The organism is Citrobacter sedlakii NBRC 105722 (assembly GCF_000759835.1).
Lineage (GTDB): Bacteria > Pseudomonadota > Gammaproteobacteria > Enterobacterales > Enterobacteriaceae > Citrobacter_A > Citrobacter_A sedlakii.
On sequence record NZ_BBNB01000010.1, the window covers coordinates 57,672 to 115,342 of the forward strand.

The 57,671-nt window shown below is 55.5% G+C and carries 52 protein-coding genes and 1 pseudogene (2 of these 53 cut by a window edge); 27 read left to right on the plus strand and 26 right to left on the minus strand.

Annotated elements, in window-relative coordinates; genetic code table 11:
• From CSE01S_RS14610 to hrpB, 5 genes are all read right to left on the minus strand, one after another.
• Positions 1 to 247: the start of a fimbria/pilus outer membrane usher protein gene (locus CSE01S_RS14610; RefSeq protein WP_042289921.1), read on the minus strand. It extends 2,246 nt beyond the left edge of the window; only the first 247 of its 2,493 coding nucleotides appear in the window; its start codon is at positions 245 to 247; its stop codon lies off the left edge, out of view.
• Between the two features lie 36 nt (positions 248 to 283).
• Positions 284 to 997 carry a fimbrial biogenesis chaperone gene (locus CSE01S_RS14615; protein WP_167333864.1) on the minus strand — a complete coding sequence of 238 codons (714 nt, stop codon included), beginning with the start codon at positions 995 to 997 and terminating at the stop codon, positions 284 to 286.
• Between the two features lie 55 nt (positions 998 to 1,052).
• The gene (locus tag CSE01S_RS14620) at positions 1,053 to 1,595 is read right to left on the minus strand and encodes a fimbrial protein (protein ID WP_042289923.1); all 543 of its coding nucleotides are present in this window, start codon (positions 1,593 to 1,595) and stop codon (positions 1,053 to 1,055) included.
• Between the two features lie 431 nt (positions 1,596 to 2,026).
• Positions 2,027 to 4,567 carry a bifunctional glycosyl transferase/transpeptidase gene (mrcB, locus tag CSE01S_RS14625; RefSeq protein WP_042289926.1) on the minus strand — a complete coding sequence of 847 codons (2,541 nt, stop codon included), beginning with the start codon at positions 4,565 to 4,567 and terminating at the stop codon, positions 2,027 to 2,029.
• 143 nt (positions 4,568 to 4,710) lie between these two features.
• Positions 4,711 to 7,140 (minus strand): ATP-dependent helicase HrpB, encoded by a 2,430-nt coding sequence (hrpB, locus tag CSE01S_RS14630; protein WP_042289928.1) that lies wholly within the window; start codon positions 7,138 to 7,140, stop codon positions 4,711 to 4,713.
• Between the two features lie 73 nt (positions 7,141 to 7,213).
• Here hrpB and thpR point away from each other — a divergent pair, with 73 nt between their 5' ends.
• The 9 genes from thpR to panD all read left to right on the plus strand — a co-directional run bounded on the left by thpR (position 7,214) and on the right by panD (position 14,347).
• On the plus strand, positions 7,214 to 7,744 hold the full coding sequence (gene thpR / locus CSE01S_RS14635) for an RNA 2',3'-cyclic phosphodiesterase (RefSeq protein ID WP_042289930.1): 531 nt from the start codon (positions 7,214 to 7,216) through the stop codon (positions 7,742 to 7,744).
• 16 nt (positions 7,745 to 7,760) lie between these two features.
• Positions 7,761 to 8,465, plus strand: coding sequence for a DNA/RNA nuclease SfsA (sfsA, locus tag CSE01S_RS14640; protein ID WP_042289932.1), 705 nt, complete (start codon positions 7,761 to 7,763; stop codon positions 8,463 to 8,465).
• A gap of 177 nt (positions 8,466 to 8,642) precedes the next feature.
• Positions 8,643 to 9,098 (plus strand): RNA polymerase-binding protein DksA, encoded by a 456-nt coding sequence (gene dksA, locus CSE01S_RS14645; protein WP_003829221.1) that lies wholly within the window; start codon positions 8,643 to 8,645, stop codon positions 9,096 to 9,098.
• Between the two features lie 65 nt (positions 9,099 to 9,163).
• Positions 9,164 to 10,060, plus strand: coding sequence for a tRNA glutamyl-Q(34) synthetase GluQRS (gene gluQRS / locus CSE01S_RS14650; protein WP_042289934.1), 897 nt, complete (start codon positions 9,164 to 9,166; stop codon positions 10,058 to 10,060).
• Between the two features lie 105 nt (positions 10,061 to 10,165).
• Complete coding sequence (gene pcnB, locus CSE01S_RS14655; protein ID WP_204375587.1) at positions 10,166 to 11,563, plus strand: polynucleotide adenylyltransferase PcnB; 1,398 nt, start codon at positions 10,166 to 10,168, stop codon at positions 11,561 to 11,563.
• Positions 11,560 to 12,039 carry a 2-amino-4-hydroxy-6-hydroxymethyldihydropteridine diphosphokinase gene (gene folK / locus CSE01S_RS14660; RefSeq protein ID WP_042289938.1) on the plus strand — a complete coding sequence of 160 codons (480 nt, stop codon included), beginning with the start codon at positions 11,560 to 11,562 and terminating at the stop codon, positions 12,037 to 12,039. Before pcnB ends, folK begins: the two co-directional genes overlap by 4 nt.
• Positions 12,040 to 12,157: 118 nt before the next feature.
• Entirely contained in the window at positions 12,158 to 12,949 is a 792-nt protein-coding gene (gene panB / locus CSE01S_RS14665) for a 3-methyl-2-oxobutanoate hydroxymethyltransferase (RefSeq protein WP_042289941.1), read from the plus strand.
• 11 nt (positions 12,950 to 12,960) lie between these two features.
• Positions 12,961 to 13,815, plus strand: coding sequence for a pantoate--beta-alanine ligase (gene panC, locus CSE01S_RS14670; protein WP_042289945.1), 855 nt, complete (start codon positions 12,961 to 12,963; stop codon positions 13,813 to 13,815).
• 151 nt (positions 13,816 to 13,966) lie between these two features.
• Positions 13,967 to 14,347: an aspartate 1-decarboxylase gene (gene panD / locus CSE01S_RS14675; protein ID WP_042289947.1), complete on the plus strand. Its 381-nt coding sequence runs from the start codon at positions 13,967 to 13,969 to the stop codon at positions 14,345 to 14,347.
• A gap of 3 nt (positions 14,348 to 14,350) precedes the next feature.
• Here the strand turns inward: panD and CSE01S_RS14680 are convergent, their stop codons facing one another.
• The 4 genes from CSE01S_RS14680 to CSE01S_RS14695 all read right to left on the minus strand — a co-directional run bounded on the left by CSE01S_RS14680 (position 14,351) and on the right by CSE01S_RS14695 (position 17,902).
• On the minus strand, positions 14,351 to 15,577 hold the full coding sequence (locus CSE01S_RS14680) for a polysaccharide deacetylase family protein (RefSeq protein WP_042289951.1): 1,227 nt from the start codon (positions 15,575 to 15,577) through the stop codon (positions 14,351 to 14,353).
• Positions 15,578 to 15,662: 85 nt separating this feature from the next.
• Positions 15,663 to 16,103: a PTS sugar transporter subunit IIA gene (locus CSE01S_RS14685; protein ID WP_042289954.1), complete on the minus strand. Its 441-nt coding sequence runs from the start codon at positions 16,101 to 16,103 to the stop codon at positions 15,663 to 15,665.
• Between the two features lie 105 nt (positions 16,104 to 16,208).
• Positions 16,209 to 16,979 carry an ABC transporter permease gene (locus CSE01S_RS14690; protein WP_042289957.1) on the minus strand — a complete coding sequence of 257 codons (771 nt, stop codon included), beginning with the start codon at positions 16,977 to 16,979 and terminating at the stop codon, positions 16,209 to 16,211.
• Entirely contained in the window at positions 16,976 to 17,902 is a 927-nt protein-coding gene (locus CSE01S_RS14695; RefSeq protein WP_042289958.1) for an ABC transporter ATP-binding protein, read from the minus strand. Before CSE01S_RS14695 ends, CSE01S_RS14690 begins: the two co-directional genes overlap by 4 nt.
• A gap of 108 nt (positions 17,903 to 18,010) precedes the next feature.
• On the opposite strand from CSE01S_RS14695, the gene can reads away from it, so the two are divergent.
• Positions 18,011 to 18,673, plus strand: coding sequence for a carbonate dehydratase (can, locus tag CSE01S_RS14700; protein ID WP_042289961.1), 663 nt, complete (start codon positions 18,011 to 18,013; stop codon positions 18,671 to 18,673).
• Positions 18,674 to 18,714: 41 nt separating this feature from the next.
• Here the strand turns inward: can and hpt are convergent, their stop codons facing one another.
• Positions 18,715 to 19,251, minus strand: a complete 537-nt coding sequence (hpt, locus tag CSE01S_RS14705; RefSeq protein ID WP_042289964.1) for a hypoxanthine phosphoribosyltransferase — start codon at positions 19,249 to 19,251, stop codon at positions 18,715 to 18,717.
• Positions 19,252 to 19,456: 205 nt separating this feature from the next.
• Between hpt and CSE01S_RS14710 the strand changes: the two genes are divergently transcribed.
• Positions 19,457 to 21,847, plus strand: coding sequence for a glucose/quinate/shikimate family membrane-bound PQQ-dependent dehydrogenase (locus CSE01S_RS14710; protein ID WP_042289966.1), 2,391 nt, complete (start codon positions 19,457 to 19,459; stop codon positions 21,845 to 21,847).
• Positions 21,848 to 21,911: 64 nt separating this feature from the next.
• Here CSE01S_RS14710 and cueO read toward each other — a convergent pair whose 3' ends face one another.
• Positions 21,912 to 23,471 carry a multicopper oxidase CueO gene (gene cueO / locus CSE01S_RS14715; protein ID WP_042289969.1) on the minus strand — a complete coding sequence of 520 codons (1,560 nt, stop codon included), beginning with the start codon at positions 23,469 to 23,471 and terminating at the stop codon, positions 21,912 to 21,914.
• Positions 23,472 to 23,637: 166 nt separating this feature from the next.
• Between cueO and CSE01S_RS14720 the strand changes: the two genes are divergently transcribed.
• The 4 genes and pseudogenes from CSE01S_RS14720 to CSE01S_RS23385 all read left to right on the plus strand — a co-directional run.
• The gene (locus CSE01S_RS14720; protein WP_042289971.1) at positions 23,638 to 23,985 is read left to right on the plus strand and encodes a YacC family pilotin-like protein; all 348 of its coding nucleotides are present in this window, start codon (positions 23,638 to 23,640) and stop codon (positions 23,983 to 23,985) included.
• Between the two features lie 105 nt (positions 23,986 to 24,090).
• Entirely contained in the window at positions 24,091 to 24,957 is an 867-nt protein-coding gene (gene speE, locus CSE01S_RS14725) for a polyamine aminopropyltransferase (protein WP_042289975.1), read from the plus strand.
• A gap of 15 nt (positions 24,958 to 24,972) precedes the next feature.
• The gene (speD, locus tag CSE01S_RS14730; protein WP_042289978.1) at positions 24,973 to 25,767 is read left to right on the plus strand and encodes an adenosylmethionine decarboxylase; all 795 of its coding nucleotides are present in this window, start codon (positions 24,973 to 24,975) and stop codon (positions 25,765 to 25,767) included.
• A gap of 92 nt (positions 25,768 to 25,859) precedes the next feature.
• Positions 25,860 to 26,108 (plus strand): annotated as a pseudogene (locus tag CSE01S_RS23385) (LysR substrate-binding domain-containing protein); the annotation flags it as partial.
• On the opposite strand, the gene CSE01S_RS14735 reads toward CSE01S_RS23385, so the two are convergent.
• The 6 genes from CSE01S_RS14735 to acnB form a co-directional block, all read right to left on the minus strand.
• A complete protein-coding gene (locus tag CSE01S_RS14735; protein ID WP_042289980.1) occupies positions 26,083 to 26,853 on the minus strand; it encodes a DeoR/GlpR family DNA-binding transcription regulator in 771 nt (256 codons plus the stop codon). The pseudogene CSE01S_RS23385 and the gene CSE01S_RS14735 overlap by 26 nt on opposite strands.
• A 9-nt stretch (positions 26,854 to 26,862) precedes the next feature.
• Positions 26,863 to 27,846, minus strand: coding sequence for a D-threonate 4-phosphate dehydrogenase (locus CSE01S_RS14740; RefSeq protein ID WP_082636854.1), 984 nt, complete (start codon positions 27,844 to 27,846; stop codon positions 26,863 to 26,865).
• Positions 27,836 to 29,107: a D-threonate kinase gene (gene dtnK / locus CSE01S_RS14745; RefSeq protein WP_042289986.1), complete on the minus strand. Its 1,272-nt coding sequence runs from the start codon at positions 29,105 to 29,107 to the stop codon at positions 27,836 to 27,838. The genes CSE01S_RS14740 and dtnK overlap by 11 nt, the downstream gene beginning before the upstream one ends.
• A complete protein-coding gene (locus CSE01S_RS14750) occupies positions 29,104 to 30,057 on the minus strand; it encodes a 2-keto-3-deoxygluconate permease 1 (protein WP_042289988.1) in 954 nt (317 codons plus the stop codon). Before CSE01S_RS14750 ends, dtnK begins: the two co-directional genes overlap by 4 nt.
• Positions 30,058 to 30,238: 181 nt before the next feature.
• Entirely contained in the window at positions 30,239 to 30,601 is a 363-nt protein-coding gene (gene yacL / locus CSE01S_RS14755; protein ID WP_042289991.1) for a protein YacL, read from the minus strand.
• 205 nt (positions 30,602 to 30,806) lie between these two features.
• Positions 30,807 to 33,404 carry a bifunctional aconitate hydratase 2/2-methylisocitrate dehydratase gene (acnB, locus tag CSE01S_RS14760; protein WP_042289993.1) on the minus strand — a complete coding sequence of 866 codons (2,598 nt, stop codon included), beginning with the start codon at positions 33,402 to 33,404 and terminating at the stop codon, positions 30,807 to 30,809.
• A gap of 400 nt (positions 33,405 to 33,804) precedes the next feature.
• Between acnB and CSE01S_RS14765 the strand changes: the two genes are divergently transcribed.
• The gene (locus CSE01S_RS14765) at positions 33,805 to 35,391 is read left to right on the plus strand and encodes a DUF3300 domain-containing protein (RefSeq protein WP_042289995.1); all 1,587 of its coding nucleotides are present in this window, start codon (positions 33,805 to 33,807) and stop codon (positions 35,389 to 35,391) included.
• Positions 35,392 to 35,403: 12 nt separating this feature from the next.
• On the plus strand, positions 35,404 to 36,195 hold the full coding sequence (locus CSE01S_RS14770; RefSeq protein ID WP_042289997.1) for a DUF2950 family protein: 792 nt from the start codon (positions 35,404 to 35,406) through the stop codon (positions 36,193 to 36,195).
• Positions 36,196 to 36,279: 84 nt separating this feature from the next.
• On the opposite strand, the gene lpdA is transcribed toward CSE01S_RS14770, so the two are convergent.
• The 4 genes from lpdA to pdhR all read right to left on the minus strand — a co-directional run bounded on the left by lpdA (position 36,280) and on the right by pdhR (position 43,376).
• A complete protein-coding gene (lpdA, locus tag CSE01S_RS14775) occupies positions 36,280 to 37,704 on the minus strand; it encodes a dihydrolipoyl dehydrogenase (protein WP_042290330.1) in 1,425 nt (474 codons plus the stop codon).
• Between the two features lie 199 nt (positions 37,705 to 37,903).
• Positions 37,904 to 39,775 (minus strand): pyruvate dehydrogenase complex dihydrolipoyllysine-residue acetyltransferase, encoded by a 1,872-nt coding sequence (gene aceF, locus CSE01S_RS14780; protein WP_042289999.1) that lies wholly within the window; start codon positions 39,773 to 39,775, stop codon positions 37,904 to 37,906.
• Between the two features lie 14 nt (positions 39,776 to 39,789).
• Positions 39,790 to 42,453, minus strand: a complete 2,664-nt coding sequence (gene aceE, locus CSE01S_RS14785) for a pyruvate dehydrogenase (acetyl-transferring), homodimeric type (RefSeq protein WP_042290001.1) — start codon at positions 42,451 to 42,453, stop codon at positions 39,790 to 39,792.
• Positions 42,454 to 42,611: 158 nt separating this feature from the next.
• Positions 42,612 to 43,376: a pyruvate dehydrogenase complex transcriptional repressor PdhR gene (pdhR, locus tag CSE01S_RS14790; protein ID WP_042290003.1), complete on the minus strand. Its 765-nt coding sequence runs from the start codon at positions 43,374 to 43,376 to the stop codon at positions 42,612 to 42,614.
• Between the two features lie 562 nt (positions 43,377 to 43,938).
• Here pdhR and aroP point away from each other — a divergent pair.
• From aroP to CSE01S_RS14805, 3 genes are all read left to right on the plus strand, one after another.
• Positions 43,939 to 45,312 (plus strand): aromatic amino acid transporter AroP, encoded by a 1,374-nt coding sequence (gene aroP / locus CSE01S_RS14795; protein ID WP_120714903.1) that lies wholly within the window; start codon positions 43,939 to 43,941, stop codon positions 45,310 to 45,312.
• Between the two features lie 158 nt (positions 45,313 to 45,470).
• Entirely contained in the window at positions 45,471 to 46,877 is a 1,407-nt protein-coding gene (locus CSE01S_RS14800) for a glycoside-pentoside-hexuronide (GPH):cation symporter (protein ID WP_042290006.1), read from the plus strand.
• Positions 46,877 to 47,827, plus strand: a complete 951-nt coding sequence (locus CSE01S_RS14805; protein WP_042290009.1) for a glycoside hydrolase family 43 protein — start codon at positions 46,877 to 46,879, stop codon at positions 47,825 to 47,827. Before CSE01S_RS14800 ends, CSE01S_RS14805 begins: the two co-directional genes overlap by 1 nt.
• A gap of 77 nt (positions 47,828 to 47,904) precedes the next feature.
• On the opposite strand, the gene ampE is transcribed toward CSE01S_RS14805, so the two are convergent.
• Entirely contained in the window at positions 47,905 to 48,759 is an 855-nt protein-coding gene (gene ampE / locus CSE01S_RS14810; RefSeq protein ID WP_042290012.1) for a beta-lactamase regulator AmpE, read from the minus strand.
• The gene (ampD, locus tag CSE01S_RS14815) at positions 48,756 to 49,319 is read right to left on the minus strand and encodes a 1,6-anhydro-N-acetylmuramyl-L-alanine amidase AmpD (protein ID WP_042290014.1); all 564 of its coding nucleotides are present in this window, start codon (positions 49,317 to 49,319) and stop codon (positions 48,756 to 48,758) included. Before ampD ends, ampE begins: the two co-directional genes overlap by 4 nt.
• A gap of 87 nt (positions 49,320 to 49,406) precedes the next feature.
• On the opposite strand from ampD, the gene nadC reads away from it, so the two are divergent.
• From nadC to hofC, 4 genes are all read left to right on the plus strand, one after another.
• Complete coding sequence (nadC, locus tag CSE01S_RS14820) at positions 49,407 to 50,300, plus strand: carboxylating nicotinate-nucleotide diphosphorylase (protein WP_042290017.1); 894 nt, start codon at positions 49,407 to 49,409, stop codon at positions 50,298 to 50,300.
• Between the two features lie 192 nt (positions 50,301 to 50,492).
• A complete protein-coding gene (gene ppdD, locus CSE01S_RS14825; RefSeq protein ID WP_042290020.1) occupies positions 50,493 to 50,930 on the plus strand; it encodes a prepilin peptidase-dependent pilin in 438 nt (145 codons plus the stop codon).
• 9 nt (positions 50,931 to 50,939) lie between these two features.
• A complete protein-coding gene (gene gspE, locus CSE01S_RS14830) occupies positions 50,940 to 52,325 on the plus strand; it encodes a type II secretion system protein GspE (RefSeq protein WP_042290022.1) in 1,386 nt (461 codons plus the stop codon).
• Entirely contained in the window at positions 52,315 to 53,517 is a 1,203-nt protein-coding gene (hofC, locus tag CSE01S_RS14835) for a protein transport protein HofC (protein WP_042290024.1), read from the plus strand. Before gspE ends, hofC begins: the two co-directional genes overlap by 11 nt.
• A 72-nt stretch (positions 53,518 to 53,589) precedes the next feature.
• Here hofC and CSE01S_RS14840 read toward each other — a convergent pair whose 3' ends face one another.
• Complete coding sequence (locus CSE01S_RS14840; protein ID WP_042290026.1) at positions 53,590 to 54,633, minus strand: GMP reductase; 1,044 nt, start codon at positions 54,631 to 54,633, stop codon at positions 53,590 to 53,592.
• A 225-nt stretch (positions 54,634 to 54,858) separates the two neighbouring features.
• Here CSE01S_RS14840 and coaE point away from each other — a divergent pair, with 225 nt between their 5' ends.
• From coaE to yacG, 3 genes are read left to right on the plus strand one after another with little or no spacing between them, the layout of a single operon-like run.
• The gene (gene coaE / locus CSE01S_RS14845; RefSeq protein WP_042290028.1) at positions 54,859 to 55,479 is read left to right on the plus strand and encodes a dephospho-CoA kinase; all 621 of its coding nucleotides are present in this window, start codon (positions 54,859 to 54,861) and stop codon (positions 55,477 to 55,479) included.
• Positions 55,479 to 56,222: a cell division protein ZapD gene (gene zapD / locus CSE01S_RS14850; protein ID WP_042290030.1), complete on the plus strand. Its 744-nt coding sequence runs from the start codon at positions 55,479 to 55,481 to the stop codon at positions 56,220 to 56,222. Before coaE ends, zapD begins: the two co-directional genes overlap by 1 nt.
• Positions 56,223 to 56,231: 9 nt before the next feature.
• Complete coding sequence (gene yacG, locus CSE01S_RS14855) at positions 56,232 to 56,426, plus strand: DNA gyrase inhibitor YacG (protein WP_042290032.1); 195 nt, start codon at positions 56,232 to 56,234, stop codon at positions 56,424 to 56,426.
• A gap of 58 nt (positions 56,427 to 56,484) precedes the next feature.
• Here the strand turns inward: yacG and mutT are convergent, their stop codons facing one another.
• Complete coding sequence (gene mutT / locus CSE01S_RS14860) at positions 56,485 to 56,883, minus strand: 8-oxo-dGTP diphosphatase MutT (protein WP_042290034.1); 399 nt, start codon at positions 56,881 to 56,883, stop codon at positions 56,485 to 56,487.
• A gap of 101 nt (positions 56,884 to 56,984) precedes the next feature.
• Positions 56,985 to 57,671, minus strand: the 3' end of a protein-coding gene (secA, locus tag CSE01S_RS14865; protein WP_042290036.1) for a preprotein translocase subunit SecA. The gene runs 2,019 nt beyond the window's last position; 687 of the gene's 2,706 nt are visible here — the last part of the coding sequence; its start codon lies beyond the right edge, outside the window — the gene reads right to left on this strand; it ends in the stop codon at positions 56,985 to 56,987.

Here is a 57,671-nt window from a genome sequence, read left to right on the forward strand (position 1 = left end):
GCGTGTAATTAAGATTGCGAGCGTCGAGGCGCTGTTGGTCCCACACTATCGTTGTCAAATATTGGCCTGGCGATAAACCATTATTTTTCAGATAGGCTTCCAGCGCGCCTGTATTCTCGAGCGGCGTATCCGTTTCAAGCACGCTGAGATTAAAATAATCTTCTGCAAGAACAGGGAAATTTAACGCCAGTATCGATAATGTGTATGTATTTAACGTAAATGCCCGAAGTTTGCGATATATAGCCATTATGACGCTCTCTAAATACAAGGTTCCCGAAAAAAATCATAAAGGCCGCTTTTGCACTTCCGTTTCAGATCCAAAGTCATTCATTGCAGACCACGCAACGTCCCCTTTTGCGCCCGCAGGTATCTCGAAAGATTGCTCGCTAAAGGGGGCCAACATCATGCTGAGCGCACTTGGCATATTTGAATTTCCTACCGGTTTAGCGTCACGCCCACCCACGGTTAGCTGTCCGAAGGTGATGAAAAAGGGAGAAGGATTTTTAACAGCCATACGATTACCGGTTCGCTTAAACTCTAAGGATTTCCAGGCATCTCTTGCATCGCTATCGCTTAACCCCGCAGGGCGATAAAAAAGCTTCAGTTTCGTCTTTATGGCAAATTGCAGCATATTTTTATCGCGCATATTTTCCGGGATCGCAGAAACAGACTTCACATTTGTCATAAAAATGGACTCGCGATCCTGAGGCAGCGCGTTTTCATGTCCCGTATAAACAATATGCAGTAGGGTTTGTCGGTTTTCATCAATCTTATAAATAGGGGGCGTAATAACAAAGGGCGCTTTGCTATCGTCGAGGTTGCTCACCCAACTTTGTACGAGATAACGTTTATCGGTATCTTTATTTTTTAACGCTATCTGGACTTCCGCCTGCTTAGCGGGGTAGATAATGCGCGTTCCGCCCAACACGATACCTGCCATTGCGGAATGCGATAACATGAAGAAAATAAAAGCGTATATATAGCGAAAGTTATTCATACTCTTTTTCAGTCCGTTGAAAAAACTGGCCCGCCCTGGGCCAGCAAAACTATCCTTAACGATAGAGCAAGGTATAGGTTGTTTCAGCAGAGTAATCACCCACCGTTGGCGCTGTGCTTCCTACCTGAATGACTTCAGCGGTATAGTTAAAAGCAACGTTCGCGCTATTGGCCTTATCCAGTGATGTGTCGGGTTCTGAACCATCAAATTTCACATAACTACTGCTTCCCTCAGGCAACAAGCGAACCCCTAAGTTTTTAGCTTTACCAGTAGTTGTTAATACTTCATCGGAATAACCGTCGATGCGGGTGCCTTCGAATTTAACGTTCAGTTTGCCGACAGAAGCATCACATTCCGTCAGGGCGATTTCGACTTTTTGCGTGTCGCCCACCTTTTTATCGGCGCCAAAAGCAGTCGCGGACAAATCATTAAATGTCACCGTTCCGTTAGTTGCCGTCCCATTGATATTAACGACACAACTATCATTAAGGATTTTGCCGCTAAACGTTATCGTTCCTGTATCAACAGCCATGGCTGGTGCAGAGAGCGCCGCGGTTAAACTGATTGCCAGCAGTGATAACACTGATTTTTTGCACATATAGCATTCCTTACTTATGCTCAATAATTGATAAAATGAATAAATACTGGAGAAAATAACAGATAAGGCGGACGTTACGGAGAACTCCATTACGCCTTCAATATTTACATTTACAGTTTCAATATTGAAAACAGCACATATCCTTTGCCTGAAAACCTCTCCTAAAAATATTATTATATTAAACCGCGGGAATGAACACCCTACGGAATGAGGAAAACGACAAGATTATACGCAAGCGCCTGTATTATCTAGAAAATAAAAAACCTGATTTTTATTTAAAACGAAATTAAGTTAAATTAAAATTCATGAAATGAATATAACTAATATTATATTTGACATTAGCTAACCATTGACGCCGTTTGCTTTTATAAAAGAAAAAGCCAGATGTTATTCTGGCTTTTTCTCATGACATCAACGGGCACAGCGTCGCGTTAGTTACCGCCAAACATATCTTTGATCCAACCAGCCACGCCGTCGCTGTCTTTCTTCTCTTCCTGTGGCGCCTGCTGCTGTTGCGGCTGCGGCTGCGGCTGAGAAGATTGATCGAACGGGTTACCTGACGGTTGCTGCTGTTGCAGCATTTCACCCTGCTGGCAAAGCGCGTCAGGATCGGTTGTCCACACCGGCAATGTACGCATCCCGCCGCTGCAAACAAAGTTGCCGTCATAGTCCACGCCCATATCAACGATATCTTCCGGCGGCGTTAAGATCAGCGGCGTCGGCGTCTGATTCGCCAGATAGCGCTGGTAAATCGACATCGCCCCGCTCGCGCCATAGAGCTTCGTCGGCTGGTTGTTATCACGGCCGACCCAGGTAATCGTCACCTGACTACCGTCGATCCCGGCAAACCAAGTGTCCACGTTGTTATTGGTGGTCCCGGTTTTGCCCGCCAGATGCAGACCCGGATACTTCGCGCCAAGCTGGCGACCGGTACCGCGCTGGACAACCTGCTGCATCGTCCACAGCGTCATGTACGCCGCTTGCGCCGGAACGGCGCGCTCCGCCTGCGGGAAGCTTTGATACAGCACGGTGCCATCTTCCGCAATCACCGAACGCAACGCGGAGAGCGGCGCACGGTTACCGCCGCTGGCGATTGTCTGGAACGCTTGCGCCACTTCGACAGGCGTCAGGTTAAGCGCCCCCAACAGCATGGCCGGAACCGGATGCAATTGATCTTTTGGCACGCCCAGTTTTGCCCAAGTGTCAGTCACCGCAGGCAGGCCCAGCGCCATCCCCAGATTCACCGTCGGCACGTTCATCGAACGCGTCAGGGCATCGACCAGCATTACTTTTCCGCTTTCGCTATAGCGACGGTCATCGTTCTGCGGCGACCAGACCTGGCCGTTTGGCTGACGCAGCGCAATCGGCGCATCCGCAATCCACGTATTCAGGCGATAAATCTTTGGCTGGCTCAGGGCGGTCAGATAAGTAGCCGGTTTTGCCAGAGAACCAATCGAACGGCGCGCCTGCATCGCACGGTTATAGCCCGCAAACTGCGGTTCGGCGCCGCCGACCATCGCGCGCACTTCGCCGCTGAAGCGGTCCACCACCACGATCGCGGTTTCGAGATCGCTCAGCTTACGCTGCTTTTTCAGTAGCGGAATGCCTTCCACCGCCGCTTTCTCGGCGGCATCCTGCGCCACGGAATCGAAGGTGGTGAAAATCTTCACGCCGGAGAGATCTTTCACCTTATCGCCGAGCTTCGCCTGCAGTTCCTGACGCACCATCTGCATGAATGCCGGCTGCGGCGAGATCACCCCACCACGCGGCTGCACGCCCAGCGGACGCGCGCTCAGCATATCGTACAGTTCCTGATCGATGATCTGCTGCTGTTGCAGCAGGCGCAGCACAAGGTTGCGACGCTCCAGCGCCAGCGTCGGGTTACGCCAAGGGTTATAAATGGACGCCCCTTTCACCATTCCGACCAGCAACGCCTGCTGATCAAGGCTTAACTCTTCCACCGGGCGGCCAAAGTAGTACAGACTCGCCAGCGGGAAGCCGCGGATTTCGTTATCGCCGCTCTGTCCGAGATACACCTCGTTCATATACAGCTCAAGGATGCGGTCTTTGCTGTAGCGGGCGTCCATCAGCAGCGCCATATAGGCTTCGTTGGCCTTACGCCAGTACGAACGCTCGCTGGTCAGGAACAGGTTTTTCACTAACTGTTGCGTCAGAGTACTTGCCCCCTGCACCGTCCGTCCGGCGGTCAGGTTCGCCAGAACCGCGCGGCCAATAGAGTACAGACTGACGCCGTCATGCTCGTAAAAGTGACGGTCTTCGGTCGCCAGGAGCGTATCCACCAGCAGATCCGGGAAGCCGCTGCGCGGCACAAACAGACGCTGCTCGCCGTTTGGCGAAGAGAGCATGGTGATCAGACGCGGATCGAGACGGAAAAACCCGAACTGGCGGTTATTATCCATGTTCACGATCGTATTCAGATGGCCGCCATCAAAGGTCAAGCGCGCGCGCACCTGCCCCTCTTTGCTGTCCGGGAAATCAAACGGACGGCGGATCATTTCAATGCTGTTGGCCTGCACGGTAAACTCGCCGGGACGCGTCATCTTCGTCACCTGGCGATACTGCGTCGCTTCCAGCAGTCGCACCATTTCGTTCTTGCTGACCGGCATTTCCGGCTCGAGATTCACCATCCGGCCATAAACGGCCGCGGGCAATTGCCAGACTTTGCCATCAATACGACTGCGGATTTTTTGATCCAGATAAACGCCGTAAATGGCGAACAGCACCAGAAAAACAATCGCTATTTTCAGCAGCAGCCACAACCAGCCGCGCTTACCACGAGGCTTACGCCCTTTGCCCTTACCTTTACGCGGCATCGGTTCTTCATCCTCATAGTCATCATCATAATCGTCGTCGTACTCATCATCTCTGAGTTGGCGACGGCTCACCTTTTGTTTCACCGGACGCGAGGGTTTCCCTTTGCGTCCAATCGGCTCGCGGTCATTCCCGGCCATGTTTTTTCTCCGCAACGTTCAGGCGCAAAGGCCCGATTTTCAGTTCTTCTGTCACCCGACAGAAGAAGAAATCTCTCAATTTATCGCTCGCTGTTTTGCCAGATAACGCTTTGCTTACCGGCTTACAGAGGACATTCGTCCCATTATGAATACTTTTTGGTACGCCGCGTGGGCGCGGTATTCGCCGGGTCGTCAGGCCAGACATGTTTGGGGTAGCGTCCTTTCATCTCTTTTTGTACCTCGCGGTACGCCCCCTGCCAGAACGCGCTTAAATCACGCGTAATCTGTAAGGGCCGCTGGGCGGGCGATAAGAGTTCTAGTACCAACGGCACGCGCCCTTCGGCGATGGTCGGCGTACTGGCCTCGCCAAACATTTCCTGCATTCGGACCGCCAACGCGGGCGGGTTATCCTCATGATAACGAATGGCTATCCGACTTCCTGTCGGCACAGTGTAATGTGTGGGCAGCGAACTCACCAGACGTTGCTGCAGAGGATAGTCGAGCAGTCCCAGCAAAGCCTGATGAATATTCAGCGATTTCAGATTTTTTAACGAATGCACACCGGCCATATGCGGCAGCAACCAGCGCTCAAGATTCGCCAGTAGCGTCTGATCGTCCACCGCAGGCCAGTCATATTCCGGCAGCCACTTCGCCGCACACTGCAAACGCAGACGCAACTGCACCGCTTCCGGCGTCCAGTTGAGCACATCCAGCCCCCTGTCGCGGATCCCGTTCAGCATCGCCAGATGCAGCTCGTCTTCCGAGGGTTTCGCCAACGGCTGCACTTTCACCGTCAGTTGTCCGATGCGCATCCTGCGCCACGCTTTGAGCGTCCCCTGCGCCTCATCCCATTCAATTGTGTCCGACTGCTGCAACAGTTCCGGACATTGCCGGACAAGCGCGTCGATGTCCAGCGGCAATGCCAGCAGGATCCGCGCGTCCGGCGACGCACTGCCCTGCAGCAAGAGCGGGGCGATCAGCCATTCATGACGTCCCAGCGCATCATCGGCGTCCAGCACTGCGCCCATGCCGTTTGCCAGTTGATAACGTCCGTCCAGACCGCGCCGTCGCGCCACGCGATCGGCAAAGGCGTACGCCAGCAATGGCGCGATCCGCGAGACGTCCGCGACGCCGCTGCGGCTATTCAGGCGTTTCAACAGTTGCTGGCTGCGCTGCTGCCAGGCGGGCTGATGGCGTGAAAACGCTACGCCAAGATCGGTATTTCCCCCGCGCGGCGGCTCTTCGAGGATCGCCGCAAGCTGGGCGGCGGTCGCGGCGGCGTCGGGATCGGAAGCGCTCACCAACATAGCAGCCAGCCGCGGGTCGTTGCCCAACGCCGCCATCTTTTGCCCTCTTGCGCTCAGGCGTTCGCCATCCAACGCGCCCAGCATCTGTAACAGCCGTTTCGCCGCCTGTAAGTGTATCGCGGGCGGCAGATCCAGCCAGGTTAACTGTGCGGGATCGCTGCATCCCCATTGCAACAGCTCCATCAGCAGGCCGGAGAGATCGCTATGCAGGATTTCGGGATCCCCTTGCGCAGCGGCGCGTTCCGCCTGTTCTTTGGCGATCAAATGCAGGCAAATGCCCGGCGCCAGACGTCCGGCGCGACCGGCACGCTGGGTCATTGACGCCTGACTGACGCGCTGCGTAATCAGCCGGGTCAGCCCGGTACGCGCGTCAAATCTGGCGACACGCTCCTGGGCGCAATCGACCACCAGTCGAATGCCTTCGATGGTCAGACTGGTTTCGGCGATATTGGTCGCCAGCACCACTTTACGCATTCCCGGCGGCGCAGGCAGGATCGCCGTACGCTGGGCATTCAGCGACAGCGCGCCATACAGCGGACAGAGAAGAACATCGCTGCCGACACGCGCGCTCAGATGTTCCTGTACGCGCTGGATCTCGCCGACGCCGGGTAAAAACAACAGCAGCGCTCCCGGTTCCTGGCGCAGCAGTTCGGCGGTGGCGACGGCAACGGCCTCATCAAAACGCAGTTGCGCCGCCAGGGGTTGATAGCGGCGCTCAACGGGGTAAGCGCGCCCTTCGGACACCACCACCGGCGCCTCCGGCAGACGCTGCCGCAGGCGATCGTTATCCAGCGTGGCGGACATGATCAGCAGCTTCAGGTCGTCGCGCAGCCCCTGCTGCACATCAAGCAACAGCGCCAGAGCCAGATCCGCCTGCAGACTGCGCTCGTGGAATTCATCAAGGATCACCAGGCTGACGCCGCTTAGCTCCGGGTCGCGCTGTATCATTCGCGTCAGCACCCCTTCGGTGACCACCTCCAGCCGCGTGGTTGGCCCCACGCAGGATTGCGCGCGCATCCGGTATCCCACCGTTTCGCCGGGCTTTTCGTTCAACAGCTCCGCCAGCCGCTGCGCCACGTTACGCGCCGCCAGACGACGCGGCTCAAGCAGGATAATCCGCCCGTTAATGCGTTGATGGGAAAGAAACTGCAGCGGCAGCCAGGTGGATTTACCGGCGCCGGTCGGCGCGCTCAGCAGAACCTGCGGCGCAGAATCCAGTGCGGCAAGCAGTTCAGGCAGTACGGCGGCAACAGGCAATGACGTCACAAATGACTCCAGAGGGTTAACATTCTTCGCGCTGCATTGTAGCATCGCGTTAATTCATAACCGAGTACCGAAGATGTCTGAGCCGAAACGGCTGTTCTTTGCCATTGAGCTGCCCGCCGACGCGCGCGCGCAAATTGTTCACTGGCGCGCGGCGCACTTCGCACCCGAGGCGGGGCGACCCGTAGCGGCCGACAACCTGCACTTAACGCTGGCGTTTTTAGGCGACGTTAGCGCCGACAAACAACAGGCGTTAGCTACGCTGGCCGGACGCATTCGCCAGCCTGCTTTCACGCTGACGCTGGACGATGCGGGGCAATGGCTGCGCTCCCGGGTGGTCTGGCTCGGCACGCGCCAGTCGCCGCGGGGTTTACTGCAACTGGCCAATATGCTGCGCGCCCAGGCCGCGCGCAGCGGCTGCTACCAAAGCCCGCAGCCGTTTCATCCGCACGTAACTTTGCTGCGCAACGCCAGCCATGCGGTCGCCATTCCCGCGCCCGGTTTTTGTTGGTCGTTTCCGGTAACTGAGTTTACGCTTTACGCCTCCTCGTTCACCCGGGGACGAACCCGATACACGCCGTTGCAGCGCTGGACGCTCAGCGAATAATTTAAGGACACGCGTGATGCAGTTTTCTCCCCCCCTCCAGCGCGCCACGCTGGTTAAGCGTTATAAACGTTTTTTAGCCGATGTGATCACACCCGACGGAACCGAACTCACGTTACACTGCCCAAATACTGGCGCAATGACCGGTTGCGCAGAGCCCGGGGACACCGTCTGGTATTCGACGTCAGAAAATACTAAACGCAAATATCCGCATACCTGGGAATTAACTGAAACCCAAAATGGCGCGCTTATTTGTGTTAACACATTATGGGCGAACAGGCTGACGAAAGAGGCTCTGGAACAAGGCAGGGTTTCAGAACTTTCAGGATACAGTACCCTGAAAAGCGAAGTAAAATACGGCGCCGAACGAAGCCGCATCGATTTTATGTTACAGGCAGATTTCCGGCCTGACTGCTATATTGAAGTGAAATCGGTAACGCTGGCGGAAAAGGATTTCGGTTTTTTTCCCGATGCCATCACTGAACGAGGTCAGAAACATCTTCGGGAATTGATGAGCGTAGCGGCTGAAGGCAAACGCGCCGTGATTTTTTTCGCCGTTCTGCATTCCGCCATTACACGGTTTTCACCTGCGCGCCATATTGACGCGAAATACGCGCAACTATTGATTGAGGCACAGCGTAAGGGGGTAGAAATTCTGGTTTATAAAGCGGAACTTTCTGCCGGGAGTATGACTCTTAAAGAGCCATTACCCATTACTTTTTAGTGATGTAAAATTTTGGTTATTTAGTATTCTGGTCGCGTGCGCAAATACGCTTTTCCTCACAGGGTTGTCAAGTGTTACGTTTAGTTAATTGCTATCCGGAAAAGCATCTGCTATTTATAGCGACCTGATTTTTCCCCCGAACATGGGGATCGATAGTGCGTGTTAAGGAGAAGCAACATGCAAGAAGGGCAAAACCGTAAAACATCGTCCCTGAGTATTCTCGCCATCGCTGGGGTGGAGCCGTACCAGGAGAAACCGGGCGAAGAGTATATGAACGAAGCCCAGCTGTCGCACTTCAGGCGTATTCTTGAAGCATGGCGTAATCAACTTAGGGATGAAGTCGATCGCACCGTTACTCATATGCAGGACGAAGCTGCCAACTTCCCTGACCCGGTAGACCGTGCCGCGCAGGAAGAAGAGTTCAGCCTTGAGCTGCGTAACCGTGACCGTGAGCGCAAACTGATCAAAAAGATCGAGAAAACGCTGAAGAAGGTTGAAGATGAAGATTTCGGCTACTGCGAATCCTGCGGTGTGGAAATCGGTATTCGTCGCCTGGAAGCGCGTCCGACAGCCGATCTCTGCATCGACTGCAAAACGCTGGCTGAAATTCGCGAAAAACAGATGGCGGGTTAATCCCCACCGTTTGATCACGTTTACACCAGGCGGGGACTTCCCCGCCTTTTCATTTGTCCGTAACGATGACTGACTCACACTATATTGGCCGCTTCGCCCCTTCCCCTTCCGGCGCACTGCATTTTGGCTCCCTGATTGCCGCGCTCGGCAGTTATTTACAGGCGCGAGCCCAAAACGGCATCTGGCGCGTACGCATCGAAGATATCGATCCTCCTCGTGAAGTTCCCGGTGCCGCTGACACCATTCTGCGCCAGCTGGAACATTACGGTCTGCACTGGGATGGCGAAATACTCTGGCAATCCCGTCGCCATGAGGCGTATCGCGAGGCGCTCGCCTGGCTGCGCGATCACGGGTTGAGCTATTACTGCACCTGCCCCCGCGCGCGCATTCAACGCATCGGCGGTATTTATGACGGCCACTGCCGCGACAAGCATAACGGGCCGGATCAGGCAGCGGTACGCATCAGGCAACGTCATCCGGTCACCCGCTTTCACGATCGCCTGCGCGGTGATATTCAGGCCGACGAACGGCTGGCGCAGGAAGATTTTATTATTCATCGCCGGGATGGGTTGTTTGCCTATAACCTGGCGGTGGTGGTGGACGACCATTTCCAGGGCGTCACGGAAATCGTGCGCGGCGCCGATCTCATCGAACCAACGGTTCGACAAATTTCGCTCTACCAGTTGTTCGGCTGGACAGTGCCCGACTATATTCATTTGCCGCTGGCGCTGAATGCGCAGGGCGCAAAACTGTCTAAACAAAATCATGCGCCTGCTTTGCCGCAGGGCGACCCGCGTCCCGTCCTCATTGACGCGCTGCGCTTCCTCGGACAGCGTATTGCGCCAGACTGGCAGGCCATGCCAGTGGAGGCGATTCTTCAGTTCGCCACAGAGAACTGGCGCCTGGCAGACGTGCCGGAATCGGCATCTGTAAATCCGCCATTCTCAAACGCGTCGTGCTGAGCTATGATTAGCCGCTATTTTTGCTCGTTGTCTTTCGCATTTTCATAATCCGAAAGCCCGCGGGTAAATTGATTTGATTGATGATTGACACTACCGAGGTGCACTATTTTTACCCGAGTCGCTAATTTTTGCCGCAAGGTGCTAAGCCGCGAGGAGAGCGAGGCAGACACTGCCGTCGCCCGTCCACATATGACGGTCATCCCACGCGAGCAGCACGCTATTTCCCGCAAAGATATCAGTGAAAATGCCCTGAAGGTAATGTACAGGCTCAACAAAGCGGGATATGAAGCCTGGCTGGTTGGCGGCGGCGTCCGCGACCTGTTGCTGGGCAAAAAACCCAAAGATTTCGACGTGACCACCAACGCGACGCCGGATCAGGTACGCAAACTGTTCCGCAACTGTCGCCTGGTCGGTCGCCGATTCCGTCTGGCGCACGTGATGTTTGGTCCGGAAATTATTGAAGTCGCCACCTTCCGCGGTCACCACGAAGGCAGCGAGAGCGATCGCACGACCTCCCAACGTGGGCAAAACGGTATGCTGCTGCGCGACAATATTTTCGGCTCCATTGAAGAGGACGCCCAGCGCCGCGACTTTACCATTAATAGCCTGTATTACAGCGTCGCTGACTTTACTGTCCGTGATTACGTGGGCGGTATGAAGGATTTACAGGACGGCGTCATCCGTCTGATCGGCAATCCGGAAACCCGCTACCGTGAAGATCCGGTGCGGATGCTGCGCGCGGTGCGTTTCGCCGCCAAGCTGGACATGCGCATCAGCCCGGAAACCGCTGAGCCGATCCCGCGTCTGGCGACGCTGCTGAACGACATTCCGCCAGCCCGTCTGTTTGAAGAGTCGCTGAAGCTGCTCCAGGCAGGCTACGGCTACGAGACCTATCTTAAGCTGCGCGAATACAGCCTGTTCCAGCCGCTGTTCCCGACCATTACCCGCTATTTCACCGAAAACGGCGACAGCCCAATGGAGCGCATCATCGCCCAGGTGCTGAAGAACACCGATAACCGTATTCACAACGACATGCGGGTGAACCCGGCGTTCCTGTTTGCCGCCATGTTCTGGTACCCGTTACTGGAGATGGCGCAGAAAATCGCCCAGGAAAGCGGCCTGGCCTACTACGACGCATTCGCTCTGGCAATGAATGACGTGCTGGATGAGGCCTGCCGTTCGCTGGCGATTCCAAAACGCCTGACCTCACTGACCCGTGATATCTGGCAGCTTCAGCTACGGATGTCCCGCCGTCAGGGAAAACGCGCGTGGAAGCTCATGGAACATCCGAAATTCCGCGCGGCTTACGATCTGCTGGCGCTGCGCGCCGAAGCGGAAAAAAGCGCCGAACTGCAACGCCTGGCACAATGGTGGGGCGAATTCCAGGTCTCTGCGCCGCCAGAGCAGAAGGGCATGCTCAACGAACTGGATGAAGACCCGATGCCACGCCGCCGCAATCGTCGCCCGCGCAAACGCGCCCCGCGTCGCGAGGGTACCGCGTGACCCTCGCTTATATCGCGCTTGGCAGCAACCTGGCCTCCCCCCTGGAACAGGTTAATGCTGCCATAAAATCGATTGGCGACATTCCGCAGAGCCGGATTGTCGCCGTCTCCTCTTTTTACCGCACTGCGCCCTTAGGTCCCCAGGATCAGCCGGATTACCTGAACGCGGCGGTCGCGCTGGACACTGACCTTGCGCCGGAGACTCTGCTCGATCATACCCAACGGATTGAACTGCAGCAGGGGCGCGTACGCAAAGCCGAGCGCTGGGGTCCGCGCACGTTGGATCTCGACATTATGCTGTTTGGCGATCGTGTCATTCAGACCGAGCGCCTGACTGTTCCCCATTACGATATGCACAACCGCGGCTTTATGCTTTGGCCGCTGTATGAGATTGCGCCCGACCTGCGGTTTCCGGATGGAAAATCGTTACAACAACGCCTCGCCGAACTCGGCGAAGAAAAACCCGAACGCGGGTAAATCCCCCTCCCCTTTAGCGTTTACTGCTTTCACGCCAATCGATTGCTTAAAATAATTGCCCCCCTGAATGTGACTGTTAGAATGCCGATAAATATGACGTTCACCATCAGGAAATGTTATGAAACCAACCACTATCTCACTGTTGCAAAAGTGCAAACAGGAGAAAAAACGCTTCGCCACCATTACGGCTTACGACTACAGCTTCGCTAAGTTATTTGCCGACGAAGGCATCAACGTGATGCTGGTGGGCGACTCGCTGGGGATGACCGTTCAGGGCCATGACTCCACCCTTCCTGTTACCGTTGCGGATATCGCCTATCACACGTGCGCGGTACGTCGCGGCGCACCGAACTGCCTGCTGCTTTCTGACCTGCCGTTTATGGCGTACGCGACGCCGGAGCAGGCCTTTGAAAACGCGGCGGCGGTGATGCGCTCCGGGGCGAACATGGTCAAGATTGAAGGCGGCGCATGGCTGGCGGATACCGTAAAAATGCTCACCGAGCGTGCCGTTCCGGTCTGCGGTCACCTGGGGCTGACGCCGCAATCGGTCAATATTTTCGGCGGTTACAAGGTTCAGGGGCGCGGTGACGCCGGGCAAGCGCTGCTTGATGACGCGCTGGCGCTGGAAGCCGCGGGCGCACAGTTGTTGGTGCTCGAATGCGTGCCGGTTGAACTGGCAAAACGCATCACCGACGCGCTCACCATTCCGGTGATCGGCATTGGCGCGGGCAACGTGACTGACGGTCAGATTCTGGTGATGCATGACGCTTTCGGCATCACCGGCGGTCATATTCCGAAATTTGCCAAAAATTTCCTTACCGAAGCAGGCGACATGCGCGCCGCGGTGCGGCAGTATATTGCCGAGGTGGAGTCCGGCGTCTATCCGGGCGAAGAACACAGTTTCCATTAAGGAGTTTTGTTGTGTTGATAATTGAAACCCTGCCGCTGCTGCGCCAGCATATCCGCAGAGCCCGCCAGGAAGGAAAACGCATTGCGCTAGTTCCAACCATGGGCAACCTGCACGACGGTCATATGAAGCTGGTTGATGAAGCGAAAGCCCGCGCCGATATCGTGGTGGTCAGCATCTTCGTTAATCCGATGCAGTTCGACCGCCCGGACGATCTGGTGCGTTATCCGCGCACGCTGCAGGAGGACTGTGAGAAGCTGAACAAACGTAAAGTCGATTTTGTTTTCGCGCCGGCAGCCGATCAAATCTACCCGCAGGGCACCGAAGGCCAGACGTATGTTGATGTTCCTGGTCTTTCCACCATGCTGGAGGGCGCCAGCCGCCCGGGCCATTTCCGCGGCGTTTCCACCATCGTCAGCAAGCTGTTTAACCTCGTTCAGCCGGATATCGCCTGTTTCGGTGAAAAAGATTTTCAGCAACTGGCGCTGATCCGCAAAATGGTGGCCGATATGGGCTACGACATTGAAATCGTCGGCGTACCGATTATTCGCGCCAAAGACGGTTTAGCCCTCAGTTCACGCAATGGTTATTTGACCGCGGAGCAGCGCAAAATCGCCCCGGGTTTATACAAGGTCATGTGTGAGATTGGTGAAAAACTGCAGGCCGGCGAGCGCGAACTGGATGAAATGATCGCCCTTGCGGAAAAAGCCCTGAATGAGAAAGGCTTCCGCGCCGATGATATTCAGATCCGCGACGCCGACACCCTGCTTGCGCTGACGGAAACCAGCCAGCGGGCGGTCATTCTGGTGGCCGCGTGGCTGGGACAGGCGCGCCTGATTGACAACCAGACGGTAACATTAACCCAGTAGACAGGGGTTAAAAATCGGGCAATACTGCCTGAGAAAATTCTCAAGGCAGGGCGCGCCCTGCCGGGTTAACGACAGTACATACTCATCAATCTTCTCAGGCGTCCTGAATAGGGACAGCCTGAATGATGACGAATATTTTAAGGTAGACGTTATGATTCGCACTATGCTGCAGGGCAAACTCCACCGCGTGAAAGTGACTCAGGCGGACCTGCACTATGAAGGTTCCTGCGCCATCGATCAGGATTTCCTCGACGCCGCCGGGATCCTCGAAAATGAAGCTATCGATATCTGGAATGTATCGAATGGCAAACGCTTTTCCACCTATGCAATTGCCGCCGAGCGCGGTTCGCGCATTATCTCCGTCAACGGCGCGGCGGCGCATTGCGCCAGCGTGGGGGATATTGTGATCATCGCCAGCTTCGTCACCATGTCCGACGAAGAAGCGCGCCGCTGGCGGCCAAATGTCGCCTACTTTGAAGGCGACAATGAAATGAAACGCACCGCAAAAGCCATTCCGGTTCAGGTTGCCTGATATCTACCCCTGCGGCTGATTGCTGATCAGCCGCGACATCGTCTCCAGCGAGTCCGTTCTCAGGATGTACAGGCGCTTCAGCAAAAACGGATTATCTCCCGGCTTAACCTTCCCTTTTACCGTCGTCACCGCCAGATGAAATCCGGCGTCTTTCGCGGCCTTAACCGCCGTCGCGTTATAACCGCCAAACGGATACGAAAGGTAACGCACCTGCGGCGTAAACTGCGCCAGCGCCCGGCGTGACCGTTTGAAATCAAACAGAATATTATGGTGGCTGCGGCTTAACAGAATGGGATGACGATAGCCATCAACCCGATGCAAAAAGTGGGTATGCGACTGAAGGTCAAAAACATCACGGATGTGGTAAAGCTCGGAAACACTCATAAACTGTAGCGAACGTGGATCCCACTTCTGCGGTCGACCTTTTATGCGCGAGGTGATAATGAACGCGGTGGCCCTCATGCCGTACTGCTTCAACACCGGATACGCATAGCGGCTGACGGACTTGAGACCGTCATCAAAGGTAATGACCACCGCCTTCCCGGGCAGGTTCATTTTATTGCGCACATACCCTTCAAGCTGCGCCATAGTCAGCGTGGCGTAACCCTGGTCCCGCAGCCAGGTCATCTGGTTACTGAATGCCCGCACGCTGGTGGTTGTCGAAGTATGACGAAAGCGGGTGTTTTCTTCATCACGTAGAATGTGGTGGTAAGTGAGCACCGGCAGCCCCTTGTCCTCCTGGGCATCCAGCGCGCTTATCCAGGCCAGCCGCTCGCCAATGCGGATTTGATACCAGGTCTGGTTAAGCCGATCCTTCAGCTTACTGATGACGGGATAACGTAAGTTTTCCGCCAGCACGCCAAACGGCGCGCTGCCCACATTCGGGGCGTTGTAAACGGGCGTCGCTTTCCAGGTCACCAGGTTTTGGTTACTGAGTGGCTTATTGAGATCGCCTAAGCTGTCTTCAACCCGCTGTTTGCCCTGTACCGGCGCCAGGTGCCCTTTATCGATAAAGCCGGTTCCGAAGCCAAATGAAAATTCATAATAGTCAGCCGCCACGGGGATGACCGCAAGGATTTGCCCGGCGCGAATGTTCCCCACCGTTATCATTTTGTCGCCAATCTGCGCCCAGATCGCCGCATCTTCGGTGGTTTGCATATAACGGGCAGGCAACGCCGCGCTGACGACTGTAGAGACACACAGCAGCAGAAAGAGAAGGTATTTTTTCATGACACGAACCGGGAAAGAGACAACGCGAGGATTGTATCAATTCATCTCTGTGATCAAAATGCCCCAGCGCCTGTCCCGTCAGGCGCTAGCAGTCATACAGATCGTGCAACAGCACAAACGGTGGATTCTTTTGCTGCTGATGCCAGAGACTGGTTACCTCCGGCGCGCCACGCGACACAATATGATGGCGAAACGCCTCGCTGCTCATCGTTGCGCGGAAGGGGAGCATCTGCTCCAGCAGGGGAAAATGGATGCCGGAAATGACTTCACAACGGGGATGTTTGTGGCTCATCAGTGACGCCACCCGATACGGCGCAGCACCAGACGTATCGGTTAAAAATATGACGCCGTCGCCGGTATCCGTTTCGTGCAGCGCATCGCACAACATCCTGCTCAGCATGTTGGCGCTCAGACCGCGCCAGAAATTCACCGCCCGGCATTGCGCCAGTGGGCCATATTTCGTTTCCAGACGCTCCAGCAGTTCCTCTGCTTTATCGTCATGACAGGTAATCACCCAGCCTAACATTGTTCGCCTCCTTAGCAGGCAAGTAGTTTATCAGGGTGATAAATAGAGAATGATGACAGCGGTCAAATGTTATCCCCTCCCCGAACGGAGAGGGGAATGAGGCCATTAGCTACGCAGGCCGCGACCGCGCTGGATTAGCGTCCAGCACAGCAGATAAAACGCGACGATAAACACCACCAGCACACCGAACGTGGTCACCAGCGGCACATCGTGAATGCCGAGGAAACCGTAGCGGAAGCCGCTGATCATGTAGACGATAGGGTTCAGATGCGACAGCCCCTGCCAGAACGGCGGCAGCAGCGTCAGGGAGTAGAACACCCCGCCCAGATAGGTCAGCGGCGTCAGCACGAAGGTTGGGATCAGGCTGATATCGTCGAAGGTTTTTGCAAACACGGCGTTAAGCAGACCCGCCAGCGAAAACAGTACTGCGGTCAGCACCAGCGTCAGTGCGACAAACACCCACGAATGCACCTGAAAGGGCACGAAGAACAGCGAAATCGCCGTCACCAGAATACCCACGCATAAACCACGCGCCACGCCGCCGCCGACAAACCCGGCGATGATGACGTGGGTAGGCACCGGCGCCACCAGCAGTTCTTCGATGTTGCGCTGAAACTTGGCGCTGAAGAACGAAGAGGCAACGTTCGCGTAGGCGTTGGTAATGACCGCCATCATGATCAGGCCCGGCACGATAAACTGCATGTAGCTGAAGCCATGCATTTCGCCGATTCGCGAACCGATCAGGTTACCAAAAATAATAAAATACAGCGTCATGGTGATAACGGGCGGCACCAGCGTCTGCACCCAGATGCGCATGAAGCGATGAATTTCTTTCGCCCAGATACTTTTCAGCGCGACCCAGTAAAGCTGCATCATGCGCGATCTCCTTGTTTTTCATGAACCAGTGACACAAACAGCTCCTCAAGGCGGTTCGCTTTGTTACGCATGCTCAATACCTGAATGCCCTGCTCGCTGAGCTGGCTGAACACGCTGTTGATCCCTTGTTCGCGCAGGACTTCCACTTCCAGCGTGGAGGTATCCACCAGCCGGTATTGATAGCCGTTCAGCTTTGGCAGCGGGCTTTTCGGCGCCAGGTCGAGAATGAAGGTTTCGGATTTCAACTTCGACAACAGAGTCTTCATTGAGGTGTTTTCCACCAGCTCGCCATGCTGAATAATACCGATGTTGCGGCACAGCATTTCCGCTTCTTCCAGATAGTGGGTGGTGAGAATGATCGTGGTGCCTTTGTCGTTTAAATCCTTCAAAAAACCCCACATTGAGCGGCGAAGCTCAATATCCACCCCGGCGGTTGGCTCATCAAGAATCAACAGTTTCGGCTCATGCATCAGGGCGCGGGCGATCATCAGGCGACGCTTCATCCCGCCGGATAACATCCGCGCGCGTTCGTTACGCTTCTCCCATAAATCGAGCTGTTTCAGATACTTTTCGCTGCGCTCGACCGCTTCTTTACGTTCGACGCCGTAGTACCCCGCCTGATTCACGACAATTTGCTGCACCGTCTCAAAAGGGTTGAAGTTAAACTCCTGCGGCACCAGTCCCAGCTGGCGTTTGGCGTTGACAATATCTTTTTCAAGATCGTAGCCAAACACGCTAACGCGCCCGGATGTTTTGTTAACAAGCGAACTGATGATGCCGATGGTGGTCGACTTTCCTGCCCCGTTTGGTCCCAGAAGCGCATAAAAATCACCCGCTTCGACCTGCAAATCGATACCGCGCAGCGCCTGAACGCCCCCCGGATACGTTTTTTTAAGTTGTTGAAGTTCCAGTGCAATGGTCATAAATTTTTACTTACCTTACGTTCTTACACTTTATATGTGGTTTAAATAATCGCGGAGTTGCCCTATATTAGCCCAACGCACTTATTTGGTTACAGGTCGTTAACCTCCATGAAAGACATAGATACACTCATCAGCAACAATGCACTATGGTCAAAAATGCTGGTGGAAGAGGATCCCGGATTTTTTGAGAAACTGGCGCAAGCGCAGAAACCGCGCTTTCTATGGATTGGATGTTCCGACAGTCGCGTTCCCGCAGAACGTTTAACCGGACTCGAGCCGGGCGAATTATTTGTTCACCGTAATGTGGCCAACCTGGTCATCCACACCGATCTCAACTGCCTCTCTGTGGTGCAGTATGCCGTCGATGTGCTGGAAGTTGAACACATTATTATCTGCGGCCACTACGGATGTGGCGGCGTGCAGGCGGCGGTTGAAAACCCGGAACTGGGTTTAATCAACAACTGGCTGCTGCACATCCGCGATATCTGGTTCAAACATAGCTCATTGCTCGGTGAAATGCCGCAGGAGCGTCGGATGGACACCTTGTGTGAGCTGAACGTAATGGAACAGGTGTACAACCTGGGCCATTCCACCATCATGCAGTCGGCGTGGAAGCGCGGTCAGAAAGTGACGATTCACGGCTGGGCGTACGGTATTCACGACGGGTTGCTGCGCGATCTGGAAGTGACGGCCACCAACCGCGAGTCGCTGGAACAGCGGTATCGTCAGGGCGTGTCTAACCTCAGTAAGAAACACATCAATCACCGCTAATTGACCATGCCGGGCGGCAACGCCATCCGGCATGTCTTCGCTTACTCGTCCAGCAGAACCACTTTACCGACATACGGCAGATGGCGATAACGCTGCGCGTAATCAATGCCATAGCCCACCACGAACTCATCCGGAATCGAAAAACCGATAAATTCCACCGGCACGTTCACTTCACGACGGGAGGGTTTATCCAGCAGAGTGCAGATCGCCAGCGATTTCGGTTCGCGCAGCCCCAGGATCTCGCGCACTTTCGACAGTGTATTCCCGGAATCAATAATATCTTCCACAATCAGCACGTCTTTGCCGCGAATATCTTCGTCCAGGTCTTTGAGGATTTTCACGTCTCGGGTAGTAGACATGCCGCTACCGTAGCTGGAGGCGGTCATAAAATCGACTTCATGAGATACCTGCACTTCACGGCACAGGTCCGCCATAAACATGAATGACCCCCGCAGCAGACCCACCAGCACCATTTCACTGCCGCTGTCTTTATAACGTTCAGTAATCTGACGACCCAGTTCGGCAATACGCGCTTTGATCTCCGCTTCAGGGATCATGACTTCTACAGTATGTTTCATATCTCTAACCATATGATTTAAAAACAAATCACTCAATGCCTGCTCCAGATGAACCGGCATCGAAATGCAAGGCACGCAGTATACCAGTAAAAGTATTTATTCGCGGCATCTGTTGATAAAGCTCATTTTGTGATGACGATCACACATGTTAAATCCTATAATTAATTGCTATTAAAAATTTAACAAATTGAGATGGTGTCTTTTTATGGCTGAAAACAATGCACGTTCGCCACGGCTTCTCGTGACGCTAACGGCCCTCTTTGCCGCGCTCTGCGGGCTGTATTTACTGATCGGCGGCGGCTGGCTGGTCGCTATCGGCGGCTCCTGGTACTACCCGATCGCCGGTCTGGCGATGCTGGGCGTCGCCTGGCTGCTCTGGCGCAGCAAGCGCTCCGCGCTGTGGCTGTATGCCGCTCTGCTGCTCGCCACTCTGATCTGGGGCGTATGGGAAGTCGGCTTCGACTTCTGGGCGCTGACGCCGCGCAGCGACATTCTTGTCTTCTTCGGCATCTGGCTGATTTTACCTTTTGTCTGGCGTCGCCTGATAATTCCTTCCGGCGGCGCGGTCGCCGCCCTGCTGGTCGCCCTGCTGATCAGCGGCGGGATCCTGACCTGGGCGGGCTTCAACGATCCGCAGGAAATTGACGGCACGCTCAGCGCCGAGTCGACGCCAGCCGAACCTATCTCGCCGGTGGCTGACGGTGACTGGCCTGCCTACGGGCGCAACCAGGAAGGCCAGCGCTATTCACCGCTGAAGCAGATTAACGCCGATAACGTTCACAAGCTGAAGGAAGCGTGGGTGTTTCGTACCGGCGACCTGAAGCAGCCGGACGATCCGGGCGAACTGACTAACGAAGTCACGCCTATCAAAGTGGGTGACACGCTGTATCTGTGCACCGCCCACCAGCGACTGTTCGCGCTGGATGCGGCGACGGGGAAAGAGAAATGGCATTACGACCCGGAACTGAAACCGAACGAGTCTTTCCAGCACGTCACCTGCCGCGGCGTCTCCTACCATGAAGCGAAGGCCGACACGGCCTCTCCGGAAGTGATTGCCGACTGTCCGCGCCGCATCATCCTGCCGGTAAACGATGGACGTCTGATTGCGCTGAACGCGGAAAACGGCAAGCTGTGCGAAACCTTTGCCAACAAAGGCGTGCTGAACCTGCAAACCAATATGCCGGATCAAACGCCGGGTCTGTACGAACCGACCTCGCCGCCAATCATTACCGATAAAACGATTGTGATTGCCGGGTCGGTCACCGATAACTTCTCCACCCGCGAAACGTCCGGAGTGATCCGCGGTTTCGACGTTAACAACGGTAAACTGCTGTGGGCGTTCGATCCGGGCGCGAAAGATCCAAATGCCATTCCTTCGGATGAGCACACCTTCACCTTTAACTCACCGAACTCGTGGGCGCCTGCGGCCTATGATGCGAAGCTGGACCTGGTTTATCTGCCGATGGGCGTCTCCACGCCGGATATCTGGGGCGGCCACCGTACGCCGGAGCAGGAACGCTACGCCAGCTCCGTTCTGGCGCTGAATGCCACTACCGGTAAGCTCGCGTGGAGCTATCAGACCGTTCACCACGATCTGTGGGATATGGACCTGCCCGCTCAACCGACGCTGGCGGATATTACCGTCAACGGCCAGACCGTGCCTGTTGTCTACGCCCCGGCGAAAACCGGCAACATTTTTGTCCTTGACCGTCGTAACGGCAAGCTGGTCGTCCCGGCGCCGGAAACCCCGGTACCGCAGGGTGCCGCAAAAGGCGACTACGTCACCAAAACCCAGCCGTTCTCCGAGCTGAGCTTCCGTCCGACGAAAGATTTGACCGGTGCGGATATGTGGGGCGCCACCATGTTCGACCAGTTGGTGTGCCGCGTGATGTTCCACCAGTTGCGCTATGAAGGTATCTTCACCCCGCCATCTGAGCAGGGTACGCTGGTGTTCCCGGGTAACCTCGGGATGTTCGAATGGGGCGGTATCTCCGTCGATCCCAACCGTCAGGTGGCGATTGCCAACCCGATGGCGCTGCCGTTCGTTTCGAAGCTGATCCCGCGTGGTCCGGGTAACCCGATGGAGCAGCCGAAAGACGCCAAAGGCACCGGCACCGAGTCGGGTATTCAGCCACAGTACGGTGTGCCCTACGGCGTGACGCTGAATCCGTTCCTGTCACCGTTTGGTCTGCCGTGTAAGCAACCGGCCTGGGGGTATATCTCAGCGCTGGATCTGAAAACCAACGAAATCGTCTGGAAGAAACGCATTGGTACGCCGCAGGACAGTATGCCGTTCCCGATGCCGGTTCCGGTTCCCTTTAATATGGGAATGCCGATGCTCGGCGGACCTATCTCAACCGCCGGTAACGTGCTGTTTATTGCCGCGACTGCCGATAACTACCTGCGAGCTTATAACATGAGCAACGGGGAAAAACTGTGGCAGGGTCGTCTGCCCGCAGGGGGCCAGGCGACGCCGATGACCTATGAGGTCAACGGTAAGCAATACGTGGTGATTTCCGCCGGGGGTCACGGTTCGTTTGGTACGAAGATGGGCGACTATATTGTCGCGTATGCCCTACCGGACGGCGAGAAGTAACGCTTATGCCCGGGTAACGCCGGGCATACCGCCGGGGGCGCCATCACAGCCGCCCCCGGCATTTTTATACGGTAAATCCTAACATCATCCCCGTATCTTCATGTTCCAGCAGATGACAATGCGCCATATAAGCATGTTCTTTTGGCGCGTCGTGATCGAACTTCACTAACACTTCACTCACCCCGCCTTCAACCCGAACCGTGTCCTTCCATCCGCGGCGATGCGCCACTGGCGGCTGTCCATTTTCTGACAGAATACGGAACTGCGTACCGTGAATATGGAACGGATGCAGCATCATGTCGCCAACGCCAGAAATCACCCAACGCTCATGTTGTCCTTTGCTGGCGGCAAACATCGGTTTGTTCATGTCAAAGGCGACGCCGTTGATCATATTGGCATTGTGGAAGTCAACATGCCCGCCGTGGTTCATCTTATCCATACCGCCGTGCTGCATATGGCCCTTATGCCCCTGCATCTGGCCATGATTCATACCCGACATCGCCTGCGGACCATACTTCTTCATCAGCAATTGCATGCCCATCATGTCAAGCATCGGGTCCATAGATAGCTGCAATTTACGTACGGTCAACCCGTCAAGCGACGGCAGGGCTGGCAATGTCGCGAGCGTGTCCGGCAGCGTCCCGGAGGCGTTTACCGCCACTGGCTGAATGCGCATCACCGGGTGCGGCTTATCAAACGGCGCGACCGCCATCCCCATCTGGCTGACCGGCAGGGTCACAAGGTCGAACGGCTTACCGTCGCTCACGTCCACCAGCACCTCAAAGCGTTCGCCCATCAACATCGGCAGTTCAGCCACTTTTACCGGTTCAGGCAACAGGCCGCCATCGCTGGCAATGACATAGAATGGACGCTTATCGCTGGTCGCAAAATTAAGCGAACGGGCGTTACAACCGTTGAGTAGACGCAGACGCAGCCAGCCGCGCGGCGCAGCATGTTGTGGGTAAAGCGCCCCATTGGTCAGCAGCGTATCGCCAAACCATCCGACGGCGGCAGTCATGACGTCCAGTTGATAGTCTATCTGCCCGGCGTCGGTAAAGCGCTTGTCCTGAACAATGACCGGCACATCGTCAATGCCCCACTGTTTCGGCAACAGCAGTGTGTGGATCTCGTCGTCTTCAATCATCACCAGACCGGCCAGCCCCATCGCCACCTGACGCCCGGTTTTGCCATGCTGATGGGGATGAAACCAGCAGGTCGCCGCGCGCTGTTCGGGCGTAAAGGTCACGGTGCGTTTTCCCCCGGCGGGAATAATGCCCTGCGGGCCGCCATCCACGTCGCCGGGCACTTCCAGCCCATGCCAGTGCACCGTGGTCTCTTCCGCCAGTTGGTTATGAATATCCACCGTCACCGTTTTACCGCGCTGTAATTTCAGGGCCGGACCAAGCGCGTTGCCGTTATAACCCCAGGTCGTCGCCGTCTTCCCGGCAAACGTTGACTGCCCTGCCTGAATCGTCAACGAGAGACGATGACGGGCATCGTGAGTCAGAAGATTCGGAATGGGAAGCGCAGGGCGCTCAGCGGCAAAAACAGCGCGGCTCCACAGCGGCAAAGCCGACGCCACCCCAAGCGCCACAGAATATTTTAAGAAATCACGACGTTGCATAATCACTTCCTTATTTTGCAGCAGGCGAAAACAGCCTAATCCTTGAGCATAGACCCTCCCCTTACGGGAAGGTCAAGTTTATGACATCACGCTGAACAATAATAAAAGTCGTCGCCTTGCCAACAGTGTGCTAACGTTTAGTTTCCGTGATGCCGTGGTAGAAGCAATGAAGACGTTTTTCAGAACCGTGCTGTTCAGCAGTCTGATGGCTGTTTGCGCGAACAGTTATGCGCTCAGTGAATCTGAAGCCGAAGATATGGCCGATTTAACAGCCGTTTTTGTTTTTCTGAAAAATGACTGCGGCTACCAGAATTTACCCAACGGGCAAATTCGGCGCGCGCTGGTCTTTTTTGCTCAGCAAAACCAGTGGGACCTCAGTAATTACGACTCCTTCGATATGAAATCGCTCGGCGAAGACAGCTATCGCGATCTGAGCGGTATCGGTATTCCCGTCGCTAAAAAATGCAAAGCGCTGGCGCGCGACTCGCTGAGCCTGCTCGCCTACGTCAAATAAAATCATGCTACCCTGTTGTTGACATCATGACCGTGCATCCGCGGTCATAGTTAGCTATTATGTTGCGCCCTTTTTAACGGGTGTTAACAATGGAGGTATCAACCTTTGGCCGACAAACAGCAGTGGCATGAAACGCTACACGACCAGTTTGGACAGTACTTTGCCGTCGATAACGTGCTTTATCACGAGAAGACCGAACATCAGGATCTGATCATCTTCGAAAACGCCGCCTTTGGCCGCGTCATGGCGCTGGATGGGGTGGTGCAAACTACCGAGCGCGATGAGTTCATTTATCATGAAATGATGACACACGTTCCGCTACTGGCCCACGGCCACGCGAAGCACGTGCTGATTATTGGCGGCGGCGACGGTGCGATGCTGCGTGAAGTCACCCGCCACAAAAACGTTGAAACCATCACCATGGTGGAGATCGATGCGGGCGTGGTCTCTTTTTGCCGCCAGTATCTGCCTGCGCACAACGCTGGCAGCTATGACGATCCGCGTTTTACCCTGGTGATCGACGACGGCGTTAATTTCGTCAACCAGACGCAGCAAACCTTTGATGTGATCATCTCCGATTGCACCGATCCGATCGGCCCCGGCGAGAGCCTGTTCACCTCGGCGTTCTACGAAGGCTGCAAACGCTGCCTGACCCCCGGCGGGATCTTTGTCGCCCAGAACGGCGTATGCTTCCTGCAACAGGACGAAGCTGTCGACAGCCACCGCAAGCTCAGCCATTACTTCGCCGACGTCGGGTTTTATCAGGCAGCCATTCCCACCTATTATGGCGGCATCATGACCTTCGCCTGGGCGTCCGATAACGACGCGCTACGTAGCCTGTCGACCGAAATCATCCAGGCGCGTTTTCACAGCTCAGGTCTGAAGTGCCGCTATTACAACCCGGCTATCCATACAGCAGCCTTTGCCTTACCCCAGTATCTGCTAGACGCACTGACCGCCTCGTCGTCCTAAGGAGAAGATAAGAAATTGAAAAAACTGAAACTGCATGGCTTTAACAACCTGACCAAAAGTCTGAGTTTTTGTATTTATGATATCTGCTACGCCAAAACCGCCGAAGAGCGCGACGGCTACATCGCCTATATCGATGAACTGTATAACGCCAATCGTCTGACCGAAATCCTGTCAGAAACCTGCTCCATCATTGGCGCCAATATTCTGAACATCGCCCGTCAGGACTACGAACCGCAGGGCGCCAGCGTCACCATTCTGGTGAGCGAAGAACCCGTCGATCCGCGGCTTATCGATAACACCGAGCATCCAGGTCCCCTACCGGAAGCAGTGGTCGCCCATCTCGATAAAAGTCACATCTGCGTGCATACCTACCCGGAAAGCCACCCGGAAGGCGGTTTGTGCACCTTCCGCGCGGATATCGAAGTGTCAACCTGCGGCGTGATTTCCCCGCTTAAAGCGCTAAATTACCTGATCCACCAGCTTGAGTCCGATATCGTGACCATCGACTACCGTGTTCGCGGCTTTACCCGCGACATTAACGGCATGAAGCACTTCATCGACCATGAGATCAACTCCATTCAGAACTTTATGTCTGAAGACATGAAGTCGCTGTATGACATGGTGGACGTCAATGTGTACCAGGAAAATATTTTCCATACCAAAATGCTGCTTAAAGAGTTCGATCTTAAGCACTATATGTTCCATACCCGACCGGAAGATCTGACCGAAGTCGAGCGCAAAGACATTACCGCGGCGCTCTGGAAAGAGATGCGTGAGATTTACTACGGGCGCAATATCCCGGCGGTGTAACGTTTACCAACGTGCCGGATGGCGTCATCCGGCAAATCGGTTCTGCGTTTCGCCCGAAGTGTTTCGCCCGATATGGACATGACCGTGGTCGGCCCCGCCAGGGACGATGGGCGCTATCTGACAGTGATATGGAAGCGCAGGCGGCAAGTTTAGGCCCCGATCTGGCCTATGTCCCCGAGGAGTGAGTTCGAGAAAATTTAGCCCACGGCAGGCTCATCCGGACGCTACAGAACCACAGTTTTCGCCTGGAAGGGGCGTTTTTGTATTATCCGCGTCGCAACGTGTCGCCCGCCCTGAGAGCGGTGATCGCTCCCTTTAAAATTCAGGCTGTACCAGCGTAAGAGCCACGGAGTGGGCTTTCAGCTCAGCCTGGACAGGGAAGGGCAGATTCACATCGGTCACCACATCGGTAAAACGGCTCAGCGGCGCTACGTTGAACAGCGAATGCGCGCCATATTTGCTGCTGTCGGCCAGCAGAACCTTGCGTTGGGCGTTAGCGATAATCTCCTGCTTCAGTCCTGCCTTGTCTTCCGTCGGCGTCGTGACGCCCTTTTCCATACTCCAGGTGTTACAGCTCATGAAGGCGATATCGGGATAGACGCTACGCAACATTTTGCGACCAAACTCGCCGATGCAGGACTGACTGCTGTCATCAATGCGGCCACCCACAATGGTGACTTCAATCTGGCGAAACTCGGACAAAAACAGGGCGATATGCAGATCGACGGTGATCACCCTGAGCGGCAGATGAGTCAGGCATTTTGCCAACTCCAGCATGGTGGTGCCGGCATCCAACACCACTGCGTCGCCCGCCTGTACCATTGAGGCGGCAAAACGCGCGATCGCCCGCTTTTCAGCAGGCGATCGTAATTGCTTTTCATTGGTTGTGGGTTGCGCCGGTTCAAAACGACGCAGAGCAACACCGCCGTGGCTGCGGCTGATCACGCCCTGTTCATCCAGCTTGATCAGATCGCGTCGGATCGTCGCGGGCGATGCTTCTACCGCATCTACCAGCTGTTCCACGGTCACCAGCGTATGATTTTTCAAATACGCCACAATCTTATCCAGACGGTGTTGTCCTTTCATAACAGGAAATTACGCCAGTTGCATTGCCAGTTTAATCGATACGGCCATGCTCTCAGATTTTGCTTTTCCCGTCCAGGCGATATCAAACGCCGTCCCGTGATCGGCAGAGGTACGAATAAACGGCAGACCAGCGGTGATGTTCACGCCATCATAGAAACCGAGCAGTTTGAGCGGAATATGCCCCTGATCGTGGTACATCGCCACCACCATGTCATATTGGCCTTCGTACGCCTGTAAAAACACGGTGTCCGGCGGACATGGGCCGTAAACGTCTGTTCCCTTCGCCTTCATGTTTTCAATGGCTGGCGACACAATGCGAATTTCTTCATCGCCAAACAGACCGTTTTCACCTGCATGGGGATTGACCCCGGCAACGGCGATGCGCGGTTGGGCGAAACCAACACGCTTCAGGAAGCGATCCGCGATGCCGATGACCGTCTCCACGCGTTGTCCGTTGAGGGTGTCGAGAAACTTGCGTAACGCAATATGGGTCGAAACGTGAATCACCTTCAGCTTGTCGGTGTAAAGCACCATCGCATAGTCACGGCTCTCGGTCAGCGTCGCTAACAGTTCGGTATGTCCCGGGTAATGATGCCCCGCCAGATGCAGCGCTTCTTTATTCAGCGGCGCGGTGGCGATGGCGTGTACATCGCCTTTCAGTGCCAGCTCTGTCGCACGTTTTACGCAACGGTAGGCCAGATCGCCCGCCTCGGCCTGCACTTTACCTGGCTCCAGCGCCTCCGGCTGCGCCAGCGGCTCGTCGATGACGTGAATCACGCCCGGCGTAAATCGCGCCTGCGTGACACCGTCAATCGCGCGAAAGGTCACCCCTTCCGCCAGCCCTTTGGCCTGCAAACGTTTGAGGGTTTGCAGGCATCCCACCACCACCAGCGGCGCGCCGTTAAGTTCATCTTCACAAAGCGCTTTGACAATGATTTCCGGACCGATACCCGCCGGATCGCCCATCGTAATCGCAATTGTTTTAGTTACCACTGTACATCTCCTCAATAAAATAAAGCGCATCACAAAGGGTGCTGTCTGAACCGAATCCGCCTGCTTTCGTGATCACCGGAAGGTCGTCGATTTCGCTGTTCACAAACGTCCCGCAGGGAATGCAGGGCGCGACCTCGCTCTGGATGCGATAGCCTTCCGCGCCAAGCGCGCTGGCAACCGCAGTGGCGATATCTCCTCCGGTCAGGAACAGCCCGCCAATACGCGCCTGTTCGATAATGCGCAGCGTAATGGTCCCGAGGCGTTGGCTGAGCATCTCACCAAGCTGCTGGCGGCTCACGCCTGCTTCAGTACACAGCGCGTCGATCATCTGCCGATCGTCCGCGCTCCGGCTGGTGCGGAGAATCGTGTGCTGCTGGCGGCCGAGCAGCGCGCAGGCCTGCTCCACCACCGCGGCGATTTCCTGTTCGGCCTGCGCCGAAATCAGCCGTGAGGCATCAATGTCCACCACGCTGGCGCGCGCCTGGCAGAGCGCTTTTTCAACCTGCCGCCGCGTGGCTTCGCTCATCGACCCCGCCACCACCAGCACCGGCAGTTCCTGCTTCTCCTGCATGAACATTCTGACCGGTAGCGCGTTCGCCAGTCCGGCAGCGCCGACCAGCAGCGGCAGCGTAGCCTGTTCACAAATAGCCTGGGCAATCAGCGACAGATCGCGATCTTCTACCGCATCGACCACCACCATACATTCCCCCTCGGCGGCAAAAGCCCTCAGCAACGCGCTGAGCTGTCCGCGTCGCACGTCATCGAGCGACACGTCATGTACCGGGATATCGCTTTGTAGCGCAATCAGCTCCGCAATGCGCGAGGAGAGAATCGGCGTTTTCGGATCGCTGGCAAATTCGGTTTCCAGTAGCGGCGTACCGTTGACCAGACATAATCCGTCACGGGTGGTGCGCCCGGCAGCGGGGATCGCCGCCGCGATCACCGCCAGCGTCCGGTTGGCGGCTCGCATCGCCGCCGTCACTTCCGCGCCGACGTTGCCGCGAAAGGTGGAATCAATTTTCTTGTATACCAGCGGGAGCGTCTCACCTTCGCACCAGGGCGCTAATGCCTGCGCTACCGCTTTCGCCGCCTGCTCTGCGGGTATCGCGCGGCTTTCGGTGTTGATCACCAGCACATCGGCACGACGCGAGGGCTTTTGCTCCGGCGTCAGCATCACCTCGGTGCGCGCCCCTTTCTTCGCCAACTGCACGCCGGTATCGTTAGAGCCCGTAAAGTCATCGGCGATAACGATCATCTTCATGCTTTTTTCTCCTCAGCGACCTGACGCGCCTGCTTTTTGGCGACCCACGAGGTCAGGACAGGCGTCAGAATCGCGGTTGTGATCACCGATGCGGCAATCAGCGGGGCGGCAGCGGCAGCTACTTCCGCCAGCGACGGGTCTGCCTGGGCAATCGCCAGCGGCGTCGCCACCGCGTTCCCGGCGGTGCTGGAGGCCGCCGCGCCGGCAATGCCGGTTCCCCCCACCAGACGGTCGGCGCGAATGTTAAAGAAACCGCCGACGAAGGTGGTCAGTACGCCAAGCAGAATGCCTGCCAGACCGCCCTGCAGCAGCATTTCAAGGTTGATCCCCGCACCCAGCGCAAACGCGAAGAATGGGATCAACAGTGGCCCCCCTTTGGTCAGGAAGTCGCGCATGTTGGGATCAAGGTTACCGAGGATCATCCCCACCACCAGCGGAACCAGCACCGCGACCAGCGCCATGATCGGTATGTTCGCCATACCCGCCGCGCCCAGCGCGATCATCGTAAAGAACGGCCCGTCATTCAGAGACAGAATTGAAATAGCGCCGACATCACGCTCGTTGCCAAACTCCCCCACCAGCGCCGCGTAAAGCCCGCCGTTTGAGTTACTCATCGCCGCAATGATTGCCACGCCGCTTAAGCCGAAGATCCCTTCCGCACCGAACAGATGCTCAACGCCCAGGCCAATCGCAATGGCGACCAGCAGTTTGGTCAGGGTTATCGTACCGCCCTGCAACAACGCCTGAGGTGCGGCTTTCACGCTAATCCCCGCCCCCATACAGAGCAGGAAGGCGCCAATCAGCGGCGCCGCGCCGTTTTTGAACAGCGCGGTGGTGAACCCGCCGATCTCCAGCGCCTGTGGGGCAAAGGTATTGATAATGGCGCCGATCACCAGTGGCACAACCATCATGCCGCCGGGTACGCGTTCTATTGCCTTTTTGATGTTCATGGTCTTCCCGCCTGTTGTTATGTTGTGATTAAATAAAATCACAAAGATTATATTTAATCAAATTTAAAGCACAAACGCGCCAGATCACAGATTCAAAATGATTAATAAAAATCAACAAGGACTTTTACGGTTAAAAAAAAGCCGGACACTGGCGTCCGGCCTTGTGGATGATTGAATTCACTCAGGATTGCGCTAAAAAATCCCGATAAGCCCGCACCACCTGAAGAAAATCCTCCACGCCGCACAGCGACAGGCTCTCTTCATCGTAGTAGTTCATGCCTTCTTCCATCTCATCGCCCGTAAACTCCAGCTGGTTCGCGCGGATCATCACCTCCTCGCCGTCCATCCAGAGCGTGTATTCATGACCCGCCCGCTGCCAGGAACGTTCACTGCCTTTTACCGCGCGTGCGGCCTGCTCCACTTCATCGAGCAACGCCAGGTTATCCTTCACTTCTTCATTAAACCAGTGCCCGACCACTTCGTGGCCCATCGACATACGCACTTTTACCCCACCGGTAACATCGCGCAGAAATTCGTAATCCATAAGGTGTTCCTCTGCAAAGCCCTTGAGCTAATTATCGCAGCAGAGAGGAAGAAAAAAAGCGTGAGAGGCGGGAGGAATGAAAATAAAAAACCCACCGCCGTTGCGATGGGTTGTCTCAGCCTGTGGGCCTGATAAGCGCAGCCGTCAGATTAACCCGTACCGGATGGCGGCGTAACGCCTGTCCGGCACGGGAAAACCATCAAAACTACACTGCCGTCTGGAAGATCACCCCGTCAGCTTTCTCGGTGTACTGAGACAACTGGTCGAAGTTCAGGTAGCGGTAAGTATCGACAGCGGTTTTATCCACCTGCGCTACATAGGTTTGATACTCTTCCGGCGTCGGCAGTTTACCGATCAGCGCCGCAACCGCCGCCAGCTCCGCAGAAGCCAGGAAGACGTTCGCCCCGGTCCCCAGACGATTCGGGAAGTTACGCGTAGAGGTGGAGACCACCGTCGCGCCGTCAGCCACGCGCGCCTGGTTACCCATGCACAGCGAACAGCCCGGAATTTCGATACGCGCGCCGCTCTTACCGAAGACGCTGTAATAGCCCTCTTCCGTGAGCTGCGCGGCATCCATGCGGGTTGGCGGCGCGACCCACAGACGGGTCGGCAACTGGCCTTTGTGCGCATCCAGCAGCTTACCGGCCGCACGGAAGTGACCGATGTTAGTCATACAGGAACCGATAAACACTTCATCGATCTTCTCGCCCTGTACGTCGGAAAGCAGACGCGCATCGTCCGGATCGTTTGGCGCACACAGGATCGGCTCTTTGATATCCGCCAGATCGATGTCGATTACCGCCGCGTACTCTGCGTCAGCATCGGCTTCCAACAACTGCGGATCCGCCAGCCATTTTTCCATGCCCTGAATACGGCGTTCCAAAGTGCGACGATCGCCGTAGCCTTCCGCAATCATCCACTTCAGCAGGACGATGTTGGAGTTCAGATACTCAATGATCGGCTCTTTGTTCAGCTTGATGGTGCAACCGGCAGCAGAACGCTCGGCAGAGGCGTCGGTCAGCTCGAACGCCTGCTCGACTTTCAGATCCGGCAGACCTTCGATTTCCAGGATGCGGCCAGAGAAGATGTTTTTCTTACCTTTCTTCTCAACGGTCAGCAGACCCTGTTTGATGGCATACAGCGGGATCGCATGAACCAGATCGCGCAGGGTGATGCCCGGCTGCATTTTGCCCTTAAAGCGCACCAGCACGGACTCAGGCATGTCGAGAGGCATCACGCCGGTCGCCGCGGCAAACGCCACCAGGCCGGAGCCCGCCGGGAAGGAGATGCCGATCGGGAAACGGGTATGGGAGTCACCGCCGGTACCCACGGTATCCGGCAGCAGCATACGGTTGAGCCAGGAGTGGATCACGCCATCGCCCGGACGCAGCGATACGCCGCCACGGTTCATGATGAAGTCCGGCAGCGTGTGGTGCGTGGTGACGTCGACCGGCTTCGGATACGCCGCAGTGTGGCAGAAGGACTGCATGACCAGATCAGAGGAGAAGCCCAGGCACGCCAGGTCTTTCAGTTCATCACGTGTCATTGGGCCGGTGGTGTCCTGAGAACCAACGGAAGTCATCTTCGGCTCGCAGTACGCGCCAGGACGGACACCGGTTACACCGCAGGCGCGGCCAACCATTTTCTGCGCCAGCGAGAAGCCGCGGCTGCTTTCCGCTACATCTTTCGCCTGACGGAACACGTCTGAATGCGGCAGGCCCAGCGCTTCGCGCGCTTTGGTGGTCAGGCCACGACCGATGATCAGCGGGATACGGCCACCGGCGCGCACTTCGTCGATCAGCACGTCCGTTTTTAACTCAAACGTGGCCAGCAGTTCGTTGGTTTCATGGTTACGCACTTCCCCTTTGTACGGGTAAACGTCAATCACGTCGCCCATGTTCAGGTTGCTCACATCCACTTCAATTGGCAGCGCGCCCGCGTCTTCCATGGTGTTAAAGAAGATAGGAGCGATTTTACCGCCGAGGCACAGGCCGCCGCCGCGCTTGTTCGGCACGTGCGGAATGTCATCGCCCATGAACCACAACACCGAGTTGGTGGCGGATTTACGGGAAGAGCCGGTCCCCACGACGTCGCCGACGTAGGCCAACGGGAAGCCTTTTTGCTGCAGGGCTTCGATTTGTTTGATCGGACCGACCACGCCAGGCTGATCCGGTTCGATACCTTCACGGGCGTTTTTCAGCATCGCTAACGCGTGCAACGGGATATCCGGGCGGGACCAGGCGTCCGGCGCCGGGGACAGATCGTCGGTGTTGGTTTCACCGGTCACCTTAAAGACGGTAACGGTCATTTTTTCGGCCAGCGGCGGACGGTTCAGGAACCATTCGGCATCCGCCCACGACTGCATCACCTGTTTTGCAAATACGTTACCCGCTTTGGCTTTTTCTTCCACATCGTAGAAGTTATCGAACATCAGCAGGGTATGGGACAGCGCTTTGGCGGCAATCGGCGCCAGCGTGTCGTTGTCGAGCGCGTCGATCAGCGGATGGATGTTGTAACCACCCTGCATGGTGCCAAGCAGTTCGATGGCTTTTTCTGGCGTAACCAGCGGGGAGGTCGTTTCGCCTTTGGCGACGGCAGCGAGAAAACCCGCTTTAACGTAGGCGGCTTCATCGACGCCAGGGGGAACACGGTTGATTAACAGGTCTAACAGGAATTCTTCTTCACCCGCTGGCGGGTTTTTCAGCAGCTCGACGAGCGCGGCCATTTGGGTTGCATCTAAGGGTTTGGGCACAATCCCCTCGGCGGCACGTTCAGCTACGTGCTTACGGTATTCTTCTAGCACGACGGTTCTCCTCGCTCTCATTGTCATAGTGCGGCGCTTTTATCGATGGGCGATTTTCTTCACGCTCCTGTGAGACAGCAGTTAGTAGGGTAAATGCCCGGTACCGCAACGGGCAGAATAACAGGATTTTAGTGGGGTGTTAATCTGTTTACAAAAAAGCAACATAAAAAAGTGGCTGAATCGTTAAGGATGGTCTAATGCGCTTTTCGGTATCCCTTAAAGGGCAGGAAGCACTGTTACGAATGGACACATTATTTTCGATTTTAATAATCACTCAGCTGTAACGATCCCAAGATTAGTCAAAAATTAAACTATCGTCTCTTTATACTCACGCAACACTGCACCTGCGGGTGGCAGCAATTCGACCATAGCGATTTCTTCAGGAATCGGGAGTAAGAAAATGACGTTGCCCTTCAAACCCCACGTGCTGGCGCTGGTCTGTAGCGCTGGGTTATTCGCCGCATCTGGCGTGATGTATGTAAAAAGCCGGACGCCAGAAGCCCCCACTCAGCCGGTTCCTGTCACCGCGTCTGCGCCTGCTCCCGCCGCGCCGGTGGCGAAACCCACATTTACCACCGCGCAAATCGATCAATGGGTCGCCCCCGTGGCGCTGTATCCCGATCCGCTGCTGTCCCAGGTGTTAATGGCCGCCACCTACCCGGCAAACGTGGTGCAGGCGGTACAATGGTCGCGTGATAATCCCACGTTGCAGGGCGATGCTGCGATTCAGGCCGTTTCCGGACAACCCTGGGACCCGAGCGTGAAATCACTGGTGGCGTTTCCGCAACTGATGGCGTTGATGGGAGAAAACCCGGAATGGGTGCAAAATCTGGGCGACGCCTTTCTGGCGCAACCGCAGGATGTGATGGATGCGGTACAGCGACTGCGTCAACTGGCGCAGCAGACGGGTTCACTGAAATCCACGCCGCAGCAAACCGTCACCAGTACGCCAAAGAAAAACGTCGCCACACAGGCCTCGTCAACGTCCCAGACCACGAACGTGCAGTCGACCACGCCGACGGTCATTAAAATTGAACCGGCAGACCCGCAGGTCGTCTACGTACCCAACTACAACCCCACAACGGTGTACGGCGCCTGGCCAAATACGGCTTATCCGCCCGTCTACCTGCCGCCGCCTCCGGGAGAGCAGTTCGCCAGCAGCTTTGTACGAGGCTTCGGTTACAGCCTCGGCGTTGCCACCACTTACGCGCTGTTCAGCAATATTGACTGGGACGACGACGATGACCACCACCATGATGACGATCATCACCATCATGATGATGGTGACTCTCATCATGACGGTTATCAGCATAACGGCGATAACATCAACATTAACGTTAACAACTTCAACCGTATCACCGGGCAGAACCTGAAAGAACAGAATCTGACCTGGCGCCATAATCCGGCATACCGTGACGGCGTTCCCTACCGCAACAGCGCCACCGCACAGCGTTTTCATCAGACCAGCGTCAGCGGTGGGTTAAGCGCAACGCCGCAGCCCGCTCCAGCCAGCCGTGACAGCCAGCGCCAGGCGGCAATGGCGCAGTTGCAACAGCGTCAGACATCTTCACGTGACGTCCAGCGTAACGCCGCCTCGCAGCAGTTAAACCAGATTGCCCAGCGCAATAATTACCGCGGCTACGATACGGATCGCGCCAGCGCTCATCACCAGACGGTACATAAACCGACAGTTGGGCAGCAGCAACAGCACCGTGAAGCGCGTAAAACGAAGGTACAGCAGCACCCGCTTTCAGAACAGCAGAGGGACAACGCGCGTCAGCGAATCGCCTCCGCCACGCCTGAGCAGCGCCAGACGTTCCGGCAACATCATGCCAATGTGTTTAGCGGCAACGACAGCCGTTCGCCAGACTGGCAATCGCAGCAGCGACGCGGTCAGGAAAGCCGTCGTATCAGCCACTTAAGCGATGAGCAGCGCGCCACCGCGCGTGAACATATATCTGAGCATCATGAATTTCGTCGTCGTTGATCGGAGCCGATAATGAAAAATATCTTGTTTAGCGCCCTTCTGTTCTCCCTGCCGCTGATGGGCTATGCGCAGCAGAACTTCGCCTCGCCGGACGAGGCGGCCAACGCCTTCGCCTCCGCAATCGCCAGTAAAAACGACACGCAGCTCACCGCGCTTTTAGGGGATAACTGGCGGCAATTTCTCCCGCCGGAGGGCGCCGACCCGGAAGCGGTCGCGCGTTTTAACCGCGACTGGAAAATCAGCCATCAGGTGGTGCAAAACAACAACGTTGCGCATCTGAACGTGGGGAAAGAAGGCTGGCAGCTTCCTGTTCCTGTCGTGAGGTCCGCAGCGGGATGGCATTTCGATATGGCCGCCGCGCAGGAAGAGATCCTCACGCGCGCCATTGGCCGTAATGAGCTATCGGCTATTCAGGCCATGCGTGCCTACGTGGATGCCCAGTATGATTACTGGCAGCGCAAGCAGATGTTCGCGACCAGACTGATCAGCAGCGAAGGTCAGCAGGATGGGCTTTACTGGCCAACGCGGCCAGGCGAAAGGCCCAGCCCGTTAGGCCCGGCGTTCAGTTCCGATCGTCACGCCGAGGGTTACCATGGTTATCGGTTCCGCGTAATTGCCAACGACAACAATAAAGGTTTTGCCCTTCTGGCCTGGCCCGTCTCGTGGGGGGAGACAGGGGTCATGAGCTTTATGGTGAATCAGGATGATCGGGTGTATCAGGCTGATTTAGGGAAAGAGACGGAGAAGCGCGTTACGGCAATAAATCAATACAGTGAAGATGAACCATGGAAGCCTGTTGACTAGCAGACACAAAAAAGCGGCTTACAAGCCGCTTTTTATTTGCCCGACGGCACGTTGCTTATCGGGCTTACAATCGAACCGGGAAGATTATTTCTTCTTCGCTTTCGGGTTCGGCAGGTCGGTGATGCTGCCTTCGAACACCTCAGCCGCCAGCCCCACGGATTCGTGCAGCGTCGGGTGAGCATGGATGGTCAACGCGATGTCTTCCGCGTCGCAGCCCATTTCGATCGCCAGACCGATTTCACCCAGCAGCTCGCCGCCGTTAGTACCGACAATCGCACCACCAATGACACGATGAGACTCTTTGTCGAAAATCAGCTTGGTCATGCCGTCCGCGCAGTCGGAAGCGATAGCACGGCCAGAAGCAGCCCACGGGAAGGTGGCGGTTTCGTAGCTGATGCCTTTCTCTTTCGCTTCTTTCTCGGTCAGACCGACCCACGCCACTTCTGGTTCAGTGTAGGCGATGGACGGAATCACTTTCGGGTCGAAGTAGTGTTTCTTGCCGGCGATAACTTCAGCGGCAACATGGCCTTCATGGACGCCTTTGTGCGCCAGCATCGGCTGACCGACAATATCGCCGATAGCGAAGATGTGCGGCACGTTAGTGCGCAGCTGTTTGTCAACGCGGATAAAGCCACGGTCGTCCACTTCCACGCCCGCTTTACCGGCGTCAAGGTTTTTACCGTTCGGCACACGGCCAATCGCTACCAGCACCGCGTCGTAACGCTGGGCTTCAGCAGGCGCTTTTTTGCCTTCCATGGAAACGTAGATACCGTCTTCTTTCGCTTCAACGGCAGTCACTTTGGTTTCCAGCATCAGGTTGAATTTCTTGCTGATGCGCTTGGTGAAGACTTTAACGATATCTTTGTCAGCCGCCGGGATCACCTGGTCGAACATTTCAACCACGTCAATCTCTGAACCCAGCGCATGGTACACGGTTCCCATTTCCAGGCCGATGATACCGCCGCCCATAACCAGCAGGCGTTTAGGAACGGTTTTCAGTTCCAGAGCGTCAGTGGAATCCCAGACGCGTGGATCTTCATGCGGAATAAACGGCAGTTGGATCGGACGGGAACCCGCCGCGATGATCGCGTTGTCGAAGTTGATTACGGTTTTGCCGTTTTCACCTTCCACTTCCAGGGTGTTCGCCCCGGTAAATTTACCCAGGCCGTTGACCACTTTCACTTTACGGCCTTTGGCCATACCCGCCAGACCACCGGTCAGCTGAGTGATAACTTTCTCTTTCCAGGTACGAATCTTGTCGATATCGGTTTTCGGCTCACCGAAGACGATACCGTGTTCAGCCAGCGCTTTGGCTTCTTCGATCACTTTCGCAACGTGCAGCAGCGCTTTAGAAGGGATACAGCCGACGTTCAGACAGACACCACCGAGGGTGTTGTAACGTTCTACGATTACGGTTTCCAGACCTAAATCAGCGCAACGGAAGGCTGCAGAGTAACCTGCCGGGCCTGCCCCAAGTACCACGACCTGAGTTTTGATTTCAGTACTCATCATGACCTCTTAATTGATTTCCGGCGATCCCTGGTCTTGTCGCCCATCGTCCACCGGGTCGTTCTATCCGCCCGTATTTTACAAAATTGTTAACAATTTTGAAACAACAAAACGGCAACGATTTATCTTTAGCACCAATAACCCCAATGACAACATGAGATTACCAGAAAAAAGCCGGCCGTCGGGCCGGCTTTTTTGCTTACATCACCAGACGGCGAATGTCAGACAGCATATTGTTAATGATGGTAATGAAACGCGCACCATCAGCACCGTCGATCACACGGTGGTCGAAGGAGAGAGAGATCGGCATCATCAGACGCGGCACAAACTCTTTACCGTTCCAGACCGGCTCCATCGCAGACTTGGAAACGCCAAGGATAGCGACTTCCGGCGCGTTGACGATCGGCGCGAAATGGGTGGTGCCCAGGCCGCCGATGCTGGAGATGGTGAAGCAACCGCCCTGCATTTCGCCCGCAGTCAGTTTGCCGTCACGCGCTTTCTTCGAGATCGTGGTCAGTTCACGGGAAAGCTCAGTCACGCTCTTCTTGTTCACGTCTTTAAAGACCGGAACCACCAGACCGTTCGGGGTATCAACCGCAACACCGATGTTGATGTATTTCTTCAGCGTCAGGCGCTGACCGTCTTCAGACAGTGAGCTGTTGAAGCGTGGCATCTGCTCAAGCGCAGCAGCAACGGCTTTCATGATGAACACAACCGGCGTGTATTTGACGTCCAGTTTGCGTTTTTCAGCTTCAGCGTTTTGCTGTTTACGGAACGCTTCCAGATCGGTGATATCGGTCTTGTCGAAGTGCGTAACGTGCGGGATCATCACCCAGTTACGGCTCAGGTTCGCACCAGAGATTTTCTGGATACGGCCCAGTTCCACTTCTTCAATTTCACCGAACTTGCTGAAGTCCACTTTCGGCCATGGCAGCATGCCCGGGATACCGCCGCCAGCGGCTGCAGCAGGTGCAGCTTCAGCGCGTTTCACCGCGTCTTTCACGTAAGCCTGAACGTCTTCGCGCAGGATACGACCTTTACGGCCTGTACCCTTCACTTTCGCCAGATTCACGCCGAATTCGCGCGCCAGGCGGCGAATCAGCGGGGTGGCATGGACGTAAGCGTCGTTCTCAGCGAACTCGGATTTGCCTTCCGCTTTTGCCGCAGGCGCCGCAGCAGGGGCTTCAGCTTTCGCCGCCGGCGCTGCCGCTTCCTGCTTAGCCGGAGCCGCAGCAGGTGCCGCGCCTTCCACTTCGAAGACCATAATCAGAGAACCGGTTTTGACTTTGTCGCCGGTGCTGATTTTGATTTCTTTAACGGTACCCGCGAACGGCGCCGGTACTTCCATCGAAGCCTTGTCACCTTCTACGGTGATCAGGGACTGCTCGGCTTCAACCTTGTCGCCGACCTTGACCATCACTTCGGTCACTTCAACTTCGTCACCGCCGATGTCCGGTACGTTAACGTCTTTCGCGCCGCCAGCCGCAGCCGGAGCCGCTTCCGCTTTTGCTGGCGCCGCAGCGCCTTCAGCACCCGCCACCTCGAAGACCATGATCAGAGAGCCAGTGGACACTTTGTCACCGGTGTTGATCTTAATCTCTTTCACGGTACCTGCGAACGGCGCCGGTACTTCCATCGAAGCTTTGTCGCCTTCAACGGTGATCAGAGACTGTTCCGCCGCAACGGTGTCGCCCACTTTGACCATGATTTCGGTGACTTCAACTTCATCACCGCCGATGTCCGGCACGTGAACGTCTTTCGCTGCCGCTGCAGCAGGCGCCGCCGGGGCCGCTTCTTTCTTCTCTTCTGCCGGAGCAGGCGCAGCGTCAGCTGCACCGTCGGCGGAATCGAAAATCATGATCAGTTTGCCGGTCTCGGTTTTGTCGCCAACGGAGACTTTGATCTCTTTGACGATGCCAGCCTGCGGAGACGGAACTTCCATAGAGGCTTTGTCGCCTTCTACGGTGATCAGCGACTGTTCAGCTTCAACTTTGTCGCCAACCTTGACCAGGATCTCGGTGATTTCAACTTCATCTGCCCCGATGTCCGGTACTTTGATTTCGATAGCCATTATTCTTTTACCTCTTACGCCAGACGCGGGTTAACTTTTTCTGCATCGATGTTGAATTTGGTAATTGCATCCGCAACCACTTTCTTATCGATTTCGCCACGTTTAGCCAGTTCGCCCAGTGCCGCTACCACCACGTAGGACGCATCCACTTCGAAGTGATGACGCAGGTTTTCACGGCTGTCAGAGCGACCGAAACCGTCGGTACCCAGTACGCGGTAATCATCTGCCGGTACATAAGTACGAACCTGTTCAGCAAACAGTTTCATATAGTCAGTTGATGCGACAGCCGGTGCGTCGTTCATCACCTGAGCGATGTACGGTACGCGCGGGGTTTCCAGCGGGTGCAGCATGTTCCAGCGCTCACAATCCTGGCCGTCACGCGCCAGTTCGGTGAAGGAGGTCACGCTGTATACATCAGAACCCACGCCGTAATCTTTCGCCAGGATCTCTGCCGCTTCACGGACGTGACGCAGGATAGAACCTGAGCCTAAGAGCTGAACTTTACCTTTGCTACCTTCGAGGGTGTCGAGTTTATAGATACCTTTGCGGATACCTTCCTCAGCGCCTTCCGGCATAGCCGGCATGTGGTAGTTTTCGTTCAGCGTGGTGATGTAATAGTAAACGTTCTCTTGTTTTTCACCGTACATGCGCTCCAGACCGTCATGCATGATGACCGCCACTTCGTATGCGTAAGCCGGATCGTAAGAGATACAGTTCGGGATAGTCAGAGACTGAATATGGCTGTGACCATCTTCATGCTGCAAACCTTCGCCGTTCAGGGTCGTACGACCGGAAGTACCGCCAATCAGGAAGCCGCGCGCCTGCTGGTCGCCCGCTGCCCAGCACAGGTCGCCGATACGCTGGAACCCGAACATGGAGTAATAGATGTAGAACGGGATCATCGGCAGATCGTTAGTGCTGTAAGAGGTCGCAGCCGCCAGCCAGGAAGAACCTGCGCCCAGCTCGTTGATACCTTCCTGCAGGATCTGACCTTTCTCATCTTCTTTGTAGTACGCAACCTGCTCACGGTCCTGCGGGGTGTACTGCTGGCCGTTCGGGCTGTAAATACCGATCTGACGGAAGAGACCTTCCATACCAAAGGTACGCGCTTCGTCGGCGATGATCGGAACCAGACGATCTTTGATCGACTTGTTCTTCAGCATCACGTTCAGGGCGCGAACGAAAGCGATAGTGGTGGAGATCTCTTTGTTCTGCTCTTCCAGCAGCGCGCCAAAATCTTCCAGGGTCGGCAGCTCCAGCTTCTCGGTGAAGTTCGGCTGGCGGCTCGGCAGGTAGCCGTGCAGCGCCTGACGACGTTCGTGCAGGTACTTGTGCTCTTCAGAACCTTCCGGGAAGGTGATGTACGGCAGTTTTTCAATGTCAGCATCGGATACCGGCACGTTGAAACGATCGCGGACGTAGCGAACGCCGTCCATGTTCATTTTCTTCACCTGGTGGGCGATGTTTTTACCTTCGGCAGAGTCGCCCATGCCGTAACCCTTAATGGTATGGGCGAGGATGACAGTCGCTTTGCCTTTGGTTTCCTGCGCTTTTTTCAGTGCAGCGTAGACTTTCTTCGGATCGTGACCGCCACGGTTCAGGGCCCAGATCTGCTCATCAGTCCAGTCTGCCACCAGCGCGGCGGTTTCCGGATACTTGCCGAAGAAGTGCTCACGCACGTAAGCACCGTCTTTTGATTTGAAGGTCTGGTAGTCGCCGTCAACGGTTTCGTTCATCAGTTGGATCAGCTTACCGCTGGTATCTTTACGCAGCAGCTCATCCCAACGACCGCCCCACATGACTTTAATCACGTTCCAGCCCGCGCCGTCGAAGATGCCTTCCAGTTCGTTAACGATTTTGCCGTTACCGGTGACCGGGCCGTCCAGGCGCTGCAGGTTACAGTTGATGATGAAGACCAGGTTGTCCAGTTTTTCGCGGGTCGCGATGGTGATAGCGCCTTTGGATTCCGGCTCGTCCATTTCACCGTCGCCCAGGAAGGCGTAAACGGTCTGTTTGGAGGTGTCTTTCAGGCCACGGTGTTCCAGATATTTCAGGAATTTAGCCTGGTAAATAGCGCCGATTGGACCCAGCCCCATAGAGACGGTCGGGAACTGCCAGAATTCCGGCATCAGTTTCGGGTGCGGGTAGGAAGACAGGCCGTTGCCATGCACTTCCTGACGGAAGTTATCCATCTGCTCTTCGGTCAGACGGCCTTCCAGGAATGCGCGTGCGTAAACGCCCGGCGAGATGTGGCCCTGGAAATACACCAGGTCGCCGCCATCCTGCTCGTTGCGGGCGCGGAAGAAGTGGTTGAAGCAAACGTCATATACGGTTGCGGAAGACTGGAAGGATGCCATGTGGCCGCCCAGCTCGAGGTCTTTTTTAGACGCACGCAGTACCGTCATGATGGCGTTCCAGCGGATAGCAGAACGAATACGACGCTCCAGCTCCAGATTGCCCGGGTATTCCGGTTCATCTTCAACGGCAATAGTGTTGATGTAATTGCTTGCCCCTGCACCTGCCGCCACTTTCACGCCGCCTTTGCGGGCTTCGGAAAGCAGTTGGTCGATCAGATACTGAGCGCGCTCAACACCTTCTTCACGGATGACCGATTCGATCGCCTGTAGCCAGTCGCGAGTTTCGATCGGATCCACGTCATTTGGGAAACGTTCTGACATGGGTTATTCCTTATCTATCTAATACGTTGAGTTATCTGGAACCTGTCCCATTAAACTTTCGTCGGAAAGCTTAATAAGACAGGTTCTGCGTTTAGTTGCCGCGCACATTTTTGCGCTTTATTAACAACATCTTCTGGTAAACGAGCTGCCAGAAAAAACTAATTCTTGCGCTGTTCCAGACGGCGTAAGGCGCGTTCACGACGACTTTCCTCACGGCTTCTGTCCAGCAATATCTCTTCGATAAACGCCAGGTGGCGATGCGATGCTTCGCGCGCCTCCTCGGGGTTACCGGCCATGATCGCTTCGAAAATACGGGTGCGGTGACTGCTCACCAGCGGAAGCATCTCGCGACGCGAATAGAGTAATTCGAAGTTTTGCCGGACATTCTGGGCCAACATCGGCTCCATACACCTTAGCAGATGGAGCAAAACCACATTGTGTGCCGCTTCGGTGACAGCAATTTGATATTGCAGAACCGCATCGGACTCAGCGTCCAGGTCACCCGACTCCTGCGCCAGCTCAATCGCATGGTGCAGTTCGCGAATCCGCGTTTTATCTTCGTCCGTGCTGCGCAGCGCCGCGTAATAGGCCGCAATGCCTTCCAGCGCGTGGCGCGTCTCGAGCAGGTCAAACTGGGATTCAGGATGATCGGAGAGCAATTCTACCAGTGGGTCGCTGAAGCTCTGCCACAGGCTGCTCTGAACAAAAGTGCCGCCGCCCTGGCGACGAAGCAACAGGCCCTTCGCTTCGAGACGTTGGATCGCCTCACGCAGGGAGGGACGGGAGACGTCGAACTGTTTCGCCAGTTCGCGTTCCGGTGGGAGTTTTTCGCCGGGGCGCAAGGTGCCCTCAAGAATCAAAAACTCCAGCTGTTGCTCAATCACATCGGATAATTTTGGTTGGCGGATTTTGCTGTAGGCCATGATGTCCTGTCTTAAGCCATTTGCCCGGAGTCAATTGGTCTTACCAATTTCATGTCTGTGACGCTAAAGTAACAAAGTATTCACCTTCTGTCCATACAGGTTTTGATTGAAATCAGGAAACCACGCACATTTTAACAACATTACAGAAATAACGTTTCAAACATGTAACTATGCACAAATGTTAAATTTACCGCCCCCGCGCCAGTTTTAACCTTATTGAAACGAAATAAAATCCAAATTGAACCGATTCACTCGCATATTCATGCAAATAAAATAAATCAATACGCAATCTGTTGGGCTGAGATATGGCGTGTGAGATTAACGAAGGGCTGTTACATCTGCTTTCTTTTTATGCAACTCGTCATCAACCATTCATAAAGCAGGTGCATTCGCCTGCGCATACCATTATTCTTATCCAGACAAAAGAGTTCCGGCGATATTTCATTAAACACAACTGTAAACAAAAAAATACATCAAACGGAATTGTTAACTTACACACGCATCCTGCGTCGTTACTACATAAACGCTCATCACAGAAAGAGCGCACCACACACGAGGTTTCATGATGGACAGTCAGCAGCACGGCGAGCAGCTTAAGCGCGGGCTAAAAAACCGCCATATCCAGCTAATCGCGCTGGGCGGCGCAATCGGGACAGGCCTGTTCCTGGGAAGCGCCTCCGTTATCCAGTCAGCCGGTCCCGGTATCATTCTGGGTTATGCGATCGCAGGGTTTATCGCTTTTCTGATCATGCGTCAGTTAGGGGAAATGGTTGTGGAGGAGCCGGTTGCCGGTTCGTTCAGCCACTTTGCCTATAAGTACTGGGGCAGTTTTGCCGGTTTTGCCTCCGGCTGGAATTACTGGGTGTTGTATGTGCTGGTCGCGATGGCGGAACTGACCGCCGTCGGTAAATACATCCAGTTCTGGTATCCGGAGATCCCGACCTGGGTCTCGGCGGCGGCTTTCTTTGTGCTGATCAACGCGATCAACCTGACCAACGTGAAAGTGTTTGGTGAAATGGAGTTCTGGTTCGCCATCATTAAAGTGATCGCCGTGGTGGCGATGATTCTGTTCGGCGGCTGGCTGCTGTTCAGCGGCAACGGCGGCCCGCAGGCTACCGTGCGCAACCTGTGGGAACAGGGCGGCTTCCTGCCGCATGGCTGGACCGGGCTGGTCATGATGATGGCGATCATTATGTTCTCCTTTGGAGGGCTTGAGCTGGTGGGGATCACCGCGGCGGAAGCCGATAACCCGGAGCAAAGCATTCCGAAAGCGACCAACCAGGTTATCTACCGTATTCTGATCTTCTATGTTGGCTCACTGGCAGTGCTGCTTTCCCTGCTGCCGTGGACGCGCGTAACCGCCGACACCAGCCCATTTGTCCTTATCTTCCACGAGCTGGGCGACACCTTTGTGGCGAATGCGCTGAACATCGTGGTGCTGACCGCGGCGCTGTCGGTGTATAACAGTTGCGTCTACTGCAACAGCCGAATGTTGTTTGGCCTTGCGCAGCAGGGTAACGCGCCAAAAGCGCTGCTTTCCGTCGACAAACGCGGCGTACCGGTCAATACCATTCTGGTTTCTGCGCTGGTCACCGCACTGTGCGTACTGATCAACTATATGGCCCCGGAATCAGCGTTCGGCCTGCTGATGGCGCTGGTGGTTTCCGCACTGGTCATTAACTGGGCGATGATTAGTCTGGCGCACATCAAGTTCCGTCGCGCGAAACAGCAACAGGGCGTTAAAACGCGCTTCCCGGCTCTGCTCTATCCGCTCGGAAACTGGGTCTGCCTGCTGTTTATGGCTGCGGTACTGGTAATTATGTTAATCACGCCGGGAATGGCGATCTCAGTCTATTTGATCCCCGTATGGCTGCTGGTCCTGGGCGTCGGTTATCTGTGCAAACAGAAAACGGCGAAGACCGCCAAAGCGCATTAATTCTCTTCCCCTCGCCCGCCCGCCGGGTGAGGGGTGTTATCTGCTTCACACTTTCCTGCCAATAGCTATTTCGTCCATATCAGCGGCGCTATCCTGCAACGCAATTATTCACTCGCAGACGAATAATTCACTCCATCACCTGATGGGGAGACGTCTCAATGGAAAAGGGTAAACTTTCGGTACGAGAGAAGATTGGTTATGGCATGGGCGACGCCGGATGTAACATCATCTTTGGCGCCATCATGTTGTTTGTTAACTATTTTTATACGGATATTTTTGGTCTGGCACCCGCATTGGTGGGCGTACTGTTACTGTCTGTGCGCGTCATTGACGCGGTCACCGACCCGGTGATGGGCGCCATCGCCGATCGCACCCAAAGTCAATATGGTCGTTTCCGCCCCTGGCTGCTGTGGATCGCTTTCCCCTATGCGCTGTTCAGTATCCTGATGTTCACCACCCCAGACTGGACGTATAACAGCAAGGTTATCTATGCGTTTGTCACCTATTTCCTGCTGTCGATCACTTATACCGCCATCAATATTCCCTATTGCTCGTTAGGCGGCGTGATCACCAACGATCCTAAAGAACGCGTGGCCTGCCAGTCTTATCGCTTTGTGTTAGTCGGTATCGCGACGTTGCTGCTGTCGCTTACGCTGCTGCCAATGGTCGACTGGTTTGGTGGCGGCGACAAAGCCAAAGGCTACCAGATGGCGATGACCGTGCTGGCGATTATCGGCATGTGTATGTTCCTGTTCTGCTTTGCCACCGTTCGCGAACGCGTCCGCCCTGCCGTTCCCACCCACGATGACATGAAAAATGATTTTAAAGACGTGTGGAAAAACGATCAGTGGGTGCGCATTTTGTTGCTGACGCTGTGCAATGTCTGCCCGGGCTTCATTCGGATGGCGGCGACCATGTACTACGTGACCTGGGTGATGGGACAAAGCACCCACTTCGCCACGCTGTTTATCAGCCTGGGCGTGGTTGGCATGATGATCGGCAGTATGCTGGCGAAAGTGCTGACCGACCGCTGGTGCAAGCTGAAAGTGTTCTTCTGGACCAACATCGCGCTGGCCCTCTTCTCTTGCGCGTTTTACTTCTTCGACCCGAAAGCCACCGCGTTGATTGTCGTGCTCTATTTCCTGCTGAATATTCTGCATCAGATCCCGTCGCCGCTGCACTGGTCGCTGATGGCGGACGTTGACGACTACGGCGAATGGAAAACCGGCAAACGTATCACCGGCATCAGCTTCTCCGGTAATCTCTTCTTCCTGAAGCTGGGCCTGGCGATCGCCGGGGCGATGGTAGGCTTTCTGCTCTCCTGGTATGGCTATGACGCTGGCGCGAAAACCCAGAGCGACACGGCAATCAACGGCATCGTACTGCTGTTTACGGTGATCCCGGGCGTCGGTTATCTCATTACTGCGGGCGTGGTTCGTCTGCTGAAAGTCGACCGTGAACTGATGAAACACATACAGGACGATCTGGAAAAGCGCCGCACCAATTACCGCGAGCTTAACGAATATCAGGAACTGAAAGCCGCTGAAAGCGTAAGGAAAGCCTAATGCAAGACTGGCCAAACCCCTTTATTGAGCAACGCGCCGATCCGTTTATTCTGCGAGACGGCTGCGACTACTACTTTATTGCCTCGGTGCCGGAATATGATCGGCTGGAAATCCGACGGGCGAACACCCTGGAGGGCCTGCGCAGCGCGGAACCGGTTATCGTCTGGCGTAAACCGGAAACCGGCCCGATGTGCGAGCTGATCTGGGCGCCGGAAATTCACCGCATCAACGGTAAGTGGTATATCTATTTCGCCGCTGCCCATACCCAGGCGCTCGACAAACTGGGGATGTTCCAGCACCGGATGTACGCGCTGGAATGTGCGGATGCCGACCCGCTCACTGGCGTCTGGTACGAAAAAGGCCAGATCAAAACGCCGTTTGACACGTTCGCGCTCGATGCCACTACCTTTCATCATCAGGGAAAACAGTGGTATCTGTGGGCGCAAAAATCCCCGCATATCGCCGGTAACTCCAACATCTATCTTGCCGAAATGGAAAACCCGTGGACCATTAAAGGCGAACCTGTGATGCTCAGCAAACCGGAATATGACTGGGAATGTCGGGGATTTTGGGTCAATGAAGGCCCGGCGGCGCTCACTCATGGCGATAAACTGTTTGTCAGCTACTCCGCCAGCGCGACGGATGAAAACTACTGCATGGGGCTTCTGTGGATTGATATGAATGCCGATCCGCGAAATCCGGCAAACTGGCGCAAATCGCCGCGTCCGGTCTTTACCACCAGCCACGAAAACCGTCAGTACGGCCCGGGCCATAATAGCTTTACGCAAACACCGGAAGGAGAAGATGTGCTGGTGTATCACGCACGCAACTACACCGAAATTGAAGGGGACCCGCTCTACGATCCCAACCGTCACACCCGCCTGAAGCGCGTTCGTTGGGATGAAAACGGGATGCCTGATTTTGGCGTGCCGCCAGCGGATACGATTTGAATACGTAGCCCGGTAGCGCAACGCTTACCGGGCGCCCCCTACCGGATAAGCGCAGCGCCATCCGGCAAAATCTGACGCTACACCAGCGCCCCGTAAATGGTCAGGAAAGCGATCGCCACTACCACCACCAGCGACGTTTTCTTGGCCATCGATACCGCCGCTTTCGGCGTCTCGACCTTATCGGTATGCGGTTCCCGCGCCAACGAGAACTGCGCCAGTCGGGTTAACACCTGGTACTGCGCGGTATGCATGTCGGCCAGCGAGGCAAACCACGCAGGAAGCGCTTTCTCTCCGTGCCCGATCAAGGCGTAAACCACGCCTGCCAGACGCACCGGGATCCAGTCCAGCACGTGAAGAATGGCGTCAATACCCGACTGCAAACGCTCATGCGGCGTCAGGTAACGCGCCAGCCACGACTGCCATGAGCGCAGAAAAGCATAGCCCATCAGCAGCACCGGCCCCCACTGACCGCCGACGATCAGCCAAAACAGAGGCGCAAGATAGAAACGGAAGTTAATCCACAGCAGCGCGTTTTGCAGTTCACGTAAAAACTCGCGCTCATCGCAATCCGGCGGGACGCCGTGGATCAGGGTGAGCTCACTGGCCATTGCTTTACGGGCGTGGGCGTCATCGCGCGAAGCCGCCTGGAGATAGGCGTGGTAATGCATCCGCACTTTCCCGGCGCCAATGCACAACAGCCCCAGCAGGATCCACGCCAAAATCGTCGGCACATTGAACAACAGCCCCTGAAGCGCGCGTAAAAGCAGGAATGCGACCGCCATCGCAATAAACGTCATCCCCAGCGTACGCGCCATCGAAAAACGCGTAATGCGCCGAAATAACGCTTCCAGGCGGTGATCGAGCTGCCAGTGCTCTCCCAGTTTGAACAGGCGCTCAACAAACAGCACCAGTAGAGTCGTAAACAGCGTCATGTCATCTCCTTATCTGACGAGGGGGTGACCAGAGCGCGAAACCTCGCCCAGTCAAAAGCGGGGCCGGGATCGGTCTTGCGATCAGGCGCAATATCACAATGTCCGGTTATGTTATCGGCAATCGCCGGGTAATACGTTATCAGCGTGCGCGTAATGGCCGCCAGCTGTTGGTACTGCGCATCGGTGTAGGCCAGCGTATCGGTGCCTTCCAGCTCAATGCCAATCGAAAAATCATTGCACCGCTCGCGACCCCGGTAACGGGAAACGCCAGCGTGCCACGCGCGTTTATCGAAAGGAACATACTGAACGATTTCACCGTCACGGCGAATCAGACAATGTGCGGAAACACGAAGATGCGCGATTTCCGCAAAAAAGGGGTGAGCGGTGGGATCAATTGTTCCAGTGAATAGCGTATCGATCCACGGGCCGCCAAATTCGCCGGGCGGCAGGCTGATATTGTGCACCACCAGCAGAGAAGGATGATCGTCATCCGGGCGGCAATCATAATGAGGAGAAGGGACGCGCCGCGCCTCTGCCAGCCAGCCCTTGTCTAACAACATGCAGGATCTCCTTTTGAGTGGTGCTTATAGCCGCTTCAGAGTAGCATGTTTCTACCTTATGATTCGTTAGCAATTTGGAGTTTTATCATGCCGCCTCGCCGTTATAACCCTGACTACCGACGTGACGCGCTGTTGGAACGCATTAATCTGGATATCCCTGCCACTGTCGCCCAGGCGCTGCGCGAAGATTTAGGTGGCGAAGTGGATGCCGGCAACGACATTACGGCACAACTTTTGCCGGAAAATACCCGCTCTCACGCGACCGTTATCACGCGTGAAAATGGCGTTTTTTGTGGCAAACGCTGGGTGGAAGAAGTGTTTATTCAGCTGACTGGCGATGATGTCACTGTTACCTGGCACGTCGATGACGGCGACAGCATTCTCGCGAATCAGCCGCTGTTCGAGCTGGACGGTCCTTCCCGGGTATTGCTCACGGGTGAGCGTACCGCGCTGAACTTCGTACAAACCCTTTCCGGCGTCGCGAGCGAAGTGCGTAAATATGTCGAACTGCTGGCGGGGACCAAAACTCAACTGCTGGACACACGTAAAACGCTGCCGGGACTGCGCACCGCATTGAAATACGCCGTGCTATGCGGCGGCGGCGCCAATCACCGCCTGGGCCTTTCCGATGCCTTTTTAATCAAAGAAAACCACATTATTGCTTCCGGATCCGTTCGTCAGGCGGTGGAAAAAGCCTTCTGGCTGCACCCGGATGTGCCGGTGGAAGTCGAAGTTGAAAATCTTGATGAGCTGGATGAAGCGCTGAAAGCGGGCGCAGACATCATCATGCTGGATAATTTTGAAACCGAGCAGATGCGTGAAGCGGTTAAACGCGCCAACGGGCAAGCGCGACTGGAAGTTTCCGGCAACGTGACGGACAAGACGCTGCGCGAATTTGCGCAAACCGGTGTCGATTTCATTTCCGTCGGCGCGCTCACTAAGCACGTGCGCGCGCTGGACCTTTCGATGCGTTTCCGTTAACCCTCTTTGCCCGGTGACGCTGTCGCTCACCGGGCCTGTCTGGCGCTTTTCTCGAGCCGCCTCGTAAATCCCTTGTCCTGTGATGAAACGCTGACAACTTCCTCTGAACCCTGATTCCCGTTTCTCTTTTTGATGCTCGCGTGTCTTTATCCCGTTTGCCAAAGTGACCGCCACTGACTCAAGGAGCGAACAATGGATAAACAACGTGGATTTACCCTGATCGAACTGATGGTGGTCATCGGCATTATCGCCATTCTCAGCGCCATCGGCATTCCGGCGTACCAAAACTATCTGCGCAAGGCCGCGCTAACGGACATGCTGCAAACATTTATTCCTTACCGCACTGCAGTCGAACTGTGCGCGCTTGAACATGGCGGCATCGTCACCTGCGATGGCGGAAGCAACGGCATCCCCTCACCCACTACAACGCGCTATGTCTCAGGAATGAGCGTGGCGAAGGGCGTGGTATCACTCAGTGGTCAGGAGAGCCTGAACGGTCTGAGCGTCACGATGACGCCGAACTGGGATAACGCAAACGGCATTACGGGCTGGACGCGTAACTGCACTATTCAGAATGACGGTGCGTTACAGCAGGCTTGTGAAGATGTTTTTCGTTTTGACGGCAACTAAGGAGCAGCGATGAATACCACTCAACTTACCGCCCTTTGTCAGCGTCATAACGGCATCTTACTTGATGCAGACAGTGACGTGGTACACGTCGCCGTCGTGGACGCGCCGTCTCATGAACTGCTCGACGCTTTGCATTTTGCGACGACAAAACGCATTGAGATCGCCTGCTGGACACGCCAGCAAATGGAAGGGCATTTGCATCATCCGCCACAAACGCTGCCTGCGGTCGTACCGGAAGCCAGCCTCAGCGCGGCAGCATTGCTGGATAAAACCCTTCAGGCGGCGATGACTAAACGCGCATCCGACATCCACATTGAGCCTGCGGAGCACCATTTCCGCATTCGACTGCGTGTTGACGGGGTGTTATACAACCTGCCCACTGTCGCCAAAGAAACGGGATTAGCCCTGACGGCCCGCCTGAAGGTGTTAGGTCAACTGGATATTGCTGAACACCGCCTGCCGCAGGATGGGCAGTTCACCGTCGGGCTGGCCGGTTCCACCGTCTCGTTTCGTATCGCCACGTTACCCTGTCGTCATGGCGAAAAGGTTGTTTTGCGTTTGTTGCACCAGGTTAGTCAGGCGCTGGATGTCACCGCCCTGGGGATGCATGACTCGCAGCTTTCGGCGTTCATTCATGCCTTGCAACAACCCCAGGGGCTGGTGCTGGTGACCGGACCGACGGGCAGCGGAAAGACGGTGACACTGTACAGCGCTCTCCAGATGCGAAACGCCACGGAGGTGAATCTGTGCAGCGTTGAAGATCCAGTGGAAATCCCGCTGGACGGCATCAACCAGACGCAGATCCATCCGCGTGCGGGGCTAACCTTTCAGGGCGTCTTACGGGCGCTGTTACGCCAGGATCCCGACGTCATTATGGTCGGAGAGATCCGCGACGGCGAAACAGCCGAAATCGCCATTAAAGCCGCGCAAACGGGTCATCTGGTGCTTTCCACGCTGCACACCAACTCCAGCTGCGAGGCACTGATCCGCTTGCAGCAAATGGGAGTGGCGCGCTGGATGCTCTCCTCCGCCTTAAATCTTGTGGCGGCGCAACGGCTGGTCAGAAAGCTCTGCCCTCACTGTCGACGGCTGACTGACGACCCGATCCGTTTGCCGCAGACATTATGCCCAACCGAGCTGCCGCGCTGGCAGGCGGTAGGCTGCGAGCACTGTTATCACGGCTTTTATGGGCGTACGGCGCTGTTTGAAGTTCTCCCCGTTACCGCTGAACTGCGCCAGCACATCGCCAGTGGCGCGCCCGTTGAAGCACTGGAAGGTTATGCCCGACAAGCCGGTATGCTCACGCTTTTTGAAAGCGGCTGCCGCGCCGTCGACCAGGGGTTAACGACCTTTGAAGAGCTGGTACGCATTCTGGGGATGCCCAATGAGCAGTAAAACGCTTTGGCGATGGCAAGGCATTGACAGCGATGGCTTACCTGGCGAGGGCGCATTATGGGCCGAAAGCCAGGCTTTACTGCTGCTGGCGCTCGAACAGCGCAAGATAACGCCACTGCGCGTGAAGCCGCTGCGCGTTAACCGCGCGCTGTGGCGCGCCGGGAGATGTTCGGAAGTGATTCATCAACTCGCCACGCTGCTGAAGGCGGGCCTGACGCTCTCCGACGGGCTGGCGCTTCTCGCCGGACAACAACCGGGAAAACAGTGGCAAGCGCTGTTGCAGAGCCTGGCGCACGAACTGGAGCAGGGTACGCCCCTCTCCAGCGCGCTGGCGCAATGGCCAGATGTTTTTCCTCCGCTGTATCAGGCGATGATTCGCACCGGTGAACTGACCGGAAAGCTCGACGAATGCTGCTTCGAACTGGCCCGGCAGCAAAACGCCCACAAACAGTTAAGCGATAAGATCAAGAAAGCGTTGCGTTATCCCTTTATCATTTTGGCGATGGCTTTCTTTGTGGTGCTGGCCATGTTGCACTTTGTCTTACCCGAGTTTGCCGCCATTTACCGGACCTTCAACACGCCCCTACCGGCGCTGACGCAGGGGATCATCACGTTCGCCGACTGGAGTGCAAACCAGGGCTGGTTGATTTTACTGCTGAGCGGCGGAGTCATTGCGGCAAACAGCGCAGTGAAGCATCGTTCCTCATGGCTGATAACGCGCCAGCGCTGGCTGCTGCGCATACCGGTAATGGGTCGCCTGCTCAGGGGGCAAAAACTCACGCAGATTTTTACCATTCTCGCGTTAACACAACGCGCAGGGATCGCATTTTTACCGGCGCTGGAGAGCGTACGGGAAAGCCTGCAATGTCCCTACTGGTCCCAGCGACTGGCGCAAGTCCAACGTGATATCAGTCACGGTCTTCCGGTCTGGCAGGCATTTCAAAATGCGCAAGTCTTCAGCCCGCTGTGCCTGCAACTGATTAGAACAGGAGAAGTTTCCGGTTCACTGGACACGATGCTGCATAATCTTGCCCGGCATCATAGTGAGAACACGCTGGCGCTGGCCGACAGTCTCGCCGCATTGCTGGAACCTGCTTTGCTGGTCATTACGGGGTTAATTATTGGCACGCTGGTGGTTGCCATGTATCTGCCGATATTCCATCTGGGGGATGCGATGAGCACAGTAGGCTGAAGCGATTGAAGAGCGGGAACAGAACTCAAAGCCGGATTAGGCATTCATGCCTAATCCGACAAACGGAAAGGATTACAGGCTGTTGAAAATGCGGTTTTCCTGTTCCTGTACGCGGATAAAGGTCGTGCGTTTGGTCAGTTCTTTAAGACGCGATGCGCCAACGTAAGTGCAGGCAGAACGCAGGCCGCCGAGGATATCACGGGCTGTGTTTTCCACCGGGCCACGCAGAGGAAGCTTAACGGTTTTGCCTTCCGCTGCACGGTACTGTGCAACGCCGCCAACGTGACGGGTCATGGCCGATTCGGAACTCATCCCGTAAAACAGCATGAACTTCTCGCCATTTTCTTCAACGATCTTGCCGCCGCTCTCTTCATGCCCTGCCAGCATACCGCCAAGCATCACGAAGTCAGCGCCGCCACCAAAGGCTTTAGCCACATCACCCGGCATAGTGCAACCGCCGTCACTGACAATCATCCCGCCCAGACCGTGCGCCGCATCAGCGCATTCGATCACCGCAGAAAGCTGCGGATAACCAACACCGGTTTTGACGCGCGTGGTGCAGACAGACCCCGGCCCGATCCCGACTTTGACGATATCGGCGCCGGAGAGGATCAGTTCTTCGCACATCTCGCCCGTCACAACGTTACCGGCGCAGATCGTTTTCGTCGGCCAGGCTTCACGCGCTTTTGACACGAACTGAACGAAGTGCTCAGAGTAACCATTGGCCACATCAATGCAGACAAAGTTCAGCGCCGGGCTTAATGCCAGAATCTGTTTGGTTTTCTCAAAGTCCGCGTCAGAAGTACCGGTAGAGACCATCACGTGTTTCAGCACGTTGGCAGGCGCTTCACCGATAAACGCGGACCACTCTTCAACGGAGTAATGCTTATGGACGGCGGTCAGAATATCGAATGAGGCAAGCGCGGTCGCCATCTCGAACGTCCCGACGGTATCCATATTGGCGGCAATGACAGGTACGCCAGACCAGGTCTGACCTGAGTGTTTGAAGGTAAACTGACGTTCCAGCTCAACATCGGAACGGCTTTTAAGAGTAGAACGCTTAGGGCGGATAAGAACGTCTTTAAAACCTAACTTCAGATCTTCTTCAATACGCATGTGCGGATTCCTGGGGTTAAGGGCTATAAGTATGAGAGCGCAACTCCAGTGACGCTATCATACGCACTAATCAGTGCCGCGCAAGACTGCGAAATTCTCTTTTTTTACGCTACAATCCCATAAATTTACCTGGTGAAAGGCGGGACAGCTTTAGCGCCATTTCACTCTGATGCGATCAATATTCAACCAATTGATTATTAAAATAAATGACCGGGAACTGAGCTTATGAGGTATACAGTGGCCTTAACGGGCGGCATTGGCAGCGGCAAGAGTACCGTCGCCAACGCGTTCGCTGACCTCGGAATTCAGATTGTTGATGCAGATATGATTGCCCGCCAGGTCGTCGAGCCTGGCCAGCCCGCGCTGGCCGCTATTGCCGACCACTTCGGTCAGGCGTTACTCGACGCAGACGGTAGGCTACAGCGTCGTCTGCTACGCGAGCGGATCTTCGCCAATCCGCACGAGAAAGTCTGGCTAAATACCCTGCTGCACCCACTTATTCAGCAGGAGACGCAGCGCCAATTTCAGCAGGCGACATCCCCTTATGTACTTTGGGTTGTTCCTCTGCTGGTTGAAAATGGCCTGACGACCAAAGCGAACCGCGTTCTCGTGGTCGACGTGACGACCGAGACGCAGCTTTTACGCACCATGCAGCGCGACGATGTTACCCGCGCACATGCCGAACAGATTCTCGCCGCCCAGGCAACACGTGAAGCGCGCCTTGCCGCGGCAGACGATGTTATTGATAATAACGGCGCACCAGAGTCCATCAGGTCGGATGTCGCCCGCCTGCACGCGCTGTATTTACAGCTTGCGTCGCAGTTTGTCTCACAGGAAAAACCGTAATGCACACCCACGTCCTTTTTGAACACCCGCTCAATGAAAAAATGCGTACATGGCTGCGCATTGAGTTTTTAATTCAACAACTTTCGGTTAATCTCCCCATCGCCACCCATGCGGACGCACTGCATTTTTTTCGCAATGTCGGGGACTTGCTGGACGTGTTCGAACGCGGGGAAGTGCGTACAGAATTGCTGAAAGAGCTTGAACGCCAGCAGCGTAAACTTCAGGCATGGATAGAAGTACCCGGCGTCGATCAAAGCCGTATTGAAGCACTGCGCCAGCAGCTAAAAACGACGGGAACTGTTTTGATTTCCGCGCCGCGTATCGGGCAGTTTTTACGCGAAGATCGGTTAATTGCGCTGGTTCGCCAGCGCCTGAGCATTCCTGGCGGCTGCTGCAGCTTTGATTTACCCACGCTGCACATGTGGCTGCATTTGCCACAGGCTCAGCGTGACGCACAAGTGGATGCCTGGCTTGCCAGCCTGAATCCGCTAAACCAGGCGCTGACGCTGATCCTCGATCTCATTCGCAACTCCGCGCCGTTCCGCAAACAGACCAGCCTGAACGGTTTTTATCAGGATAACGGCGAAGATGCTGATTTACTGCGTCTCAATTTGCCGTTCGAATCTCTGCTTTATCCGCAAATTTCCGGTCACAAGAGCCGTTTTGCCATTCGTTTTATGCCGCTTGATAGCGAACACGGCGTGGTACCTGAGCGCCTCGATTTTGAGCTGGCCTGCTGTTAAGGAGTAAAAATGTCAGAAACGATCACCGTCAACTGCCCTACCTGCGGTAAAACGGTCGTCTGGGGCGAGATTAGCCCGTTTCGCCCATTCTGTAGTAAACGCTGTCAGTTAATCGATCTGGGAGAATGGGCCGCCGAGGAAAAACGCATTCCGAGCAGCGGCGATTTGTCAGACAGCGACGACTGGAGCGAAGAAAAACAGTAACCGTCGCCTGGAGGTCGGATGGCGCAATTCAGTGTGCTTATCCGGCCTACAAAAGTGTTCACCCCTGAAAAGCGTGTTTTAGCTTCGCAATGACCGGTTCGTTAGCGGGTGGAAAATCATCTTCCCTGAGCGCCTCAATAGCAACCCACTTGCCTGGTTGACCTTCCTTGCCCCACGGCTCTCCCAGCCAGGCTTCCACCAGCCAGAACCACAGGGTGACATGCCGGTCCGGAAATTGATATTCCAGCTTCTCAAACAGCGTGACGGTCGTCGGGGTAATCCCCACCTCTTCCTGTAACTCCCGGCTCAGGGCTTGCTCCGGCGTTTCACCCGTTTCAAACTTTCCTCCGGGAAATTCCAGCTTATTCGCCATATGCGCATCAGCGGCGCGCTGGGTGATAAAAATTTCATTTTGCGGATTACGGATAATCCCGACCGCGATGTGCAGTGTTTTCATCTTGTCCCATCCATAAAAAAGGCGCAGTCTCCCGCGCCTTTTTGTTGGTCACTTACCGTTGACCGGATAAACGTAGCGTTACCCGGCAATGATGCCTGGGCTCAGCTCAGGCGGCCATGGCACTGTTTGTATTTCTTGCCGGAACCGCACGGGCACGGATCGTTACGGCCAACTTTGCGTTCGCCGGTTTGCGCTGCCAGATCAGCCGCTGCTGCGCTATCGTCGTCCTGATGGCTCAGCTGTTGCATCTGCGCCAGACGTTCCGCTTCTTCGCGACGCTGCTGCTCCATCGCTTCCACTTCTTCCGGCATACGTACCTGGACCTTACTCAGCGTGCTGATCACTTCATACTTCAGCGATTCCAGCATCGCGGCGAACATCGCAAAGGACTCACGCTTATATTCCTGCTTCGGATCTTTCTGCGCATAGCCGCGCAGGTGGATACCCTGACGCAGATAGTCCATCGCCGCCAGGTGTTCTTTCCACAGGGAGTCGAGCGTCTGCAACATCACGCCTTTTTCGAAGTGACGCATCATCTCAGCGCCGACCACTTCTTCTTTACGCTGATACACCTCGATAGCCTGCGCAAGAATACGCTCGCGCAGGGTCTCTTCGTGCAGTTCCGGCTCTTTATCCAGCCACTCCGCGATCGGCATGTCCAGGTCGAAGTCATTTTTCAGACGTTCCTGCAGGCCAGGGATATCCCACATTTCTTCCAGCGACTGCGGCGGAATGTAAGCATCGATGGTTGCTTTAAACACATCCTCGCGAATGCTGTTAATGGTTTC

Excerpts from the sequence above, each read along its gene's own strand:
- ampE (WP_042290012.1), bottom strand. The coding sequence starts at position 48,759 with ATGACGCTGTTTACGACTCTACTGGTGCTGTTTGTTGAGCGCCTGTTC.
- sfsA (WP_042289932.1), top strand. The coding sequence starts at position 7,761 with ATGCAGTTTTCTCCCCCCCTCCAGCGCGCCACGCTGGTTAAGCGTTAT.
- ppdD (WP_042290020.1), top strand. The coding sequence starts at position 50,493 with ATGGATAAACAACGTGGATTTACCCTGATCGAACTGATGGTGGTCATC.
- lpdA (WP_042290330.1), bottom strand. The coding sequence starts at position 37,704 with ATGAGTACTGAAATCAAAACTCAGGTCGTGGTACTTGGGGCAGGCCCG.
- ampD (WP_042290014.1), bottom strand. The coding sequence starts at position 49,319 with ATGTTGTTAGACAAGGGCTGGCTGGCAGAGGCGCGGCGCGTCCCTTCT.
- panB (WP_042289941.1), top strand. The coding sequence starts at position 12,158 with ATGAAACCAACCACTATCTCACTGTTGCAAAAGTGCAAACAGGAGAAA.
- hpt (WP_042289964.1), bottom strand. The coding sequence starts at position 19,251 with ATGAAACATACTGTAGAAGTCATGATCCCTGAAGCGGAGATCAAAGCG.
- gluQRS (WP_042289934.1), top strand. The coding sequence starts at position 9,164 with ATGACTGACTCACACTATATTGGCCGCTTCGCCCCTTCCCCTTCCGGC.
- hofC (WP_042290024.1), top strand. The coding sequence starts at position 52,315 with ATGAGCAGTAAAACGCTTTGGCGATGGCAAGGCATTGACAGCGATGGC.
- CSE01S_RS14765 (WP_042289995.1), top strand. The coding sequence starts at position 33,805 with ATGACGTTGCCCTTCAAACCCCACGTGCTGGCGCTGGTCTGTAGCGCT.
- gspE (WP_042290022.1), top strand. The coding sequence starts at position 50,940 with ATGAATACCACTCAACTTACCGCCCTTTGTCAGCGTCATAACGGCATC.
- dtnK (WP_042289986.1), bottom strand. The coding sequence starts at position 29,107 with ATGAAGATGATCGTTATCGCCGATGACTTTACGGGCTCTAACGATACC.
- can (WP_042289961.1), top strand. The coding sequence starts at position 18,011 with ATGAAAGACATAGATACACTCATCAGCAACAATGCACTATGGTCAAAA.
- CSE01S_RS14800 (WP_042290006.1), top strand. The coding sequence starts at position 45,471 with ATGGAAAAGGGTAAACTTTCGGTACGAGAGAAGATTGGTTATGGCATG.
- CSE01S_RS14620 (WP_042289923.1), bottom strand. The coding sequence starts at position 1,595 with ATGTGCAAAAAATCAGTGTTATCACTGCTGGCAATCAGTTTAACCGCG.
- CSE01S_RS14840 (WP_042290026.1), bottom strand. The coding sequence starts at position 54,633 with ATGCGTATTGAAGAAGATCTGAAGTTAGGTTTTAAAGACGTTCTTATC.
- CSE01S_RS14805 (WP_042290009.1), top strand. The coding sequence starts at position 46,877 with ATGCAAGACTGGCCAAACCCCTTTATTGAGCAACGCGCCGATCCGTTT.
- CSE01S_RS14690 (WP_042289957.1), bottom strand. The coding sequence starts at position 16,979 with ATGATGCAGCTTTACTGGGTCGCGCTGAAAAGTATCTGGGCGAAAGAA.
- CSE01S_RS14735 (WP_042289980.1), bottom strand. The coding sequence starts at position 26,853 with ATGAAAGGACAACACCGTCTGGATAAGATTGTGGCGTATTTGAAAAAT.
- aceF (WP_042289999.1), bottom strand. The coding sequence starts at position 39,775 with ATGGCTATCGAAATCAAAGTACCGGACATCGGGGCAGATGAAGTTGAA.
- coaE (WP_042290028.1), top strand. The coding sequence starts at position 54,859 with ATGAGGTATACAGTGGCCTTAACGGGCGGCATTGGCAGCGGCAAGAGT.
- CSE01S_RS14720 (WP_042289971.1), top strand. The coding sequence starts at position 23,638 with ATGAAGACGTTTTTCAGAACCGTGCTGTTCAGCAGTCTGATGGCTGTT.
- zapD (WP_042290030.1), top strand. The coding sequence starts at position 55,479 with ATGCACACCCACGTCCTTTTTGAACACCCGCTCAATGAAAAAATGCGT.
- dksA (WP_003829221.1), top strand. The coding sequence starts at position 8,643 with ATGCAAGAAGGGCAAAACCGTAAAACATCGTCCCTGAGTATTCTCGCC.
- yacG (WP_042290032.1), top strand. The coding sequence starts at position 56,232 with ATGTCAGAAACGATCACCGTCAACTGCCCTACCTGCGGTAAAACGGTC.
- mutT (WP_042290034.1), bottom strand. The coding sequence starts at position 56,883 with ATGAAAACACTGCACATCGCGGTCGGGATTATCCGTAATCCGCAAAAT.
- panD (WP_042289947.1), top strand. The coding sequence starts at position 13,967 with ATGATTCGCACTATGCTGCAGGGCAAACTCCACCGCGTGAAAGTGACT.
- aceE (WP_042290001.1), bottom strand. The coding sequence starts at position 42,453 with ATGTCAGAACGTTTCCCAAATGACGTGGATCCGATCGAAACTCGCGAC.
- yacL (WP_042289991.1), bottom strand. The coding sequence starts at position 30,601 with ATGGATTACGAATTTCTGCGCGATGTTACCGGTGGGGTAAAAGTGCGT.
- CSE01S_RS14685 (WP_042289954.1), bottom strand. The coding sequence starts at position 16,103 with ATGTTAGGCTGGGTGATTACCTGTCATGACGATAAAGCAGAGGAACTG.
- pdhR (WP_042290003.1), bottom strand. The coding sequence starts at position 43,376 with ATGGCCTACAGCAAAATCCGCCAACCAAAATTATCCGATGTGATTGAG.
- CSE01S_RS14710 (WP_042289966.1), top strand. The coding sequence starts at position 19,457 with ATGGCTGAAAACAATGCACGTTCGCCACGGCTTCTCGTGACGCTAACG.
- CSE01S_RS14615 (WP_167333864.1), bottom strand. The coding sequence starts at position 997 with ATGAATAACTTTCGCTATATATACGCTTTTATTTTCTTCATGTTATCG.
- mrcB (WP_042289926.1), bottom strand. The coding sequence starts at position 4,567 with ATGGCCGGGAATGACCGCGAGCCGATTGGACGCAAAGGGAAACCCTCG.
- CSE01S_RS14750 (WP_042289988.1), bottom strand. The coding sequence starts at position 30,057 with ATGAACATCAAAAAGGCAATAGAACGCGTACCCGGCGGCATGATGGTT.
- thpR (WP_042289930.1), top strand. The coding sequence starts at position 7,214 with ATGTCTGAGCCGAAACGGCTGTTCTTTGCCATTGAGCTGCCCGCCGAC.
- cueO (WP_042289969.1), bottom strand. The coding sequence starts at position 23,471 with ATGCAACGTCGTGATTTCTTAAAATATTCTGTGGCGCTTGGGGTGGCG.
- CSE01S_RS14680 (WP_042289951.1), bottom strand. The coding sequence starts at position 15,577 with ATGAAAAAATACCTTCTCTTTCTGCTGCTGTGTGTCTCTACAGTCGTC.
- CSE01S_RS14770 (WP_042289997.1), top strand. The coding sequence starts at position 35,404 with ATGAAAAATATCTTGTTTAGCGCCCTTCTGTTCTCCCTGCCGCTGATG.
- nadC (WP_042290017.1), top strand. The coding sequence starts at position 49,407 with ATGCCGCCTCGCCGTTATAACCCTGACTACCGACGTGACGCGCTGTTG.
- aroP (WP_120714903.1), top strand. The coding sequence starts at position 43,939 with ATGATGGACAGTCAGCAGCACGGCGAGCAGCTTAAGCGCGGGCTAAAA.
- CSE01S_RS14695 (WP_042289958.1), bottom strand. The coding sequence starts at position 17,902 with ATGACCATTGCACTGGAACTTCAACAACTTAAAAAAACGTATCCGGGG.